Below are 57,671 nucleotides of genomic sequence, written 5' to 3'. Positions count from 1 at the left end.
TCATTTTGAAGTCATCGTTCACTTGATAGTTCACCTCACCAAACACAGCAAGCTGCTTTAAGTCGTAAGGTAAATAGGCGTTGTAGGGAGAATCCGCTTCAAAGCCATTGGCAACGGCTGCCGACGTGCCTTCGCCTAGCGTAGCGTCGGTAAAGGCGTCATATCCAGGGGTAGGGAGCGATTGGTCGTAAACACGCTCAGTGGAAGAATAAAAAGCACCAACTAACCAGTCTAGTGCGCCATCGTCATTCGATGCTGCACGAAGTTCAAAGGTATCTTGTTCTACTTCGGTTCTGTCCAGCAGGTTCGATGGCAATAACACCGCTTCATCCGGGAACCCTAAGTCGATACTTACAGAGCCCGACAGTGCGCTGGCATCACGGCTCACCAAAATGTCGCGATCGGTATAGCTATATACGAAGGTAAAGTCAGCAACGTCAGCTTGATATTCAGCGGTAACATCAGCAATAAAGGTATCGTCAGAGAATCCCTCTTCAAGCAGTAGGTACTGTTCACGTTCGCCCAATTGAATAGCTGGGCGGGTCGTTGTGTAAGGGGTAGCAAACACGTTATACACTTCCTGCCTGTTAAACCCGTTCATTTCCAATTCTTGGAAGATGAGTCGTGGCGTAATGGTGAGCTTATCGTTGGGAGCAATAACGAACGCTACGCGTCCGCCAGTTCTATCGCCGTCGTTAACGTCTTCGCGAAACGCACCGTTTTCACCTAACGCATCTATAAAGCCTGCGTAATCAGTGCGGTATACCACCGCGCGCATGGCAATGGTGTCGGAAATAGGTACGTTTACCATGCCCTTAACGTGACCGCCCACGCCACCGTCTGTGACACTATTAAGATTAGCTTCAAACTTACCTTCAAAGGTATCTAACTCGGGCTGATTGGTGATGTAGCGAAGGGTTCCGCCGATAGAGCCAGATCCAAAAAGCGTACCTTGCGGACCGCGCAGGGTTTCAATGCGGTTAAGGTCGAAAAGGTCGAGATCTGGAGTAAATAAAGACAGCGAGATCACGCTTTCATCAAGGTATACGCCGACCTGCTCTTTAACGCCTGGTTGGTCTCGTACAATTTGACCGGCTGAAACGCCACGCATAGATACTTGGCTTTGGCCTGGTCCTAAGTTTTGAATTGAGACGCTCGCCACGTTTCTTGCGACGTCTTCTAAGTTTCCTGCACCGCTGCGTTCAAAGTCTCGCTGCGTTTGTGCGTTGATTGAAAAAGGAATGTCTTCAATGGATTCTGCACGCTTTGTTGCAGTTACTATGATCTGCTCAAAGTCATCATCATCCTTTTGTTGTATGTCCTGCGCCATTGCACCAGAGCTAAGCAGCCCCATTACCGCAACGCTAAGTGTGCTTCGTCTAAACGACGCTTTTTCTATTTTAAACATAAGTCCATCCAGGTTGGTTGTTTCTATTTTGTTATCAGGCAAGGGCGTAATGTGGCAAAAAAGTTGGGTTATTTCCATAACTTGCGAAACAAATATTTCATTTTTTGCTGTCTCTAATTCAGTACGTTTTACTTGTTAATTAGGTGTTAACTGCAAGTGTGTGGTGAATGTGCGTCTAAAAGGTCAAAAGAAGCGTCTATCTGGCTAATTACAAAAGCAATAATCTAAGTATCATCTTTATGAAAATGGTGTTGACCCTAAGAGCAAAAATGACTGAGTGATAAAAGCAAGCGGCAGCAATCGGTTTATATCAGCGTCACAGTAAAAGCTGATGGGTTAATTAGAAAGTACAACATGAAAGCATTGTTCAACAGTTAAAGCTAAGAAGGTGAGTAATAGAGTGGAGAAAGCAGTGAATACAAGCGATGTAGTGAAAGGGGTCTTAGCAATTGTTATCGCAAGCTTTTTGTGGGGGACAACAGGCACTGCCGCTCAGTTCGCTCCAGAAATCAGTCCTCTGGCAATCGGTGCCTTTGCAATGGGTATAGGCGGTGTATTGCTTTGTGTTAGTGCCCGAAAATCACTGGTAAAGGATGCACCTATTCTTTTTTCTACACCACTGACCTTTCTGTTTGGCAGTGCATGTGTTGCAATTTATCCGCTGGCCTTTTACAGCTCAATGCGTTTGTCAGGCGTTGCCATAGGCACCGTGGTTTCTATCGCCAGTGCACCACTATTCGCTGCGCTTTTAGAGTACTTTTTAAGTAAAAAGCCCGTGTCTTTAAAATGGTTTATTAGTTTTGTGTTTGGTGCGTTTGGGATTGGCATGTTAGCCATGGGTAAGGCACACGACGCAATGGCGTTGTCAGCATCTAAAGATGATCAGGTGTTCGGCGTTATATTGGGTTTAATTGCCGGTTTAACTTACGCGGGGTACTCATGGGCTGCGAAGCAACACATTGACGCTGGCGCAAATTCAAAATCTGCCATGGCCGGACTTTTCGGTTGCGCTGCCGTTGCTCTGTTGCCTTCCCTCTGGTTTACCGGTCAAAACTTGTTTGCTAACACTATCCACATTAGCGTTTCACTCTATATGGCTGTGGTGCCAATGTTTCTTGGTTATTTATTATTTGGCTATGGTCTTCGCACTACCGAGGCGAGTAAAGCTACGCTTATTACGTTAATTGAGCCATTGGTTGCGACACTTTTCGCTATTTTTCTAATTGGTGAAGTATTCAAGCCGGTGGGGTGGGTTGGCATGACGCTGGTTTGTCTTTGCCTTTTAATCCAATCGATAAAATTTCCATTTGCTGTAAAACGCTCTCGTCAAAAGGCGACAGCGTAGCGATAGACTCAAACCATTACACTGTTCCTTTCAACACTCGCCCAATGCTCAACTTTATCAATGAGATCAACAGCGTCGAAAGGTTTACTCAAATAGTCATCCATACCCACTTTTACACAGCGCTCTTTGTCACCTTTCATCGCATTTGCAGTGAGTGCGATGATAGGCACGTTAAGGTATCGCTCTCCTGCCTCACCATTTCTAATGCGCTTAGTTGCTTCAAAGCCATCCATTTCTGGCATTTGGCAATCCATCAAAATGACATCAAAGGTCACTTTCATTTTATTCAATGCTTCTAGTGCCTCTAAGCCAGATTTAGCGCTAAGCGTAGTATGGTTATTCAGGTGCTGCTTCACGATAATTTGGTTAATATCATTATCTTCGACAATCAAGACTTTGCGTTTCTTTCCTTTTTCTCGCGTCAAAGCTGATGCATGGTGCGCGGGTTTCAGTAACGTCTCATCAGCAGGCTCAAGTGAAATAGTGAAAGAGAACGTACTTCCGTTACCTTTGACACTTTCAAGCGTTATATCACCACCCATGAGTTCGCAAAGCTGCTTGCTTATTGATAAGCCAAGTCCAGTGCCACCAAACTTACGGGTAGTAGACAGGTCTTCTTGTGTAAAGACTTCGAAAATGGTGGCTTGTTTATCTTGAGCGATACCTATTCCCGTGTCTTTCACACTACATAAAAGTGTAAGACTATCGTCAGTGTTTTGCTTGATGCTAGTCGTAACATCAATATGCCCAGCGTCAGTAAACTTGACAGCGTTACCTAACAGGTTCGACAGAATTTGCCTGAAGCGTACATCATCACCTTGGACAACGTGGAAGCCTTGTAAGTCAAAGTGGAAGTGTAGCTCAAGGCCTTTTTCTTGGCACATGATGGCGTACTGACTTTGAAGGTTTTCAAGTGAATCTAAAATGTCGAAAGGGTTCTCTTCAATTTGTAACTGACCGGCTTCAATTTTAGAGAAGTCCAAAATATCATTCACAATATGCAGAAGGCCTTGAATGCTGAACTTCGCCAAAGAAAGATAATGCTTCTGCTCTTCAGTCAGCTCAGAGTTAGCCATTAGCTGTAAAACGCCGGATATCCCGTGGATAGGTGTGCGAATTTCATGACTCATACTGGCTAAGAAACTAGATTTCAGTCGAGCAGACTCTTCTGCCTTCTCTCTTGCATCTTGAAGAAATTGTTCAGTTTGCCTTTGCTGTGTAACATCTTGTTGAAAACCGATATAGTGGGTAACTTCGCCGTTCGTTTTAACCGGCGTCAAATTTAATCTGTTATAGAAAAGGCTCCCGTCTTTTTTATAATTAACTAGCGTTGTTTCAATGGGCTCGCGGGTTGCTATGGCATTGCGAATTTGTTCAACGGTTTGCTTACTGGTCTCATCACCCTGCATTGAGCGGCAGTTGTGCCCAATGATTTCGCTGCGATTGTAGCCAGTTAATTCCTCAAATGCGCTATTCACATAAATAATTGGCTGACCGACCCGTTTAACGTCAGAAATAATAATCGAAACCGTTGCTTCATCCATCGCATGGGTGAGCACGTTGACATGGCTTTCTAACGCGCGCTGTTCGGTAACATCACTTCCTACATATATATTGCCACGAATATTCCCCGTAGCATCGGCTAACGATGCCTTCGTCCATCGAATGTAACGCTCTTTGCCTGTGGTTACTGAAAAATGCGTAAGCTCTTCGCTCTGCTTCTCTGCTAGCTTTCGTACTATCAGTTTTAGGATTGAATTTTTTTCGCCGTATTGGTCGTCGCAAAAACCTTCGAAGCGCTTATTTGCAAGCAGGATTTCCTGATTCGGGTCGACTACCACCAGCATATCGCCCATCGATTCCAGTACATTCGAAAATTGCTCGTTGGACAGCGATACTTCTGTTAGGTCCCAAATAAGCTTATCAAAAGCGGCTCTGATGTCTGCCAGCTCTTTGGCCTCTGTTGGCTGGTCATTTTGAAGAGACGCTGCTTTTTTACTGGTAAGTTGATTTTTTATATCCTTGTACAGCGTTGAAAGTGTACGCTCTGCCAAGGTGCCGGTCATGCGCACCATATGCAATATGATGAAGATAAACCCCACTATCATTGAAACTAAAACGATGCCTGTCCAAGCCATCTCTCTGTATGCAGTAATCGTTGGTTTTACGCTGTATAACTGCAAGTTCTTCCAACTCGTTTGCTTGATAGAATAGCCACTTTGATTAAAGTTTGAAAACTTTGAACTTGGAGCAATGAGTGCGGGCTCACTGCTAAACAGAACATTTCCGTTAGCATCAGTGACTAACTGATTTGTGAGGCGTGGATAAGGCGCAAGTAATGATTGAAGGCTGTCAACGTACATCACAAGGGCACCTTCAGAGACGCCGTTTAGTAAGACAGGAACGCTAATGACTACGCCATACTGTGATACAGAAGAAAACGTATTCGATGAACCTAAGGTTTGCTGGCGCCACGCATTACTTAACGACTCAGGAAGCGCCGCACTCCAATTTTTATCAATAACCTTTTTTCCAGCAAAATCAAACAGCGCAAATTCAACACTCTTTGCTTGGGTAAGATTCAAAGAGCGAAAAAACATAGGAAGGTAGTTGTCCCGCTGTTCTATATCTACCAGCGAATTGATGATGATGTCGTTAGCAGCTAAATCTGCTAGCTGACGTGTTGTATCACTAACAATGAAATTGATGTCTTGCTCTAACCCTTTCACTGATTGCTGTTGGAGGTGGTCAGTTTGTTTAACGATAAAATGGAAAGATAGCGCAAACAGCGTGATGGAAAGTACTGTGATTAACAATGCCAGCCTAGGGATCATGCTGGATAGCAATAGAGAACGTAGTCTCATATGTTCCTGCTGCATTATTTATCGCCTACTGTGACCAAGTGGCCTTTATCATTAAAGTTTGTCATAAAATAATCCTTTGACCAAAGCGCATCATGCCGTTCTTTTGTAAATGGGGCTTTGTAGTATTTAACTGCACCCTGGATGTTTTTAAGTGATTCGAGGGCGCTACGCAACGCGTTAACATCTGTACTACCTGCTTTATCGGCAGCAATAGCAATTAAATGAATTAAATCATACGCATGCGCTAGCCCTGTGACACCGTCAATGGCTACAGCATCAATTAACCCATATTTATTATAGTAGGCTTCTAATAGCTGTTTAGCCTTGTTATTTTTTTGATGGTCGAAGTGAAACGTTTGAAGGACTGAAATATCGTACTCGCTAATGGGGTTAGCTAATCGAGATGCAAACTGACCTGAAGCAATACCCCAATGGGAAACGACCGGAAGCGAACTCAACCCTTGCTCAGCCAATGCGTCGACGACAACCGTACCTTCAGGTACGTTAGTGACCAATATAACACCGTCAGCTTTTGAATTTTTAATTGCAGCGGCATCTTCGGAAAAATCTTTTTGCTGCCAATTTATCCAGTGAGTTGCACTTATATTTACGCCATGTGATTGCGCAGCTTGAGTTAACGATTCTAGATTAGAGCGGCCCCAGCCTGTGCGTTCAAGCACCAAAGCAATGTTAGACAGCCCCCTGGTTTTTACATAGTCAATAAGTACTGATGCAGCTTCAGCGTCACGAACTGAAACTCGAAAAACATTATTAGGAAAATGCTGGTTATCAATAATTGGTGTGCCAGCGGCCCACGGTACCAGCATTAGCACATTCTTGGCATGTAAAATATCTATTTCAGCTAGCACTACAGGGGTATGAACTCCACCGACTACAGCTAGCAAGTTGGGCATTTGGGCGAACTGTTCAATATTGAATATGCCGCGAGCCGGGTTACCTCGATGGTCTTTGGCAATCACTTTAAGCTTACGCCCGAGAATCCCGCCCTTTTCGTTAATTTCTTCTACGGCTAGCTCGACGCCTCGAGTAATAGCAATACCTCCCTCAACCGCTACCGCTGAAAGGTCGGCATCTATACCTATAATTAAAGGTGCTTGGTCGTTGTCAGCTAGGCACGAATTTAAGAGAGAAAAAAAGCAGAAGAGCGCTGATAGAAAAAGATTTGCACGCATGGGGTCGCCACCTGATTGATTACCCTAAAAGTGTATAGCAATGTGCTAAGCGTTTTGCCATTTACGCATTATTCTTTAGTATAATTTTGCGCTTTTTATAGCCAGTTTCTCTTTTTTTGACACCGTTTCAGTTTAGTCGGGTAGATAGCAATGTGGCACGATTCTGCTATTGCGTTAGAGGTACAAAGTAGAGTGGTTGTTTTGTGAGGGGCCTAAAATTGCGCCCTAAACAGTAGTTTAAAAAATCTCTCTGTACCTATGTGAAAGGTATCTTCTTTTACTGACACACATATTAAGGAGAACAGTAGTTTGGAGTATAAGTGCGAAATACAACACTGCCGACAATAATAGATGTGGAAGCAAGTGGTTTTGGGGCAGCGAGTTACCCTATAGAGATTGGCATTGTGCGCTATGATGGTGCAAAGTGGTGCAAATTGCTTAGACCATTTGCCTCTTGGGTGCATTGGGACTCGCAAGCTGAGTCGCTACATGGCATTTCTCAGCAAATGCTGCAAGCACGAGGTGAGGACCCTTATAAAGTGTGTGTTGAGCTTAATAATTTTCTAGGAAACACTATAGTGTACAGCGACGGATGGGTAGTGGATAACCCTTGGCTGATTAAACTTTACGCTGCAGCGAATGTTGACATGTCTTTCACCTGTCGCGCTCTTGAATATATTTTAACTGAGCCTCAAATGGAAAAATGGCACGATGTAAAAAACAGTCTTGTAGCCGAGCATGATGTTAAGCGTCATAGAGCAAGTTCAGATGCGATGATTATTCAACAAACTTATGCGAAAACCATTGAACTCACGCAAGGGTAATATTAAATCGCATAGATAATTGCCTACTCAGAAATTGCAGGAGCGTCTCTTAGGAAAGATTGTGAATGCAGGAGTGGCTTTAATGAACTCGGACAGTAAGTGTATAACGAGTTTTGTTAGCGGGAAGCTAACATGTTCATCAGAACAGGTAATTCACACCCAAGGAAAGGGCCATATTTTCTTCTTCGCCCACTTGCCTATGCTCTATCTCTACAGCCATATTTAACCCTTTGTTTTTTCCAAGTAGCCAGCCTAAACGGGTAAATGTACCGATATCGTGAGGTAAATAAAGCCACTCAGCATAATGTTGAAAGGCGGTGTTGTTCGTTTTATAGGTCGCATAAACCTTTTGTGGAATCCATGTGTCGAACTGTCGGCTGGCGCTGAACAAGCCTTGTGAACCTGCTGGATAGGTATAGCTGTTGTCGTATAGAAAGTTTTCAGTTGTAGATTGAACGCGATATGTACTGTTTAACTGCCAGCGAGCTATCTTTTTGCTTTTAAATTGGATTGGGCTGTAGTTACTATTATCGTTTCTCGCGAATACGGGCAAAGCAGTCAGCGAGACAGCCAGAGTGAGCGCTATGAGAGTACCGTTAACCACATTCATGGAAGAGTCCAAGGTGTTGTTATCTTGGCTTGTAAAACAACAAGAAACTACAAGCAACAGTGTGTTCGTTAATTAAGCATAGTCGCAAAAAATAAATGATGAAAATATTCTTTGCTGTTTTTATTTGCTTCGTTGATTTCGCTAGATAGCAAAGCCTAAATAGAAAAACGCCGCTAGTTTGTATAACCGCTTAAAACCAAAGCGTTATAAAACTGAACGGCGTGTATAAAAGCGTTACTTGATTGTCGAATTAAACCGATGCTTTTAACGCTTCTGCTTTATCTGTTGCTTCCCATGGGAATTCGTCACGACCAAAGTGACCATATGCAGCTGTTGGGCGATAAATTGGGCGCTCAAGATCTAGCATTTGGATAAGGCCGTAAGGACGCAAGTCAAAGTGTTCACGTACCAATGCAACCAGTGTCTTCTCATCTACCACGCCTGTTCCAAAGGTATCTATGCTGATGGACGTTGGCTCTGCTACGCCGATGGCGTAAGACACTTGAATTTCACAACGCTTTGCAAGACCCGCTGCAACAATGTTCTTAGCAACGTAACGACCCGCGTATGCTGCACTGCGGTCTACTTTGGATGGATCTTTACCTGAAAACGCGCCACCGCCGTGACGGGCCATGCCGCCGTAAGTGTCTACGATGATTTTACGACCCGTTAAGCCGCAGTCGCCCATTGGCCCACCGATAACAAATCGTCCCGTTGGGTTGATGTGGAAACGCGTGTTGGCATCAATCCACTCGCTTGGAAGCACAGGCTTGATGATTTCTTCCATTACCGCTTCACGTACGGTTTCAGTGCTTACTGAATCGCAGTGCTGGGTTGAAAGCACAACTGCGTCGATGCCAACAGGCTTGTCGTTTTCGTACTTGAATGTAATTTGGCTTTTCGCATCTGGACGCAACCAGTCTAGCTTACCAGATTTACGTACTTCGGCTTGTTTTTGAACAAGACGGTGAGAGTAAGTGATTGGCGCAGGCATTAGCACGTCAGTTTCATCGCTCGCGTAACCGAACATTAGGCCTTGGTCACCCGCACCTTGTTCTTCTAGGCTTGCGCGGTCAACACCTTGATTGATGTCAGGAGACTGTTTACCAATTGCGTTTAATACAGCACATGAGTCAGCGTCGAAGCCCATATCTGAGTGCGTATAGCCAATTTCTTTAACTGTTTTACGGGTAAGTTCTTCAATATCTACCCAAGCAGAAGTAGTGACTTCACCACCTACTAAAACCATACCGGTTTTTACATACGTTTCGCAGGCCACCCGAGCGCGAGGATCTTGCTCTAAAATTGCGTCAAGAACCGCATCTGAGATCTGATCAGCAATTTTGTCCGGATGTCCTTCAGACACTGACTCGGATGTGAATAAATGCGTGGCCATAAATGCTCCGTAAGCGTTAAATTATCAAAATAGTCGTATATTGTACTAAAACAAGTTATAAATACCAGTCTTTACTTCTAGACGTCTAAAAGTCTCTTTGTTACGAAATGTTGACATAACCCGATCAGTATCAAGGTTATTTGTATAAAATAAAAAGACTTAGGCAAAGGTAAGAGGGTTTTTATTACCGTGCTAATACGCATTGGTGAGCGTATAGACCATTTTTTACTATTACTTTCGCTATTGGCAATGAAAACTCATTGAACTGTTAGGTGGCATAGGTAAGAATAACGCCACATTCAATCGTATAAAGAAGTAGAGCAAACGCCTTATCTCTACGCTCGTCTAGCTCCGCTAGCCCGCTAAGATACGAAACAAAAGATACAAAATAAATCAGGAGACAACATGCCCTCTCGTCGTGAACTCGCCAATGCAATCCGTGCATTAAGTATGGACGCCGTTCAACAAGCTAAATCTGGTCACCCAGGTGCCCCAATGGGGATGGCTGATATCGCACAGGTACTATGGGGTGATTTCTTATCACACAACCCTGCAAACCCATCTTGGGCTAACCGCGATCGCTTTGTGCTTTCAAATGGTCACGGCTCGATGCTGTTGTACTCTCTTCTTCACCTTTCGGGCTACGAACTGCAAATTGAAGAATTAAAGAACTTCCGCCAATTGCATTCAAAAACGCCAGGTCACCCAGAGTACGGTTATGCGCCAGGTGTTGAAACGACCACTGGCCCACTAGGCCAAGGTATCAGTAATGCTGTGGGCATGGCGCTTGCCGAAAAAGTGCTAGCGGCACAATTTAACAAAGACGGTCATACTATTGTTGATCACCACACCTACGCATTCTTAGGCGACGGCTGCTTGATGGAAGGTATCTCACACGAGACATGTTCACTAGCCGGTACACTTGGCCTTGGTAAGCTTATCGCGTTCTGGGATGACAACGGCATTTCAATTGATGGTGAAGTGGAAGGTTGGTTCACCGACGATACACCAGCACGCTTCAAGAGCTACGGTTGGGAAGTGATCGATGGCGTTGACGGTCACGATGCAGAACAAGTAAAAGCCGCCATTGAGAAGGCACAGGCGAACACCGCGCAGCCTACGCTTATTTGTTGTAAAACCACTATTGGTTTCGGTTCGCCTAATAAAGAGGGTACCGAGTCTTGTCACGGTGCACCACTAGGTGAGGACGAAATTGTCGCTACTCGCGAGAAACTTGGCTGGAGCCATGGCGCGTTCGAAATTCCAGACGATATTTACGCTGGCTGGGATGGCAAAGAGAAAGGCTCAAAAGCAGAAAGTGCGTGGAATGATGCTTTCGCTGCATACGAGGCCGCCTACCCAGAGCTTGCGGCAGAGTTTAAACGCCGCGTTAACGGTGAGCTTCCAGCAGATTTCAGCGAAAAAGCAGACGCTATTATTGCTGAACTGCAAGCTAACCCTCAAAACATTGCTTCACGTAAAGCATCGCAAAATGCATTAAACGCATTTGGCCCATTACTTCCTGAACTACTCGGCGGTTCTGCCGACTTGGCTGGTTCTAACTTGACTATTTGGGAAGGCAGCAAAGGCGTTGAAGCGAACGATGCCTCAGGTAACTACATTTATTATGGTGTACGTGAGTTTGGTATGTCTGCCATGATGAACGGTATTGCTCTTCACGGCGGTTTTAAAGCATACGGTGCAACCTTCCTAATGTTTATGGAATATGCCCGTAACGCGGTACGTATGGCAGCACTAATGAAGCAGCCTGCTATTTTCGTTTACACTCATGACTCAATTGGTCTGGGTGAAGACGGCCCAACGCACCAGCCGGTAGAGCAGGTAGTAGCGCTACGTGCTACGCCTAACCTTGATAACTGGCGTCCGTGTGATCAGGTTGAGTCTGCTGTGTCGTGGAAGTCTGCTATTGAGCGTACTGACGGCCCAACAACACTAATCTTCACACGCCAAGGCTTAGCGCAGCAAGAAAGAACGGCTCAACAAGTGGCTGATATCGCTAAAGGCGGTTACGTACTTAAAGACTGTGAAGGTACGCCAGAGCTTATTCTTATTGGTACAGGGTCTGAGGTTCAGCTAGCCGTTGAAGCTGCAGCGAAACTGACCGAGCAAGGTAAAGCGGTGCGCGTAGTGTCTATGCCATCAACTGACGTATTTGATCGTCAGTCTGCTGATTACCGTGAAAGCGTATTGCCTTCTAATGTTGTTAAACGCGTAGCGGTCGAAGCGTTGTCTAAAGACAGCTGGTACAAGTACGTTGGCTTTAATGGTGCTATCGTAGGCATGGACACCTTTGGTGAGTCTGCACCTGCTGGCGACCTGTTTAAGCACTTCAACATTACCACTGACGCTGTAGTAGAGGCTGCACTGTCTCTGTAAGAGGTAACAGATAAGCCTATGGTAAATATTGCCATAAATGGGTTTGGTCGTATTGGTCGCAACGTGCTGCGCGCGCTTTATGAAAGCGGGCGCAACAACGAATTTAACGTGGTAGCCATTAACGACATTGCGAAACCCGAAGGCATTGCACATTTACTTAAATACGATACCGCCCACGGGCGGTTCCGTTTTGATGTGGCCTTAGAAAACAACACGCTTAATGTCGCAGGCGACGATATTACGCTGCTCGCGATAAGCGATATTAAAGATCTACCGTGGAAAGACTTAGGCGTTGATATTGTGCTTGAGTGTACGGGGAAGTTTGATGACAGAGCATCCGGGCAAGCCCACTTAGATGCAGGCGCTGGCAAAGTGCTTTTCTCATCACCCGGGTCACCAGATTTAGATAATACGGTCATTTTCGGTACCAACGAAGACACGTTGACCAGTGAACAAAAATTAGTCTCTAATGGTTCTTGTACCACAAACTGCATCGTTCCGGTTATCCAAGCGCTAGATGCAGCTTTTGGCGTTGAAAGTGGAACGATCACTACCATTCACGCCTCTATGCATGACCAGCAAGTTATCGACGCCTATCATGAAGATTTGCGCAGAACCCGCGCCGCAAGTCAGTCGATTATTCCCGTTGATACGCGACTTGCTGCCGGTATAGAGCGCATTCTGCCTAAGTTTGCGGGTAAATTTGAGGCTATTGCGGTACGAGTGCCTACTATCAATGTTACTGCCATGGACTTAAGCGTAACGCTTCAATCTAAGGTAACCATAGAGCAAGTGAACCAGGCCCTTCGCAATGCAAAAGCGGGGCGGTTACAAGGTATTTTGGATTACACCGAAGAGCCTTTGGTGTCGGTAGATTTCAATCACGACCCTCACTCGTGTATTGTAGATGGCACACAGACAAGAGTCAGTCACAAGCAACTGGTTAAAACACTGGTGTGGTGTGACAACGAATGGGGTTTTGCAAACCGTATGCTCGACACAGCAAAAGTGATGTTCGACGCAAAGTAAAGCATTGATGCTGCCAAGGGTTGGTAGCACCAGCCCGCGCAGCTTTCACCGTTAATTTGAGCGTGTGTTTATAAACACGCTCTACTAAATTGAAATTAACATAGGAAAGACAATGGCAATTCCAAGCATGAGCGATATGGCCTTAAGCGGTCAGCGCGTACTAATTAGACAAGACCTAAACGTGCCGGTAAAAGACGGTAAAGTCACTTCTGATGCACGTATCAGAGCATCTATTCCTACCATTAAAGCAGCGCTAGAAGCGGGAGCGGCGGTGATGGTGATGTCTCACCTTGGTCGCCCTACTGAAGGCGAGCCTGCTGACGAGTTCTCTCTTCAACCTGTAGTCGATTACCTCAATGACGCCTTAGACGTACCGGTTAAACTGGTAAAAGATTACCTGGATGGTGTTGAACTGGCTGACGGCGAACTCGTTATTCTTGAAAACGTCCGCTTTAACAAAGGCGAAAAGAAAGACGACGAGACGCTAGCAAAACAGTACGCAGCACTTTGCGATATTTTTGTAATGGATGCGTTTGGTACGGCTCACCGCGCACAAGCGTCTACCCACGGCGTTGCTAAATTCGCACCAAAAGCCTGTGCTGGCCCATTACTTGCTGCAGAATTAGATGCACTAGGCAAAGCGCTGGATAATCCTAAGCGCCCAATGGTTGCCATTGTAGGTGGCTCTAAAGTATCTACTAAACTTACCGTATTGAAAACGCTTGCCGAAAAAGTCGACCAGCTCATTGTTGGCGGCGGCATTGCCAATACCTTTATTGCAGCACAAGGCCACAATGTCGGTAAGTCGCTGGTAGAAATGGATCTCACCGAGCAAGCCACGCAGTTGATGAATGAAGCGCAAGCGAATGGTGGTAATATTCCAGTGCCAACAGACGTAGTGGTGGGCAAAGCGTTTGATGAGAACACCGAAGCAACGCTAAAAGTAGTCAGTGATGTTGCTGATGACGATATGATTTTTGATATCGGCCCAGACTCTTCAAAAGCGTTAGAAGAGATCATTAAAAACGCAGGCACTATTGTATGGAATGGCCCTGTAGGTGTATTTGAATTTGAACAGTTCAGTGCTGGAACTAAAGCGCTGTCTGAAGCGATTGCGGCTAGCGACGCATTCTCAATCGCAGGTGGTGGTGATACACTAGCAGCCGTTGATAAATACGGAATTGCCGATAAGGTTTCTTATATTTCAACAGGTGGTGGCGCGTTCCTAGAATTCTTGGAAGGCAAAACATTACCAGCGGTAGCAGTACTAGAAGAAAAAAATAAATAAGCCTGAGCGCTGCTTGTAAACGCAGCGCCTTAAAGCTCAAGATAGCCAAGGCCTAGTACAAACGTTACCCCATAGGTGTCACGCTCAGTAACAGCATTTTTGAGCGTGACCTTTTAATCGGAAACGATTACACCTGCGAAACAGTGAAGTGCGCAGGCATAAATACCCATTTTATTGCAGATGTGTTTGCTTAAGGTGCAGCTATGCCGTGTCTGGTACAAACAGATCTTTAATAGAATTGGTATAACAATAAACCCTACACCTGTCTATTAAGGCAGTAATATACAAAAGGAGTGTTGCAATGGCATCACAAGCTCAGCAGGCAATGTTGGATAAACTGAAGACGCAAACCGGTTTTATTGCAGCGTTAGATCAAAGCGGCGGTAGTACCCCTAAAGCGTTACGCTTATATGGCATCGAAGAATCTGAATACAGCTCAGATGAAGAGATGTTTAATCTAGTGCACGAAATGCGTACGCGCATTATCACCAGCACCCCTTTTAGCGGCGAGCGCGTTCTTGGCGCAATCTTATTTGAAAACACCCTTGATAGAGACATTGAAGGCATGTCTACTGCACACTTCTTGTGGCAGAAAAAGCGTGTCATTCCTTTCTTAAAGGTTGATAAAGGATTGGCTGAAGAAAGCAATGGCGTACAGATAATGAAGCCAATGCCAGGCCTTGATGCACTGCTAGCTAAAGCGGTAGCGCAAGACGTGTTTGGCACTAAGATGCGCAGTGTTGTTAAGCTGGCCAATCACCAAGGTATTAAAGATGTTGTTGCTCAGCAATTTGAAGTGGGTAAGCAAATCTTAGCGGCTGGTCTTGTTCCGATTATCGAGCCAGAAGTAGACATTCATAGCCCACAAAAAGCCGAAGCTGAAGCCCTTCTCAAATTAGAGATCCTTACCCAGCTTAACCTTCTAAATGAAGGGCAGGAAGTCATGCTTAAGCTAACGCTGCCAACAGAAGCAAACTTCTATAAAGAACTTGTCGATCACCCTCGCGTACTTAAAGTGGTAGCGCTATCTGGTGGCTATAGCCGCGAAGAAGCAAACGCGAAACTGGCGGAAAACCAAGGTATGATTGCGAGTTTTTCTCGTGCATTGACCGAAGGGGTTTCTGCGCAGCAATCTCAAGAAGAGTTTGAAGCAACACTCGACACTGCGATTGAAGGTATCTATCAAGCGTCTAAAGCTTAATTCTCTCTTTTTACATTGATTGTAAGGAGCGCCTAATGGCGCTCTTTTTGTTATGAGTTCCTTTGCAGTATTCCGATATTTTCACCTTTGTAAGCCCATCTCAGTAAGCCCGCCAAAGGAATACCTCTAGGAGGCTAAGTTCTTGGCTAATAACTTTATATGTGGCTATAAAATACGCCGGCCCACAACACACAGGCAATAACGATGGATAGAAAAACGCCTGCTGATGCTAAGTCTTTTGCTAACCCTGATAGGGCATGAAACTCTGTTCCTATTCTGTCGACGGTGACTTCAATGGCCGTATTGATGATTTCCGCAAATAAAATGAAAAAAATGGAAGACATTAAAATTGCACGTTCAAGAAAAGGAATTGACCAAAACGCAAGTATCACGAAGGCTACAGCGGCTAAGCCTACTTCTTGTTTAAATGCCGCTTCGTTCTTAGTAAGCCAGCTAACTGCACGAAATGAATTCTTGAGTGCCTTAAACACTCGAAGTACGCCTTTTGGTTTGTTGTTTGGGTCAAAATGCGCAGGGGGGGTAACGACATGTTTAGATTCATTTAGGCTTCGCATTGTTTAAAGATATCCATAGTAGGTTGGTAAGTAATACTCTTTACACTTGATAAACCGAGCAATGTGTCAAACAAGTTGTCTTGAGAGTAAGGGTGGTTGGCTAGGTTTTTAATACAATTTCTGTAGCCTGAATCTTCGAACTTCGACGCCCAAAAAAGCATAGGAATGTGAGTTTGTTCTTGCGGTGCAATTTGATAAGGAAATCCATGCAGATAGAGTCCTTTTTCTCCCAAAGATTCACCGTGATCAGACAGATATAGCATGGAAGCGTTTGGCACATTTTTTAATGTATTAACAATCTCACCAAGGACAAAGTCAGTGTACGCAATGGTATTGTCATAGGTATTGATAAGCGCCTGCGATTCACAATTTTGAATGTCACTTCTAGGGCAGTCGGGAGAGAATTTAGCAAAATCAGCCGGATACCTTCGAAAATAGGTGGGGCCGTGAGAGCCAATCATATGAAGAACAATAACTCTATTGTTAGTCGCTGGTTTTGACAAAACGTCTTTCAAAAGCTCGTTAAGCAGAACATCATAGCAAAAATCGCCGTCACATAGAGTGGGGTCTCGGGTTGGGTCGAACGCAATCGTTTCAATTCTTTTGCACACCCCCTTGCAGCTACTATTATTATCTATCCATGTCACGTCAGCGCCCGCTCTATTTAGAATATCTAGCACATTGTCCTGACTTTCCGCAAGGCGAGTATCATAGCTTTGTCTTGAAAGCCGAGAAAACATACAGGGTACTGACACCGCAGTAGCGGTCCCGCATGAGGTCACGTCGTTGAAACTTATCGCGCCTATGTCGTTCATAAAGGGCGTGGTGTTTCTGCTATAGCCATTACTGGCAAACTTGTCTGCCCTTGCTGTTTCTCCAACAACCAGTACAGTCGTAGAAGGCAAAGCGTTGTTTCTATTTATTATGGAAGGTGTCTTGTCCAGTACCTTGTAAGGAAGTGGCGGATAAAAGTAGGTGTCTCTGAGATATTTGTAGCCAGAATCGTAAAATGCATAGGGGATAATATACTTGGCCAAATCTTTGTTATTTCTACCCACCGCAGCATAGTCTTTATAAAGGCCAGCAGCGATAATTATTATTCCAACCACTGCTAATACGTTGAGCTTAAGTAAGTGCTTAACTCTAGCAACTAATTTTCCATTAATTTCCTGATTAAAGACGGCAACAACGGGCACCAATCCTAACAAGAAGAAAAAGAGTAAAAGCGTTGAGTTTAGATAGGCAAATGCTTCACCAGAATTGGTCTCCATCACATTTTGAATCATACTCTTATCAAATATCACGCCGTAAGCGACCGTACCGTATAAAAGAAGTGAACTGACTAACAGTGTCACTGCCACGGTCAATCTTGGCAGAAAAATAGCGCCTAATAGGCTAAGGGCGATGATATTGAAAAAGGTAAGCAACAATGGAACGGACAGAAAAAATATCCACTGGCCTACTTTAGTTGGCGACACAGCGTGATAGACATTTGAAATAAAAGGGAAGTTGAAAACCAGCGTTATTAAGACTGATGCTATAAAAACAAAATTGGCTAATGAAGGGTTTAAATTTAACGAACGTGGAAATTTCAAAGTCAGTTCTCTTGTGTACTACTTGCAGCACAAGATAACTTTCAAAACTTAAATAAAGCTTAAGCAAAACTTTGGATTTGTCACAAGGGGAAAATTTTGTCTAGAACTAAAAGCCCATCGTTATTCCCCATGTGAAAACACATGCCGACAAAATGCGCTATTGCTTGCAGTAAAAAAATATGACGTACACTGCCACACTCAGGAATTCTGAGTTTGTTTGTGACAAATACGTGCAACCGTTTATTGCCTGCGTTTAGTAGCAATACCGGTTCTTGTAAAAGCGCAGTCGTCTGTGTAGGATGTTGCCGCTAATTTCCTTATATCATTGAATTTCTGGAATAATCATCGGTGAATAATCATCAGTACATCAGGCAGTACACCATATACGCATTAATCGCGTTGTTATTTGCTTGCGTATCTGGACTTCAACACGATTATAAGCCAGTCACGTTTAAGCATCATTTTGATGCGTCTATTTCAGAATATTCATTTGAATTTGATACTGAGGAAAGTGCACCAGAAGAGCCCGCCCCGCCGCAAAACGTTGTGCTGGATTATGGGTTGGATTCCTTCACTGACACCACGAAGCCGCGTCCACGCTGGCATTTCAAAACATCCCTAAACTACGCTACGCCGTTAACCCGAGCGCCGCCTATTGCTTAGTTTTTTAGTTCCCGCAACGACTTGCTGAACTAAAAAACACGTTAATTCGATTTTCCTAACAACGCGCCAGCCCTTTTTGCTGGATGTTTTTGCGCGCTTAATTTTCAGCACTGAATTTTATTGCTGAACGCGCGCTAGTGGCGTGCTGCCTTTTTACAAGGCACGTCACGATTAGCCTTTTATTACGAATTTACATTATGAGCAAAAAAGCACTTCTTACAGTAAGCATTGTTTCCGCACTTTTAGGTGGTTGTGGACATGAAGAACATGCTGCGCATCACGAAAAACTTCAATTCAACGTTACTCATCCTATCGTACAAGACACAACGCTGATAAAAGAGTACGTCAGTCAGATACGTGCCATTCAACATATTGAAGTTAGAGCTATGGAAAAAGGCTATCTTCAATCGACCTTTGTTGATGAAGGGCAAACGGTAGAACGTGGTCAGCCCATGTTCAAAATAATGCCGAACGTGTATGAAGCTGAGCTACACCGCGCTGAAGCTGAGGCTAAAGCGGTTGAGATGGAGTACAAAAATACCAAGTCGCTTGTTGAACAAAACATTGTTTCTCCTAACGAACTTGCCGTCATTGAAGCGCAGCTTCAAAAAGCACAGGCTGAAGTTGAACTGGCGAAGACCCACCTAGCGTTTACTGACGTTAAAGCACCGTTCACTGGCAAAATGGATCGACTAGAAGCTCGAACGGGAAGTCTGCTCGATGAAGGTGAGTTGCTTACCACGCTATCTGATATCAGCACCATGTGGGTGTATTTCAATGTACCTGAATCTGAGTATTTAAAATACGCGCAAAGCAACCTGTCAAATAAGCAAACGCCAGTGCGATTAAAGCTTGCGGATGGCAGTATTTACGCGCATCAAGGCGTGATAGATGCCATTGAAGCCGATTTTGATAATCACACCGGTACCATCGAAATGCGCGCTTCTTTCCCTAATCCAGATCAGCTGCTAAGACATGGGCAGACCGGTAATGTCATGGTGGATATTGCCTATCCGGATGCTCTAGTTATTCCTCAGAAAGCCACATTCGAAATTCTCGATCAAAGCTTTGTGTACGTACTGGATAGCGAGAACAAGTTAGCAACGCGCCACATTAATATCGCAGCAGAGCTCCCTAACATCTATCTGGTGTCTGACGGCTTAGCGCCGAGCGACACTATTTTGATTGAAGGGCTGAGAAGAGTCTCTAATGGCGATGAGATAGAGCCTGAACTCATTTCAGCCAGCGAAACATTAGCTGAACTGTCACTGCACGCAGAGTAAGGGGGCGCTATGTTTGGAGTTTTCATTAAACGTCCAGTGATGGCCATTATGCTATCGCTGATGATCATATTTTTAGGTGTGCTATCGGTTTTTAGCCTACCCACGTCACAGTTTCCCGATATTGCGCCTCCGCGGGTGCTTATTTCTCTGGCATATCCCGGTTCAAGTGCTGATGTACTGGTGAAATCATCGCTGGTGACCATTGAGCGCTCAATCAACGGCGTACCGGGCATGAAATACATTGTCTCGGATGCGACCAGCGCGGGTGAAGCCACCATTCAAGTTATCTTCGATTTAGATGTGGACCCGAATCAGGCGCTGATCAATGTGAAAACGCGGCTTGATCAGATCATGAATCGGCTGCCCCAGCTCGTGCAGTTAGAAGGGGTGGTGTTAGAACGCGTTCAGCCCAGCATGTTGATGTACATAAACGTTTATAGCACGGACGAAACTGCGGACGAAAAGTTTCTGTACAACTATTCCAATATCAACCTTATCCCTGAAATACAGCGCGTAAACGGGATTGCCAGTGCAAAAATATTGGGAAGCCGTCAGTACGCCATGCGAATTTGGCTAAAGCCCGATCGCATGCGTGCTTACAATGTTTCTGTAGATGAGATTATGGAATCGATAGACGAGCAAAGCTTGATTGGACGCCCGGGACGACTTGGCAGAAGCTCAGGCATTACTGCTCAGTCCAAAGAATACGTGCTTATTTACGAAGGACGTTACGACGAGCCTGAAGAATATAAAAATATCATTATTCGTGCCGACTCCGACGGTCGCTTGCTCAAATTAGGTGACATTGCTGATGTTGAGCTAAGTAGTGAATTTTTCGATATTTATTCAAACAAAGACGGGTATCCTTCAGCTGCCATAGTACTTAAGCAGAACTACGGAAGCAGTGCCAACGAAGTGATTTCTCAGGTGAAAGCCACCATGGCTGAACTAGAAAAAACGTTTCCAGAAGGCATGAAATACGAAATTAACTACGACGTGTCTAAGTTTCTAGATGCCTCTATTGAACAAGTGCTGCATACCCTGTTTGAAGCCTTTATTTTGGTTTCCTTGGTGGTGTTTATTTTCCTGGGAGACTGGCGCTCAACACTGATCCCGCTTCTTGCTGTGCCGGTTTCACTGGTGGGAACGTTTTTCTGTATGCAGGCCACAGGAGTGAACATAAACCTTATTACCCTGTTCGCTCTGGTGCTGGCTATAGGGATTGTGGTGGACAACGCTATTGTTATCGTAGAGGCGGTTCACGCAAAAATGGAAGAGAGCAGTAGCCTAACCCCCTATATGGCGACCCAACAAGTATTGGGTGAAATGGGGGGAGCTATTATCGCAATTACATTAGTCATGACGGCGGTTTTCGTGCCTCTTATCTTTATGACGGGGCCGGTGGGTGTCTTCTATCGCCAATTCTCCATTACCATGGCATCGTCAATTATCATCTCGTGTATTGTAGCGCTTTCATTAACCCCAGTGCTGTGTGCAATGTTGCTTAAAAACCCTCATTTACACACAAGAAAAGCAACGCCATTAAGCAAGTTTATTGATGGATTTAACCGTTATTTTAATAAGTTAACCGGCCGTTATACAGGCATTATCAAAGCTATCGTTACCCGCCGCAGTGTGACGGTTGTTCTGCTTGCGGGATTTATGGTAAGTACCTTTGGCGTTAATCAGGCATTGCCTACTGGCTTTATTCCTGGCGAAGACCAAGGGCAGATTTATGCCATTATCCAAACGCCGCCAGGTAGTACCCTTGAAGCGACGAATACCGTAGCGCGAGAGTTGCAAAGCCTAGCGCTAGAGGTTGAGGGTGTCTCTTCGGTGTCCTCACTTGCTGGCTATGAGATTCTTACGGAAGGACGAGGTTCAAACGCGGGTACCTGTTTGATTAACCTAAAAGACTGGGCTAATCGTGAACAATCGGTACGTGGCATCATTGAAGAACTGGAAGCTAAAACACACCACTTAGGTGCAGTTATTGAGTATTTCGAACCACCTGTGGTGCCGGGTTATGGCGCGTCGTCGGGGTTATCATTCCGCTTGCTCGATAAAACCAACACTACCGACTATCAAGAGTTTGACCAAATCAATAAAGCCTTCATGGAAGAGCTCGGTAAACGCGATGAGCTAAAAGGTTTATTCACGTTTTATGCTGCCGATTACCCTCAATACAAAATTGAGATAGATAACCAAGCTGCAATGCAGAAAGGAGTATCTATAGGCGCTGCTATGGAGAATTTGAATATTCTTATTGGTAGTACTTATGAGCAAGGTTTCACGCGTTTTAATAATTTCTTCAAAGTGTACACACAAAGTGCACCGGAATATCGCCGCTATCCCAGCGATTTATTGGATTACTATGTGAAAAATGAAGAGGGTGAAATGGTGCCTTATTCGGCCTTCATGAAGCTCATTAAAACCCAAGGCCCTAATGAAATTACGCGTTACAACCTATATACCTCGGCGGCAATTCGCGCAGAGCCTGCAGTAGGGTATACCTCGGCGCAAGCGATAAAAGCAGTGGAGGAAGTAGCAGCTGCAACCTTGCCAAAAGGATACGACATTGGTTGGGAAGGCCTGTCATTTGACGAGGCGAAACGAGGCAATGAGGCCATCGTTATCTTTGCCGTAGTATTGTTGTTTGTATATATCGTGCTGGCATCACAATACGAAAGTCTGCTTCTACCTTTTGCGGTCATTCTTTCACTACCTACCGGTATTCTCGGCTCATTCCTGTTTCTAAAAGGAATGGGGCTGGCCAACGACGTTTATGCGCAGCTTGGCTTAGTTATGCTGGTTGGGTTACTCGGCAAAAATGCCGTGCTTATTGTGGAATACGCAGTGCAAAAAAATCAGCAGGGCTTATCAATTGCCGACGCGGCAGTTGAAGCGGCCAAACAGCGCTTCCGCCCAATCCTAATGACATCGTTCTCGTTTGTAGCAGGGCTAATTCCGCTTGTTATTGCAACGGGGGCAGGCGCAGTAGGAAATAGAACCATTGGTGCTTCTGCCTTAGGCGGTACCTTGTTCGGTACTATTTTTGGTGTGCTGGTTATTCCTGGGCTTTACTACTTGTTCGCCAAACTTGAAGAAGGTAAGTCATTAATCAAAAACGAAGATCATGTCCCTCTTACTGAAACTTACCACTATAACGATGAGGTGCTAAGCGATGACAAATAAAAAGCGATTTACTTATAAGCCGCTGTGGTTAGCGCTTAGTAGTGCGTTATTAGTACAGGCATGTGCCATTCCTACCATTGAAACGCGAAACCCTAATCTAGATTTGCCAGAGCAGTTTAACGCGAAAGTTTCGCAAGTGGATACTCAGGCTGGTCAAGGGATAAACGAGAGTACACAAGCAAATATTCAATGGAGTGAGTGGTTTAACGACCCTACGCTTTCTGCGCTGGTGGAAACGGCGGTTAAGAACAACCAAGAGGTGTCTATATTAATTCAACGCATTAATATGGCGTCGAATGAAGTGTATGCACGGGAAGGGGAATATTTGCCTCGACTCTCTGCGGGGGTAGCGGCTGAAACCGAAAAGGTTGGCGAATATACCCGGGAAGGCGCAGTAGAAGAACAGTTAAATATCAAGGAGGATAAAGGATTTCCTGACCCGCTGGCAAACCTAAAGCTAGGCCTTAATGCGTCGTGGGAAATTGACGTTTGGCATAAGCTGAGAGATGCGTCTAAAGTGGCCTCGCTTGAATACTTGGCGTCGGTTGAAAGTAAGAACTTTTTCGTTACCCAGTTAGTATCTGAAGTTGCGCGTACTTACTATGAACTGCTGGCGCTAGATAACAAGCTAGAGAACCTCGACTCAACCATTTCGCTGCAGCGCAATGTTATTCACACTATTAATGCGTTGAAAGAGTACGGGCGGGCGTCATCGCTACCCGTTGCGCGCTTTAACGCGGAAGTGAAAAAAAACGAGAGCGAGCGTTACTTGATTGAGCAGGAAATCCTAGAGAAAGAGAACACGCTCAATCTGTTATTAGGACGCTCTCCACAGCCCATTCAAAGGGACAGTAACGTGTTGCTCAGCGCCGAGCTAAAAAGCCCGCAGGTGGGTGTACCCTCTGCGCTATTAGACAATCGCCCAGATATAAAACAAGCTGCACTCAAACTCCAAGCAGCAGAGTTAAATATCGATGTGGCTAAAGCCAACTTCTACCCTTCTTTTGAGCTAAAAGCAGGGGTAGGTTTATCGGCGTTTGATAGTCGCTACTTGTTTAATGTGCCTGAGTCATTGGCATATTCTTTATCTGGTGATGTTTTTGCGCCATTAGTAAACCGCAGGGCGATTGAGGCGGTTTATCAAAATGCCAGCGCCGAACAAATTGAAGCGGCTTACGAATATGAACTGACCGTTTTAACGGCGGTAGCTGAAGTAACAAACAGTTTGTCGAAGCTCGATAATTTGGAGAAAAGTGCTGAAGCAAGGCGTCATCAAATTGCTTCACTCGAACAGTCGATTGATATTGCCAATAGGCTTTTTTCGTCAGCTCATGGTGAATATTTAGAGGTGCTGCTTGCGCAACGAGAAGCGCTGGAAGCGCGTAGCGAGTTTATAGAAACTCGTCAGCAGCAAATGGCCGCACTGGTCGATTTGTATCAGGCACTCGGAGGCGGATGGCAGTCTTAAAACAATAAGGAGAGCGCTCGCTCTCCTTTTTTCGCCCTTATCAAAAGCTGGCGGTGAATTTTAGACTCAACGTGTGACAAAAGCAGAACGCATGCGGCGTTAAATGTTAACTTGTAAAATTAAAGCGGGCAAAAAATCGCTCAGCTTCGTTACTATCAAAATCATAGCCATTATTCGTCATCGCTTCCAAAGCATCTTCTACCGTTTCGTAAAAGCCATGAGGAACCTCAGCAGCGTCGTAGCACTGAGAAATCTGATGCTTAGTTGTGAGCATAATGTCGGTATCTAATATAACCACGGCAAGAGACGACAGGCCGCGGTTTTTTCTTACCCGAGTTTGTTTTACAAAAATATCAAAGGTGGAAGGGGGCATCAGGCTTTCACCGTAAAGACAGCTTACTTGTGCCCATTTAGTGCCCTTCTCGAATTTTGAAATGTCAGAAGACATCTTAACTACGCCATTTCTCATGGTTTCATCATTCCACGGACCGCGTGCTGAGAAGAGCAGTAGTTGACCGCTTACGCTACATTCAAACTCGCCGTGTGGATTATTCATGGGCACTCCTTTTACGCCTTGTATAGAAGTTAGCATTTTACCGCTATCACGCAACTAACCATTCGGCTAAAGCCAACGCCCCTGTGTACTGCGCTTAATCGCCTAGCGATGTCGCTCAACGTTTAATCTTTATTGGCTGAATATATTCAGTAATATGGAGACGATAAATGCATCACTACAACGTGATCACCCCATAAAAAGAACGGATAAGAACAAATAGATTAAGGTGAGATATGTCTTTTACGAGAAGTCACAGGAACCCGTCAGTCAAAAAACGGTTTGCTATATGGGCTGCACTATTTAGCGTAGGCACGCTAGCTATGCCAGCCACAGCGCTTGCAAGCAATGAGAGAGAATCTCTTACTACCGACTCTGAACGCTATTTTAAATCGGAAGATATTTTTAATTTGGAATACGTGAGCGAAGTTCAGGTGTCGCCAAACGGTAAATATGTTGCATATGTGCGCCGTTCAAACGACATTATGTCGGACAGCAGTCGAGCGAACGTCTGGCTAGCGTCGGTTGATGGGAAGTCACACCGCCCCTTACTGTCGTCGAAAAAGAGTTACTATTCTATTCGCTGGTCACCAGACGGTAGCCGATTGGCTTACCTTTCTAATGAAGAAGGTAAACCGCAATTGTATGTGCGTTGGATGGATACAGGGCAAACGGCACTCGTAACAAATGTCACCTCAAACCCAAGTAACATCACTTGGTCGCCAGATGGTAAGCACATTGCTTTCACTATGAGCGTTGATGCCAAGGAAAAGCCGCTAGACATTAAAATGCCTAAAAAGCCTGACGGTGCAAAGTGGTCTCCTAGCTTTCAATATATTACCAAAGCTCGCTATCAAGCCGATGGCCGAGGCATTCTTGAACCTGCTTACACCCATATTTTTATTGTTCCTGCTGACGGAGGCACAGCGCGACAGCTTACTTCAGGGAACTATCACCACAATGGGCGCTTAAGTTTCTCTCCTGATAGCGACAAAATCTATTTCTCTGCCAACCGCAGTGACAATTGGGAGTATGAGCCTGTTGAGGGGAACATCTTTTCTGTGGATATGATGGGACATATCGCACAGCTTACCAACGACAAAGGCCTTGAATCATCGCCTGTCGTATCGCCTGACGGAAAGCGCATTGCTTACGCACGCCGCGATGACGAAAAAGTGATGTACAAAAATAGCTATTTATATGTGATGAAGAGCGATGGTACAGATGCTCAAAATTTAACAAAAGACATTGATAATTCAGTGTCTAACTTTCACTGGAAAGATAATAAGCACGTTTATTTTCAGCAGTCGGTTCGCGGTTTAGCACAGGTGGATGTGGTATCGCTATCGGGCAGCGTAAAAGCCGTAGCTAAGGGGCTGGGCGGTACTACGTTAGGACGACCTTATGTGTTTGGCACCTATCACGCTGTTGATGATGTAGTGGCGTATACCAAAGGACGTACCGATCGCCCCGCTGATTTATATGTCACTACGCGAAACGAGCGACAGCTTACAGCGCTCAATGAAGACGTTCTTGGTCATAAACAGCTCGGTGAGGTGAAAGAAATTGTCTATTCGTCTTCTATTGATGGTGAAGAAATTCAGGGGTGGTACATTCTGCCGCCAAACTACGACAGCTCGAAAACGTATCCACTTATTTTAGAAATTCATGGCGGCCCTAATCTCGCCTATGGCCCTGTGTTTACGGCTGAACTGCAGCGCATGGCTGCAGAAGGCTACGTGGTGTTTTATGACAATCACAGAGGTAGTACAGGTTATGGCGAGCGCTTTGCATTGCTACTTCAAGGGAAATACAGCTCGGAATATGACTTCTCAGACCATATGTCGGGTGTAGATGCGCTTATTGAAAAAGGCATCGCTGACCCCAATCGCTTGTTCATTACTGGCGGCTCAGCAGGCGGCATTGCATCAGCCTATGCTATTGGCCTCACTAACCGGTTTAAAGCGGCCGTGGTTGCCAAACCCGTTATTAACTGGCTATCAAAGGTACTGTCTGCCGATTCAGGTCTATATCAAATTCCTTTCCAATTTCCCGGTAAACCTTGGGATAACGTAGAACATTACTGGAAGCGCTCGCCGCTATCGCTAGTAGGAAACGTTACTACCCCCACCATGCTGATCACGGGAGTGGAGGACAAGCGCACGCCAATGTCTGAGACCGAGCAGTTCTATCAAGCGTTAAAGATTCAAAAGGTTGATAGCGTGCTGGTAAAAGTACCTGGATCGCCCCACGGGATCGCTTCTAAGCCATCTAGAATGATTGGTAAAGTTGAAAATATATTGGCGTGGTTTAAAAAATACGACAGCGTGCAGTCACAAAGTACGCAAGTTGAAGCTCAATAATTAGTGTGCTGAAACTAAATGGGGCTAATGCGCCGACTCAATCGGTTCAAGGCCCCATTTTTTTAGTATTCGAGCATATTCGCCATTCGCTTTTAAAATCGAAAGCGCCTGTTTAAGTGAGCTTACTTTGTCTTGCTCAGTCTTAAGGCCAGTGGCAACAAAAAGATCGGCACCTAATGCTTCGATAACATATTCGCTCGTTGCGTCGTTAGGGTTAAAGCCTGCGTCTCTGATTTCATACGTTCCTGTCTCAAAATTGGCTAATGCAAAGTCGATGCGCCCCATATACAAAAGCTTCCACAGTAGTGCTGGCTCAGCAACCAAAGCGAGGTTTTTATTTTCTTCAAAACCTTGTTGCTGCAAAAACGATGCTGAGCCATAGCCGCGTATTGAGCCTACTCGGAACTGCTTTGCGTCGTCTAAGGAATTGACGTGTGCTGTCTCTTTCTGCCTTAAGCGGATCAGCGAGGCCTGCATATGATTCACTGATGAAATCCACTCAAATTCATCTTCCCTGTTCGGTGTTTTCAATAAAGATAGAAGTACCAGATTGGGATTGTTGAGGGTTTCTTGTACTGCACGGGCCCACGGCATGTGTTCCAACGAACTGCTAAATGGCAGCAGAGGTTCTAGTGCGTTTGCGAGGTCTACGTTGACGCCTTGTGCTTTTCCATCCTCATTAATCCAGTAATAGGGTGGGGTGACCTCGCTTAGAAAGTAGACATGGTTGGACGATGCGAAGGCAAATGAACTTACAATTAGCAACAAAAAAATCCAGATACTACGAAACATAACTACTGTTAAGAACCTATAAAAATAACATCAATTGGAGGTTTTAGATAAGGTAATGCTAATGCGTAGTATACCGGTTTTATAGGCAAATAATACTGATATTTGCCTATAAAATGTTCAATTTGAGGTGCTGATAGTCGGTACTTGCTTATTCTACCGCGGGATGTAATTGTTCGATATCAGGAACAACTGTGAGTTTTAAATCAAGCGCTTTCCAGTAGTGGCTTTCTCGCAGTAGGTCTGCTGAGATAATAGGTTTTTCATCTAACCAGCCATCGGGGAAGGTAATGGTCAGTTCGTTCTTTTCTACATTAACAACGAGGTCAGGTACAAAACCCTCTTGACGTTTAATATTAAGCAGTACACCCAAACGCAGTAACGCGATTAAATGCTTAACCGACTGCTCATCAAAAAGATTAAATGCGGGCAATTCATTGGTTCGAATTTTCTTTCTATGGAATCGCACGAGCGTAGCTAGCAGTAATTGTTGTTCCTGCGTAAACCCAGGCATGTCCACATTACCAAGAATATAGGCGCTGTGTTTTTGTATGCCTCGAGAGTTAATTTGCATGCCGACTTCGTGAAGTAAAGCTGCCCAGCCGAGCATGCTTTTGAAGTCACGCCCTTTAAGTTTCCATGCTTTTTCAACATCGTTGAAAAGTGAAAGGGTTGTATTAAGCACCATAGTGGCTTGGGACGTATCTACATCGTAGCGCGTTGCCAGACTACTTGCGGTTCTGCCGCGAATATCAGCGTGATGAAGCTCATCTTCCATCTGATAAAGCACGCCTTCGCGCAAGGCGGCAGGCGAGTACACCAAGCCTTCAATCTCTAGCGCTTTGAAAACGGCGATAAGAATAGCGAGGCCGCCAGCAATAACCACACGACGATCTTCACTTAAATCTGGGAAGCTTAATTTGTCTATATGCCCTGCGCTTACGAATTGCTTCATTAAATTGCGCAAACTTTTAAGTGTCACCGGAATATCGTGGCCATTGGGTCTGTCTTGCTGACAAAGTGTAAACAGCGAACGAATGGTACCCGAAGTACCGATACACTGGACCCAGCCCAGTCTGCGATATTTATTGTCTATTAACTCAAGCTCTTGCTGTGCGGCCGTGATAGCACGATCAAAGGCTTTTGGCTTTAGCTCACCGCCAGGGAAAAACCGTTTAGTATAGCTCACGCAGCCCATTTGAAGGCTGCGGCAAAGTAAAGGCGTAAAACCTTCGCCAATAACGAACTCAGTAGAGCCACCGCCTATATCAATAACCAGCTGTTGGCCGTCGGAGTGGTTAGTATGTGCAACGCCTGAATAAATAAGTCGCGCTTCTTCTACACCAGAAATGACTTCGATAGGGTAGGGAAGGATATCTTTTGCTGCGCTGATAAAATCGCGGGCGTTACGCGCCCTGCGCAACGTGTGGGTGGCGACAATTCTCACGGAGTCGGGCTCAAAACCTTTCAGGCTCTCTGCTACTACTTTTAGCATAGCGAGCCCACGCTCCATCGCTTCATCAGACAAGATATCGTCGTCGTTAAGTCCTTCGGCCAAGCGAACTTTTTGTTTAACTCTATGCAGAATCTGCACAGACCCAGCAACAATGCGTGCTACTACTAAGTGAAAACTATTTGAGCCAATGTCTAGTGCTGCGACTTTATTGACTTCGCGGGTTTCCACGTCATTAAAAACTGATTCGTGTTGGGTCATGTACTAATTTTCTATCCTACAAAGTGTCTTCTAGCTTCTTCAAATAGTCATAAATTTCTATCTGAGAACGAAGTTTTTTACGATTTCCCCTGCGAACGTACTTGTTGCTCTGATCCTTGTCAATCACTCGAGCCTTCAGGGTATCTTTAAATTGTAGCTCCATTATATCAACAATGCGCTGTTGAAGACCTTTATCATACACTGGACAACCTACTTCAATGCGGTTGTCCATGTTACGGGTCATCCAATCGGCAGAAGAGATATACACTTTTCTATCGCCGCCACCTTCAAAAATCATCACGCGTGGGTGTTCGAGAAATCTATCAACAATAGAGATTATTTCGATGTTCTCGCTTATTCCTTTTATCCCTGGATTAAGTGAGCACATACCGCGCACTATGCCGCGGATCTTAACTCCTGCCTGGCTAGCCCGGTACAAATCATCAATGAGTTCTTTATCAACAAGGTTGTTAATTTTGAAAGTGATTTGTGCCTTTTGACCTTGGTTCAAATGCTGAATTTCTTGACGAATTAACGACTGAATTTTTGTTCTGGCGTTTAATGGCGATATTTGAAGATGCTGGAACTTGTAGCGTCGGTAAGGGTATTGAATAAGATCGAATACCGCCACCCCTTCATCGGCGAGTTCTTGATTACGGGTGAATAAGCTGTAGTCGGTATAAATCTTTGCTGTTTTCTCGTTGAAGTTACCCGTACCGAAATGCGCATAGTTCACCAAACTGCCCCGTTCTTCACGGGTCACAATACAAAGTTTAGAGTGAATTTTAAGAGTAGGCACGCCAAGTACAACGCGTATACCTGCATCAGTCATGCGCTTAGACCATTCGATATTTGCCTCTTCGTCAAAACGGGCGCGAAGTTCTACCACAACGGTTACTTTTTTGCCGTTGTCTACTGCGTCAATTAATGAATTCACAATGCGTGAATTACTGGCAACACGATAAATGTTGATGCGTATGGTTTTAACATTCGGGTCGAAAGCCGCCTGACGCAAAAACTCGGTGAAGTGCAGGAAGCGGTGGTACGGGTAGTACAACAAAATGTCCCGCGCAGTAATGGCATCGAAAACGGTGTTGTACTTAGAGAAAGCCTTGCTGTCGATAGCAGGCAGCGGCGTATGCTCTAAATATTCTCGGCCCACATTTGGAAAGCCAATAAAGTCTTTAAAGTTACGATAGTGCCCAGCAGCGTGCATGGTATCTAGCTTGGTTATCTTAAGTCGCTTGCGCAGGTCTGATTTCATGTCCTCCGGCATGTTCGTGTCGTAGATAACACGTACAGGCTCAGCGATAAGGCGCTGCTTCATACTTTCAGACATCTTTTCAACGAAGCTTTCGTCAATTTCTTCGTTGATAGAATATTCCGCATCACGCGTCATTTTAAACGAGAATGCTTCAATTTCGTCGAACTTCACGAAACCGCGGAAAATGTCTTCGATACACAGCTGAATCATGTCATCGAGCATAATAATGCTCTTTTTCTTTCGGCTTTTTTGCGGTGGGATCAGCATAAAGCGCGACATTTCAGAGGTAGGAACCTGAATAACCGCAAATTTAGGATTGCGGTCCTTTCTTCTAAGCGCCACATATAAATATACCGACGTACCGTTCAAACGGCTAAGTAGGTCGGTCTTCTTATCTATTAAAATAGGTGCAATGTGACGCAGTGCTTTGTTAACGAAGAAGTTGCGTACCCACTGCTTTTGATAATCGTCTAAATCGTCTTTTCGAAGGATATGGATATTGTAGCGAGCTAGGGACTTAACCACATCCTTATGGATTTGGTCGAACTTTTCAGAAAGCTGGACTACCTTTTTCTGAATAAGTGCCATTAGGGCGGTTTGGCGTTCAGCTTCTTCTTCATTACCGTCATTTTGCGCAATGGTAATTTGTCGTTTCACGTCAGCGGCGCGCACGCGATAAAACTCATCTAGGTTATTTGAGTAAATACCAAGAAAACGAATTCGCTCCACGGCGGGGTTGTTTTTATCTGCGGCTTCTTGCAATACGCGTTCGTTAAACGCAAGCCAGCTTAATTCTTTGGGATAATATAAAACGTCGTTATCCATAATGTCTCAATTCACGTTCATAAAAATGGTCAAAGACTGCCATCAGTCAGTGACACTACTGTGACAACACGTATTCTGGTGCAAGTGCGCACGCATTGCGTTGTGGTTAATCCATTAACTTTCAATATGATGAGTTCGTAATTGTGATGCGCGGATAGTGTATGGCACCACAAATACGCCCTTGTTTTTATCGCTTCGCGGTAATGTCCACCACTAAATCGTTAGCTAACGATTCCAGAGCATCTTGCAATGCGCCATCGTCGAAGTCTTCTGGAACTGCAATTTCTGCTTTTGCTTTGAATATAAGGCTGCCCCAATTGGGCGCGCTTTCACAGTGTGAAGCAAAGGTAAGAATATTCAAATTGAACTGGTTTAAAACAGAGGTGAGCTCTTGGACAATACCAGTTTTGTCATTGCCCATTACATCAACCGTCAATTTGGTGGTGTTGTTATTTTCACTGCTTGCTACCGCTACAGATTGCACCGACAAATCTTTAATGGCGTCTAGCGCATCTATTAAGCCTTGTTTGTTCTCATCGGCAACATGTACTTCTACAAAACCGGTGAACATTCCCGCCATATGCGCAAAGCTCGATCCTTGCCAGTTGCCCTCATGTTTGTATACACACTTGGCCAGTGCGTCTACTAAACCCGGCTTGTCTTTACCCATAATGCTGATTACCAATGATTGCATACGATGCTCCTTATTGGGCGTGTAGAGAAAAACTTTGATCGTCTTCCTGTTGGGTAATACCATAGGCGCAGAGTAGGTTGCGCGAAGGTAATGCCATAAACTTTCACTTGCTATTAGCATAACAAAACTTACACTGCTCACCAGTGCAATTTAGGGTTATTCTTCTTAAAAATGAAGAATTTCGAAAATAAGAATTACTAAACAGCCGCATGACTTTCGACAGCAACAGCACAAACAAAAAACGCCAGCGCAGCGACAGGTGGTCACGCTATGTAGTGACCGGCTTCGGCGGCCTTGTTTTGTTGACGTTAGTTATTCTTATTACCCATTTAATCAGCCAAGCTCTGCCGTTGGCATATACCCCTAGCTTACAACACCTTTCAAGCTTTAAAACCCAAGACAACGAGGAAATTATCAGCGCCGGCGACATCATCAATAGCCAGCCGCTGCTGGTTAGAAAGTCTGACTGTAGATTAGGTTTAAAGTTGCTTAAAGGCGATAGTTTGGAGAGTAATCACGATTACATTCGACCTTGTGAGCATAGGTTGTCAGCCCATAGCGTGATGGGAGAGAACTATATTGTTGATGTATCGCCCAATGCTCAAGTGAGGGTCTTGCCGGTTAGATCGTTCAACATGGGCGACAGCACAGCGGTTGATATTGCAACGAGCGCGCCCCAAGCTACGTTGTCCAATAATATTACTTTCGCATTACCTAAAGAAAAATGGCGAGAGCGTGACAGCTGGAATATGGCCCTGTCTTCCAAATGGGCTGTGGTGTCTATCTCAAAAGGTAACAGTGTTTTCATTCGTTGGGTGAATCGGCTTCGTCCCACGCAGGTGGTAGACAAACGGTTTTACAATGTAGATAGGTTGGTACTGCTGCCTGGTAGCGAGATTGTGCTGCTTCAAATTGAAGATGCGCTTTACCTCAACCGGCTCAGCGATAAAGGGGCATCACTTCTACCCATAATAAGTGGTATTGATGCATCGTTAGATGAGAACATCGTATTTCCTCTCGCTAAAGACCGCACTTTCTTTTTAACGAATACAAAAACGCAGACACTGACTCGCTGGGTGCTGAGTAAAAGTGAAAAAGGCCTCACATTTAAACCAACCTACCAAATAGCGCTTCCAGGAGAGACAGTAAGAGACGTGGCAGAGCATGCCAGTATGAATCTAGTGGCTGTGCTCACCGATAAAGCACGGGTCCTGTTGGTAAACCGCGTATCAGGTGATGTAGTGGCGTCGCAACAAATTGAGCGTACCGCCGAGAATATCACCTGGTATGGTAATAAGCTTTACGGCTACTCAGGCAATACACTTTCAGTATGGGAAGGGAAGCATTTAAGCGGCATTACCACGTGGGCATCGCTGTTTGAGCCGCAACATTATGAGGGTTACGGTGCAGAAGAAACGGTGTGGCAAACCACCAGTGCTTCCGATTTTCAGGAGGCTAAATTTAGCTTAACGCCGCTTTTGATAGGCAGCATCAAAGCTTCTCTTTTGGCACTGCTAATTGCAATACCTGTTGCCATCGGCGCCGCTATATACACCGCATTTTTCGCCAAAAGCCGTCTGCGCAACATTATAAAACCGGCTATTGAGCTATTAGAAGCCATACCCAGCGTGTTAATCGGGTTTATCGCGGCCATTTGGCTGTCGCCGAAAGCCGAGCAGTTTTTGTTTTCCTTTGCCTTTTTCCTTATCGTGATTCCTTTTGTGCTTATAGTTGTTGCTTCGGTGCAACGCCCTATTGCGGAGTACCTACCTAAAAAACTAAGGCATGGTGCAGAACTACTTTTCGCTATAGGTGGTGTGTTCTTTTTAGGTTTTATAAGCGTGGAGTATGCGCCCGCGCTTATTTTCTCGGTGATGGGAGTGGACGGGTTTACGCTACTTGCATCTGAATCGAATAGTCCCATTGGCAAAACCACCATAGTGGTAGCGCTTGCGTTAGGTGTGGCTATTTCACCGAGTATTTATTCTTTAGCTGAAGATGCCATTAACGGCGTTCCAAACGACTTAAAACATGCTTCGTTTGCACTGGGCGCAACTCGCTTACAGACCTTGCTCCACGTTGTGCTGCACGTTGCACTGCCGGGCATCGTTGCCGCGATAATGCTAGGTTTTGGCCGTGCGTTTGGTGAAACAATGATTGTTCTAATGGTTACAGGAAATACACCAATCTCCAGTTGGGGCTTGATTGAGGGTTTGCGAGCACTTACTGCCAACTTGGCAATCGAACTACCAGAGGCCGATGTATCATCCGCGCACTATCAAATTTTATTTTTTACCGCGTGCATTTTGTTCTTATTTACTTTTTTGGTAAACACCATAGCAGAGCTACTGCGCCAGCATATAAGAAGTAGGGCGTATTATGGTTAATCGAACAATGTTTGGATTAAGCGCAGTTCAGCGCCAGTCGCTGGTTATCAGTCTAACAGCCTTTTTCACTAGCTTACTGCTTATCGCACTGGTGAGCGTGCTCTTGTTAATAAGCTTTCGCGGGACGGCTTATTTTTGGCCTGAACCTATCTATACGGTTACCGGTACGCATCAAGACGGCACAAGTTTTTCGGTGCTTGCGAACCTATTTGATGAATCGACAGATGAGGATGTAACACTTAAGTTCTCAGATACTCAGCATCCTTATGGCTTTCAAATTCAATTATCGCGAGAAAACTTATCTAGCACATTGCTCGCGAAAGACAGCGCAGACATCAAATTATTGGATGGCAGGCGCGTGTTGGCTATTCCCGAATATATTGTAGTCCCTTCTAAACCGCCACAGACCCTAGACAAAATTGATGATGTCATAGAGGAAGTTGCCCAGATCAGTGCGCAAATTGAAGATCTCAATACGCGTCATCTTGCGCCTATTCACGAAGCGCTGTCTCAATTTGATAAACGTAACGTGGTGGCAGACGCACCAGCAAGAGAGCGCTTGGTCGCTTCATTTAATGAATATCAAAAGCGTGTTGAAGCGTTAGAGGTGACGCGGGCTGAGTACACCTTGCTGGTAAGTTTTGCAGACGGTACGCCGTTTGTTATCCCTATTTCTAGTATTCAAGATGTGGACTTTGTAAGTCGCTTAAGCACAATGGAAAAATGGCAGGTAGTGTTTTCAGAAATAGGCGTGTTTTTAACTGATTCGCCTAAGCAAGCAAATACCTCCGGCGGCGTATTCCCCGCGTTGTTTGGCACTGTACTCATGGTATTCTTAATGACCATCATTGTGACGCCCTTTGGTGTATTAGCCGCTATTTACTTGAGTGAATATGCGCCTAACACGGCACTGACCACCATTATTCGTGTCAGTGTAAGCAATATGGCAGGTGTACCTTCTATTGTTTACGGCGTATTCGGACTTGGTTTCTTTGTTTATACCTTGGGCGGCAGTATTGATGAGCTATTGTTTAGCGACACACTGCCAGCACCCACAATGGGAAGCCCTGGCGTTTTCTGGGCTGCCTTAACTATGGCAATTTTGACCTTACCTGTAGTGATTGTGGCGACTGAAGAAGGCTTGCGCAGGGTGCCGGAAGGATTGAAAGCGGGCAGTTACGCATTAGGAGCTACCAAAATTGAGACTATAGTGCGTACCGTATTGCCTATTGCGTCTCCGGGTATTATGACTGGCGTAATTCTGGCGATTGCGAGGGCGGCAGGTGAAGTAGCGCCACTTATGTTAGTTGGTGCGGTCAAGTTTGCGCCAACCTTGCCCATAGATGGAGAGTTTCCTTATCTCCACCTTGATAGGCAGTTTATGCATTTGGGCGTGCTTATTTATGACGGAGCGTTTCACAGCCAAACTGATGGAAAGAGCGCAAGTATGATGTTCGCCGCCTGCTTACTATTACTGGTAGTAGTTTTTGTATTAAATATTCTGGCAGTTGTACTTAGAGCGCGCCTTCGTAAACGCTATCTCAAAGGATAATACAGGTCTAGTAACATGTTGAAGTTGTTTGAACACAATACGCTAAACGTAAACGATATTAGTGAACAGCAAACCGCGGTAGAGGTTAAAAACCTAAACCTGTGGTTTGGCAATAAGCATGTGTTAAATGACATCAGCATGCGGATCCCCAAAAACAAAATAACCGCGTTAATTGGTCAAAGTGGCTGCGGCAAATCTACACTTATCAGCTGTTTCAACCGACTTAACGATTTGTATGACGGCTGCAAATACAATGGTGAAATTATTATTGATGGTCAAAACATCAATAGTCGCAAAGTAAATGTGTCACGCCTAAGAACGAACGTGGGCATGGTTTTTCAGCGACCCAACCCCTTTCCTATGAGCATTTATGAGAACGTGTGCTACGGGCTTAAGCTTCAAGGCGTTAAAATTCGTCGACACTTAGACGACGCGGTGGAAAGCGCACTGAAACAGGCGGCGCTGTGGGACGAGGTTAAAGATCGTTTATTTGAATCTGCCCATGTTTTATCTGGCGGTCAGCAGCAGCGTTTGGTGATTGCTAGAGCACTGGCGTTGAAGCCCGACATTCTACTTCTTGATGAACCAACCTCGGCCCTTGACCCTCTGACCACACTTTTTATCGAAGAACTGATGGATGCATTAAAAAAGCAATGCACCATTATTATTGTGACGCACAACATGCAGCAAGCAGCTCGGGTTAGCGACTATACCGCCTTTTTCCATCAGGGCAGGCTAATAGAATATGCAGACAGCGATACGCTGTTTACCATGCCGGACAAAAAACAAACCGAAGATTATATAACGGGGCGATATGGATAACGGTGCAGTGAACGTGCGTTCTAACTTGGAGTTGCTCCGCAATGCTGAAGTTTGGCTTGGCGTTGCGGCTTGTAATAATAGTGCAACGATAGGCACTGGCACATTGTCTAGCCGTTATTTATTAAGCTTATGGCGCGAGGAGAAATCACCATGCGACAGGTAGCCTTAAATACGCATATCTCAGGTACCTTTAATATCGAGTTGGAAAACTTGCGTAACTCGGTATTAACCATGGGAGGCGAAGTTGAGCAGCAGCTGGTGGATACGTTAAAAGCGGTAAAGCACAATCATGCCGCTCTGGCTGAAAAAGTGGTGTTAAACGACTTAAAAATTAACTCCATGGAAATTCAAATTGATGAAGAGTGCTTGCGCATTATTGCCAAACGTCATCCTACCGCCAGTGACCTGCGTTTGATTATGACCATTTCCAAAGCCATTACCGATATTGAGCGAATGGGCGATGAAATCGAGCGTATTGCTAAACTGGTAACGCGCAATAAGCTGCCGAGTTCAGATACTATCAAGAGCAGTATGTTGCTTATTGGTGAGAGAGTCGCCGCCATGATGCGCGGCACATTCGACGCTTTTGCCCGTCAGGATGAGGCCGCTGCTTTAGAAGTGTATGACCAAGACAACCGCATTGACAGTGAGTACAAACGGCTGCTGTCGTATACCACCTCCGAAATGCAGAAAAGCACTGACGACATGCAGGATTGGCTGGATGTGTTGTGGGCAATGCGCTCGTTAGAGCGAATTGGTGATAGATGTAAAAACGTGTGTGAATACGTGGTTTATCTCACTCGCGGTACTGATGTAAGGCATACACCGCTGGAAAATATGCAGCAAAAGCTGGAAGATTTGACGTAAACCTGTCCAAATGGTCAGTGTGTTTTTGCGTAGTAATATTCAAATATGGAAGTTGGTGAAATTTATTTGTCATAAAACTGAAATATTTGGTGGTTTTATCATCGCATTCAAATAATTCCGCATACTTTTATCGTTTTTCAGTGATTTTCGCTATGGCTTCTAACATGATTACGTTATCATGCGCCGCAGCCAAGAACAGATCGTGCAAAATTTAATCGAACCTTATGATAAAACACAATTTGTCTTTAACTTCATTCTCTAGCCTTTGTGGTGAAGAGATCATGCTACTTACTCAAGTAGCGTCCAGCCTAAATCGCGTTTAGATCGGGAGCGATTATCCGTGGAATTTTTTGAAAGTTATGGCCTAATTCTTATAATCCTTGCCGCCGGCGTTGGTTTCGTCATGGCATGGGGTATTGGAGCGAACGACGTTGCCAACGCAATGGGTACGTCAGTAGGTTCTAAAGCTTTAACCATAAAACAAGCCATTATCATTGCAATGATATTTGAGTTTGCTGGCGCCTACCTAGCAGGTGGCGAAGTAACGTCTACCATTCGAAAAGGGATTATCGACTCAACCTATTTTATAGACATACCTGAATACCTTGTATTAGGCATGATCTCATCACTACTTGCAGCTGGAATCTGGCTAGCGGTAGCGTCATGGTTGGGGTGGCCTGTATCTACCACTCACTCAATTATCGGTGCAATCATCGGTTTTACTGCCACTGGCGTCAGCATGGACGCAGTAGCATGGGACAAAGTGGGTGGTATTGTTGGTAGTTGGGTAGTAACCCCAGCTATTTCAGGCATCATTGCTTATCTTATTTTCATGAGCGCGCACAAGCTCATCTTCCAAACTGCCTCTCCGTTTGCAAATGCTAAGCGTTATGTGCCTTTTTATATGGCATTAGCGGGCTTTGTGATGTCGCTTGTTACTATCAAGAAAGGCCTTAAGCACGTTGGTTTAGAGCTAAGTGCCGTCAATGGATATCTACTGGCTATTGCTATTGCCGTAGCGTTGGGCTTCTTGGGTAAATGGTTTATCGGCCGTATGAAGTTCAGCGGCTCTGAAGACGCAGACCTACAGGCGGCTAACGTTGAGAAAGTATTCGCACTGCTAATGGTAGTGACAGCTTGTTGTATGGCGTTTGCCCACGGTTCAAATGATGTAGCTAACGCTATTGGGCCATTGGCTGCGGTAGTTAGCGTAGTAAGTAGTGGCGGCGAAATTAACTCTAGCACTACACTTGCACCTTGGATCCTTCCTCTTGGTGGTTTAGGTATTGTTGCGGGTCTTGCGCTATTTGGACATCGCGTTATCAAGACCATCGGTCAAGGTATTACACACTTAACGCCAAGCCGCGGTTTTGCAGCAGAACTCGCTGCAGCGTGTACGGTAGTTATCGCATCGGGTACGGGTTTACCTATTTCGACTACCCAAACGCTTGTAGGAGCGGTACTAGGTGTAGGTCTGGCGCGTGGTGTATCAGCGCTTAACCTAGGCATTGTGAGAAATATCGTCGTATCGTGGATTGTTACGTTGCCTGCAGGCGCAATCCTCTCGATTATCTTCTTCTACATTCTTAAGGCGTCGTTTGGCGTAGCGTAGAACATAGCGCTAATAAACGTTCGTATTAAGCGAAAAGAATTAAAAAAGGCCGTGCTTGAAGTGAAGCACGGCCTTTTTTGTTTGTGGAATGTTTTCTTTAATCAACAGAGATAGGCGTTTCGAAGCCACGGGGTTTAACACCCACAACGGCGCACTTAAGCTGATGGATAGTTTCTTCTGCGGTGTCGCCCATGATGTAGCCAGGCACGCCTAAACGCGCCACTGTGCCCATTACAATAATGTCGGTATCAAGGGATGTGGTAGTGGCTGCAATTTCTCTTCGAGGGTAACCGTGAACAATGTGCTTCTGAGGTTTCAAATACTCTAATACACTGTCATCCAATTCATTGCCTAGTTCTTCAAGCAATTTGTCTAATTCCGATTCACGCTCGGCATGGATTTTTGCAAGATCGGTTTCCATTCTGTCGTTATCAACCGATATAAACCCGTCTCTTGCTATGTTTTCAGGAACCGCATCGAAAACGTGAACAATGTGCAGCTGTGCAAATTCTAGCAAGGCTATTTGGCTTGCGTGACGCAAAATGTCGCGATTAAGATCGCGCCTAATAGACACTTCATGCTGTGGATAGTGATAGTTCAAATCCAGTGCTGCAACTACGTTTTTGTACTGACTGCGAGGCTTGTGGTTAATGATCCAAACCGGGCACGGGCATTTGCGGAATAAACGCATGTCTAAGCTTCCGAATAACTTATCTAGAAAGCTCTCTTCTGCCCGTTTAATTACTAGGTCGATGTTATTCTTTTTTACATAACGCACAACGTCAATAAGCGGCTGGCCTACCGTTACCGCGGTAGATACCGGATAGTGTTTCCCCCAACTCTCTGCTTGTTCTTTTAACCAGTGCTGGGCTTGGGTTTCCATGGTTTGCTGAGAATCAACGTAAGAGAAAGACTCCATGACCATACTAGCGTTGGGCGGCAAAGATTCTAGCGAAAGCATAATAGTAAGCGATGCTTGGTGTGCTTTGGCGATATGCAGTGCTTGAGCTACCGTATCATCTTGTCGATGAGAGTCGCTCAATACACATAAAATGTTCTTATAATGTCCTTTCATACTGCCCTCAATAGTTGATCGCTCCATTGACTGAATGATACAAGAGCGGGTCTTACTTCGTCGTAAAAATATGTTACATGCAATGCTTTAATTTAATCCTAACGCTACTTATGGGGGCTTTCCAGCGGGAAATGTCAAATTCTCAAAAGCTTCTTATAGATTGCACAATAAAAAGAATTATCTACTTCTGTTTTGGGATGTGGCATGCGTACAGCTACGAATGGCAGAATATCGTTCTCGTTAACCTTGGGTATCAACCCTAGGCGCTATTTAATCTTTATGTTAGATTAATCCAATATTTTTTAATCCCTTTTTAAATAATTGTGAGATGCCCATGAAATGGCCTAATCTTAAGCACCTGCACTATTTGGTGACGCTACATCAAGAGCAACATTTTCACCGTGCTGCACAGCGCTGTAACGTAAGTCAGTCAACATTGAGTACGGCCATTCAGAACCTTGAAGAGCACTTCGGAAGCCAACTTCTTGAGCGTGAACATAAAACCTTTGTGTTTACATCGTTGGGACTAGATATCGTTGAACGCAGTAAAGTGCTACTTCAGGAAGCGGGAGAGCTGGTTGAGTATGCGCAAAACGCAGGCAATTGGCAGCGAGGCACCTTAAAATTAGGTGTTATTCCAACCATTGCGCCGTTTCTTTTTGAAGGCATGATGGGCGCGTTTTCTGCATTTTTACCCGAGATCAACTTGGAAATGCAGGAAGACACGACGGAGAAGTTGCTACAGCAATTGACCGACGGCAGATTAGACTTACTTATTCTAGCGTTGCCAATGGAAACACCAGGTTGTAAACAGATGGTCTTAGGGCATGACCCGTTCCATCTTATTGCGCACAAAGATATGGCTGAGCAGCTTCCTAACCCTGTCGACATTTCAACCTTGCCGAAAAAGAGTATTTTCTTACTTCAGCAAGAGCACTGTATGACCGGGCATGCGGTAAGTGCGTGCAATCTTCAGCACAGCGACCAAATTAGCAGTGTAGCGGCAAGCAGCTTATATACCTTGGTGCAATTAGCGAATAGCAAAATGGGCTACACCTTCTTACCTGAACTTGCGATAAACCAGTCTATTCTTGAGCACACAGGTCTTAAGAGCTTCCCCGCTGAAGAGCAGGGGTTTCGTGAGATTGGTTTAGTATGGCGTTCAGGCACTACGCGTATGCAGCTGTTTCGTCGTATTGGTGAAATTATCTCGCCACTGCTGCCTATTCCCACGTTAAAATAAGCTTGGCGCTGAGCGCGCTACCTTTCATATTTAGCTAAAGCGGTTGAGCCTATAGGTTCAGCCGCTTTTTTATTGCTGACATCAAGTATTGTCTTGTGCACCAACCCCAAAGAAGTTCTTCATCCTTCGCTTAAATCGCAGTTTCATTGGGGTTATTCCCTAAATGACAATTTATTTATCAATTAAACAAACTTTTTTGCAAAGCTTATCGACTTAATGGTTAAGTAAAAAAACAGAGCGTAAAAACGGGGAACGGCGTGTTTAATAAACGAGATGAAAAACTCGTGGAACAGGCATTAAAGGGTAATAAAAAAGCGTGGTTTACGCTTATATCTCGCTACGAAACCGCTATGTATCAATACGGTATTCGAATGACAGGGAATAGCCATGATGCAGCAGATTTAATGCAGGAGGTTTTTATCTCTGTGTTTCGCAGTCTTGCCTGTTTTAAAGGTGAGGGCAGTTTTAAAAGTTGGCTCTATCGCATTGCCCACTGTCGCTGCGTTGAACTGTATCGCAAGCGAAAGCCGCATTCTGACATTGACGATATACAGGCGCCACTTTGCGGTGCGCCATGCCCTGAAATGCAGCTTTATAGCGACAGAGAGAGTAGAGCATTAACGCAGGCTATGCAGACCCTACCTTTGGGCCAAAAGGCGGTGGTGGAATTGAAGTTCTTCGGCCACTTCACGTTCGAAGAAATTGCACAGCAAATGGATATCTCAGTAAATACCGCTAAGTCGCGACTTTACGCAGCCTTAGCAAAGTTGAAGTTGGAGTTGGAATAATGACCTTATATGACAAAGAAGCCTTATTCTCAGCTTATCTGGACAACTCGCTTGATAGCGAGCAAGAAAAGCAGTTTAACGCGTTGTGTGATTCAGATGCTGAGTTCGCGCAGGCGGTAGAAAATAGCACCCGTTTGAACAGCGCAAGTGCAAGCTTCGTTGCCCCGGCACTTCCCCAATGGGACAAAGAACAGACCTTTTTTAAGAAAGATAAACCACGTTCGCTTTCATCCTGGTTTAGCTTGCCAGCGTGTGCCATGGCCATGTCGGCCTGTGCGCTGTTAGCCGTACTCACCGGTACAAAGCTGTCGTATAGCAATAACGGTATAGCGCTTACGTTTTCAAACAAAAGCGCCAACACAGTGGATGAAATGGTTGAGCTGCGCGTTACGCAAGAAGTTGCTAAAGCTTTAGGTGAGCAACGTGATTTCTATCAACAAGCAAACCAAAAACTATTCAAAGAATACGCTCAGGCGCTATCTACACAGCAGCAACAAAGCAGTGCAGAGCTTACTAAGTACTTATTAGCGTCGAGTAGAGAAGAACGCAAACACGACTTTGCCGAGCTTATTAAATTTATCAACGAGCAGCGTATTGATGATCAAAGATTCTATGCACGCCAATTTACGCGTCTACAGGATGAAATTGATGACATTGAAATAGGGTACAGCGCGGTAAGTTTACCTAACAGCCGTTCTGAAGTGCCATTAACCATGCCGTATGAAACAAACAATCCACAGTCGTCGCTAGATGATTAATGTAATTAGGTGAAATTATGAAACGTTTATTAACTGCTTTACTACTTTGCTCTGCTGCTGGTGGTCTTGCGAACGCACAAAGTGCGCAAAAATATGACACGCTATCGAATGAATTAGAAATAATGTCAGGGGTACTCAAAACGTCCTTACGACAAAATGCCGCGACAGACTCTTGGAGAGTGAGTCAAATTGAAACCAGCTATCTTGCTGGGCAGGGGGCAGTATTTACTTTTTCAGTAAGAGGCCAAAGCGGTAACTGGGTACGAGAGATAGAAACGCTGGTAGAAGGATTGGTTGCCACCGTACCACCAGCACCGCCTGCACCACCAGTCCCGTCTGCAAATTCGTTTAGTGATGTTGATGACATTGTGTTTGAAGCAGCCAGAGAGTGGGAAGCTTACGCAGAAGAAACCAGCCATCGTTTTTCTCAGGCGTTTGCTGACAACAATAGTCGCTTACGCGACTTGCGCAACATGCAGCGTGAACTTGCCTGGGAAGCAAGAGAGGTAGAGCGTGAACTGCGAGATATTACCTTTGAATTGCGTCACGCTGACGAGGCGCGAAAAAAAGAATTACTCGCGCAAAAAGAGCAGTCTGGAGAGCAGCTTAAGCAATTAGAAGCGAAAGAAAAAAGCATGAAGGATGAGCTTAATGCAATTGAAAAAGAGCAGACTAAACAAATGGAGGCGCGTAAAGCGCAGCAGCAGCAAGCTTACAAAACGTTTCTGGCCGGTTTTGAGTCGGGCATGAGCGAGACCTTATGCAGATTTGGGGCAGGCTTACGCGGTCTGCCGGAAAATGAACATATCAGCATGGTGCTGAAAGATTTTGAGATGGACGAGAGCCGCGAGCGCAAAGACCGAATTTATGTATTTACTCGTGCTGATATAGTGCGCTGTGTTCAAGAAAAAATAGACGCGAATAAACTTCTCACCAACGCTAATATTTATCAGTTTTAAATAAATAAGCTCGGCGCACTTATGAACGCTTTGCTTCGTTAAAACAGCACGCGCGCCTTCGTTAATGAACGTTGATAACGAAGGTGCGCTTTTTATTGGCCTACATTTTAGGTGCAATATGCCCTAATTCTGCTGCCCATGTGAGTTCGGATCTCTTAAGGTTATTTGCCGCACTAGCGCCAAAGCTGTGCAGCGCATTGTAAGCGCTATTAGATGGAACACGGCAATAGTGGCAAAGTGCATAGAACAAAAGGCTGCAGCGGTGCTGTGATCCATCGCAGTGTAAGTATATCTTCGCTCCTTCGGTCAACATTTGAGATAGTTCATGAAGGTATTGGTGAAGGTGTACATCTTCGGTGGGGGATTCTGACGACGGGTGTAAAAATGGAACCCATAGCCACTCTAACCCGGCCGCTATTGAACGGTCACGAATAACCGGTGCGTTCTCTTCACTGGTTTGTACCGTAGCCACGTGAGTCACGCCCAATGATTTAAGCCTTTCAAAATCACTTTCAACAGGTTTTTTACCTAGGCATATATGCCCTGCGCGTAGAGAAAACCACGCGATATTCGGCTCTACTGTTGGGCTGTCTTCCTTTTTCTCAGCGCTTTGCTTGTTTGTTAGCATAAGTTTTCACATGGTTTTGGCATAGCAGCTTAATTTGGGCCTTTTGTTAAACGACAAAATAATAAATTGAAAAGTAGTGGCAGCTACATCCGCCAATCACGAACATGTGCCAAATTGCATGGGTGTACTTTACCTTTTTTGCCACGTAAAAGCACACGCCTACACTAAAACACAGCCCGCCTGCTACCAATAACCATAGGCCAGCACCGGGAAGGGCGACATAAAGAGGGTAGATAAGACCCAATGCAATCCATCCCATCAGCAAATAAGTCATCACGGATACCTTTGGGAAACGGTGCTGCGCGACGAGCTTAAACGCCACGCCGCCAATCGCCAAGCTCCAGATAATCGCGGTCATAGTAATACCCAACACGCCACCAATCGAAACCAGTAACAATGGTGTGTAAGTACCTGCTATCAATAAATATATTGCGCTGTGGTCAAATAGCTTAAGCCATCCCTTTGCCTTTTGATGGGAAATGGCGTGATAAAGGGTTGAGCTGAAAAACACCAGAATGAGCGTAGAGCCATAAATAGCTGCAGTGGTTAACGCGAGCGTATCCTCCGCTCGATACAACATAAATACTAAACCCACGATAGCCGCAATAAAGCCAACCCCATGACTAATACTGTTCAGCCACTCCTCCATTACAGAGTAGGCTTTTGCAGGAATGCTTTTTGATTGCGGCACAGCCTGTGTCTGAATCTGTTCTTGGGTCATCACAGCTCCTGTTTTTTATTTCTAAGAATAATGGGTAGTAAATGCCCTTAAAGCCTCTTGTCGCACTTTCTCGATAAGACATGCGATCATTTCAGCGACTAGCGCTTTCAATTGAAGCGCGCAGTTCAGCATTTTCCCTACTACGTCCATTAGGACAATTATAGCGCACACTTGTTCGCTCAATGCGAAAATAATAACAGAAAACGTCAAAAATCTGATGACAATCAGATTACAAAAAGAGGTTAAAATACCAATACGCATAGATAATTGCCCACTCAAAAGGCGCTGGCAAGTTTCCTAGCAAAGCGTGGGAATGCAGGGCTGAGTAGGTGATTATCTATCCGGACTAGTTTAAATCTGCAGTCTCGAAGCAGCCGCCTAATTTGTCCAATAGGACTTTTAACGTACGGCTTTCATCTGCAGTCATGCCATTGAGCTTGCAGAGCATTTGCGCAGGCACGTCTTCTGCTATGGCTTTCTTCTTCTTGCCCGTTTCAGTGAGTTGAACGCGCTTAACGCGTTTGTCGGCTTCATCTTTAGTGACAACTAAAAAGCCTTTGTCTTGTAGCTTTTTAAGAATCAGCGACATAGCACCACCGTCTATGGCCGTTCTCTCTAAAAGCTCGGCAATAGTAATGCCTTCATTTTCCCATAGCGCCATTAAAGTCACATATTGAGGATAGGTGATATCCAGCGTTTTAAGAAGGGGGCGGTAAGCACGAGTGAATGCATTCGACAGCGTATAAAAACGGTGGCAAAGCTGATTTTCCAACTTCAATAATTCTGACATGACGCTTAACCCTTATCAATACGGCTTTTTCTCAATAAGAATATTTTGCATACAAAGCACTTGCTCTGCAAGTTGGTTTGGTGATAATTTATTTTGCATGCAAAGTAATTATTTAGATAAACCTAAGAGGAGAGTAACGATGCATAAACTTCAACAAGTCGTTTATACCGGAAGTGCAACAGCAACGGGGGGGCGCGAAGGAACAGCGAAATCAAGTGATGGTAAGCTAGACCTTAAACTCTCTACACCCAAAGAGTTGGGCGGTGCAGGTGGAGAAGGGACGAACCCTGAACAAATGTTCGCAGCGGGCTATTCGGCGTGCTTTATCGGTGCACTTAAGCATGTGGCTGCATCGCAAAAAATTAAGCTGGCCGATGACATTAGTGTAACTGGCAACGTTGCAATTGGACCTATTGAACAAGGCTTTGCTATTGCAGTAAAACTGACGGTAGATTTGGGCGATATGGACAAAGCACAAGCGCAAGGCTTGGTGGAAACTGCGCATCAAGTATGCCCATATTCAAATGCGACCCGCGGTAACATAGAAGTAGATATTAGCCTTGCTTAATTAAACGGCAAACGAGTCAGTTGTTAACGCAGATAGTTAATGCCCTCGTCAGATAGCTACGCCTTCGTCAGATGGCGTAGCTGTCCTGCACTTATTCACGTTAACCCTTACTGCTTTTCGAAATATAGCGCAGTTACAACGCAGCTCTTCGAATTAGAGTCGCCAGTCATATAACAGATTGATACACTGAGATCGTATCAATCATCCTTTAGGAAGTTATATGAAAAAATACGGATTACTGGCTACATTCGTATGCGCGCCTGTTTTGTTCGCATGCAGCGACAACAGCAATGTAGACGCAGCCAAGACAGACAAAGATCAAGCCATCAGCGTAGGCTCGACTTCAGACACTGAAGTACAAAATGTTGCAGTAGCAAACCAAGCTGACGCGGCTATTGCCTCTGGGGTAGATTATCACTCCTTCGCGAACCCTAATGAGATTCGGGTTACCCATCTCAGCCTAAACCTAACTGCAAACTTTGAGACCAAGCAGCTTGTTGGCGACGTAACGCTTGATGTAAAGCGTGAAAAGCCCGACAACAACACCTTGGTGTTAGACACGCGAGCATTGGACATTCAAAGTGTTACCGTAGACGGTGAAAGTGTTCCTTTTGAAATGGGAGAGGTTGACCCTGATTTAGGTACACCTCTTACGATTACGTTACCTAGTTCCGCAAACGCAGTAACGGTTGCGTATTCAACCTCACCTGAAGCGTCTGGCGTACAATGGTTAACGCCAGCGCAAACTGCAGGTAAAAAGCACCCGTTCCTGTTTACCCAAGCGCAAGCGGTTCACGCGCGAAGCTTTATTCCGCTTCAAGACTCACCGCAAGTACGCGTAACCTATGACGCGACCATTAAGACACCTGAAGCGCTGTTGGCGGTGATGAGTGCGTCAAACGATCCTACCACCGAGCGCGATGGTGAATATGAGTTCACCATGCCACAGCCTATCCCTTCGTATCTTATTGCGTTGGCTATAGGTGATTTAGAATTTAAAGCCATGGGTGAGCGTACCGGTGTGTATGCTGAGCCTGCGCTACTTGAAAGTGCAGCGAAAGAATTTGAAGACACTGAGGCGATGTTAGAAGTAACAGAAGAAACCTATGGACCTTACCAGTGGGACCGTTACGATCTATTAATTCTACCGCCGTCATTCCCGTTTGGCGGTATGGAAAACCCTCGCTTGTCGTTTATCACGCCAACGGTTATCGCAGGTGATAAAAGCTTGGTTTCATTGATTGCTCATGAACTGGCGCACAGCTGGTCTGGTAACACAGTAACAAACGCAACATGGCGTGATCTGTGGTTAAACGAGGGCTTCACAACCTACTTAACTTACCGAATTATGGAAATGATCTACGGTCACGATCGTTTCAAAAAAGAAGCGGTGCTCGGTTACCAAGACCTAGAGAATGATATTGCTGCATTAGAGGAAAATGATGAGATCCTGGCTATCGACCTTCGTGGTCGCAATCCGGACGATGTTTTCTCAAATATTCCCTACGAAAAAGGCGCACTGTTCTTACGCGAAATTGAACAAAAGATTGGCCGAGAAAACTTTGATGCTTTCTTAATGCAGTACTTTAAAGACTTTGCTTTTAAGAGCATTACTACCGACACATTTATTGCTTATTTAGATGATACCTTGTTAAAGCAGTATCCAGATAAGCTAGACGCGGAGCGCATCCAAACGTGGATTTTTGAATCAGGCATTCCCGAGGGAGCGCCACAGCCAGAATCTGATGCGTTCACTAAAATCGATGACACACGAAGCGCTTGGCTTTCTGGCAACGTGAAAGCGGCGGATATTGAAACCGCGCAGTGGACTGTACACGAGTGGCTATATTTTCTAAACAACATGCCCGAATCGCTAAGCAGCGCACAGCTGGCTGAGCTAGATTCAGCGTTTTCACTCACTTCGACGAAAAACAACGAAATTGCTCATAGCTGGTTGATGATCGCAGTAGAGAATAACTATCAGCCTGCCTATGATCGTTTGTATAGCTACTTGGTGTCGATAGGGCGCAATAAGCTTGTTAAGCCCCTTTATCGCGAGCTATCAAAAACACCTGAAGGCAAGGCGTTTGCTAAACGCGCATTTGAAGAAGCGAAACCGGGCTATCACCCACTTACAGTGAAAGCTAATGAAGAATACGTAAATTAACATCAAGCGTACGGTTAGGTTAGTAATTAAGCAGCGCAATAAGCGCTGCTTTTAGGGCCTTGTTACTTTCACGCTATAGACATTTAAAGTGACCTTTAACGTCATCCTTAGTTTCTTATTTTCTGCAGCTTATTCGTTTTCCTTAGATACCGAAAAAGCAATGGGTGCCATCTGCTTCCTGAAGTCACTTAGTGCATCTAGTGGGAGCTCAATGTCTATTTCTACACTACTTCCATAGCTGCAATTGGCAATTTTGCCTTCAGCTTGTTCCACCAAGTAACGTACAAACTGCTCGTGTTTGAAATCGATATCTACGCTAAGTGGTTCCAGCTTTATCTCTTGTCTTACCTCAAGAGCATCTATAGCTTGCTGAGCCGCAGCGGAATACGCGCGAACCAGCCCTCCTGCACCTAATTTAATCCCGCCAAAATACCGCGTGACAATAATCATGATGTCGCCGATATCTTTGTGCTGGAGTACATTTAATATGGGTTTACCGGCAGTGCCGCTAGGCTCGCCGTCATCAGCCATCGCCGCGCTACTTGGCGAGTTAGGGTTGCCAAAAACATAAGCCCAGCAATGGTGTCTGGCGTCGGGATACCGTTGTTTCACACTATCTAAAAGCGCCATTGCACTTTCACGAGAATTTGCAAAGCCGGCACAAGCAATGAATTTGCTTTTCTTAATTTCGTACAGGGTTTCAACCTGTTTAGCTGGAACGGGATAAGTCATCAGCGCATTGTAAGCTAAGACAATTTTTTATTTAACCCAAATAAGGTAAGCAGTGTGTTTTACCGCTAAATAAAACGAAATTTTCGACGGCGATAGGCTCAGATAGAACGCAGTGGTCAAAAATACTACTATTTGGCGAATTATCTTGAAAGGTCGTATTTCGTTTACCGTTCTAGCGGGTGCTTATTTCTTGATAGTCATTAAGTTTATGAATTTAAATGGTTTTATAAAGTTGGCGCAGTGATTGTAATAGTGAATATGAGTGTGGCCAAGGTGTAACGCCACAACAACGTAACTTCGTCCCAATAAGGAAATCATGCTATGAAATCACGTATTAATGCTATCGCTATTGTTGCTCTTACCTCTGTATTCACCGGAAGTGCTTTAGCTTCGGTAGAATTTAAGCCTACCGACGATTCGGTCACCTCTAACCTTTGCGTTGCTGCCGCCACCGGGAACAAGTGGAAGCTACATGAACAAATTAAAGAGTCTGCCCTAGATAAAAAGTACGTAGCACAGGACATGACGTGTAACGGACTATCGGTTGCTGCGTTTGTTGATCAATATGGCAAGAACGGGGAAAGCATCAAGAAATACCTGAATATTCAACAGCAGCAGATTGCTAACGTAGTGCATGCAAAATAATTCCCCCACAATTAAACGGTGCTAGGCTTGTACGTATGCGAAAAATCGATTGTGTGAAAAAAGCGGGTTAAAAAAGGGCTGTTGATTATACAGCAGCCCTATTTACTAATTTGACATGACTGCTAGCGTAGAATGCTGGATACCGTTTCAGATACGTTTAATGCGCCTTTTTGAATTTCATCAATGATGCTTTGAACCTGCGCAATTTGCTGGCTGTTTTGGTCAACACTGTCTTTAACACCGGCCATTTTCTTCGTAGACTTATCCGCAAGTTTTCTATTCTCAGCAACAACGCTTTCAATTTCTACCGTTGAGTCACTAGTGCGTTGCGCCAGCTGTCTAACTTCATCCGCTACTACGGCGAAGCCACGACCTTGATCACCTGCTCGAGCAGCTTCAATTGCAGCGTTTAGTGCTAACAGGTTGGTTTGCTCAGCAATCCCGCTAATGGTCGTTACAATAGTTTCAATCTTAAGCGACTGTTCACTGAGCTCATGCATTAACTGGTTGGTTTCTTCAACTTCCAAAAGAGCTGCGTCGAAAGTTTCTACGCTTCGCTGCAAAGAAGAGGCACCATCTGCAGCAATTTGTGAAGTCTCTTCAGCGGTTGATACCGCTAATTCAGCTGCTTGAGCTATGGCATCTTTCTCATTCACTGCGTCGGTAATATTTGAAGCGAATTTAATAACTTTAGTAACGCGACCTGAGGCATCAAACACGGGGTTGTAGGTTGCTTCTAACCATAGCGCATTTCCGTTAGCGTCGACTCTCTCAAACTGACCTGAAGAGAAATTACCCCGAGCAAGGTTATCCCAAAAGGTAGGATTTTCTTGATAGAACTTATCGCGGCAGAACATTCGATGGTGTTTACCTTGAATGTCGGCCAAACTGTATTTCACTGTTGCAGTAAAATTCTCATTTGCCGTGATAATTGTTCCATCAGGATGAAACTCAATTACCGCCATCGACTTGTTTAGTGCGTCAGTCACTGCTTTACCAGCAAAATAGGCGTTTTCACGTTCAGTGATATCGTGGTAAATGGCATGAATTTCTGTAACGCCATGCTTATTCACCGCTACGTAGCTTGCCTTAAGCCACTTCGTTTCACCTAACGCCGATTTTCTTGCAACCGTGTCGCTAAAGCTGCCGCCATTGACCAAGTGTTGCCAAAACGATTTGTACTGTGACTCAGGTTCAACACCTTCAACGCGCATTGCCGCATGGGAAAACGACGTTGCGGTTGAATTTGGGTAATCCAAAATGGAAAGTAATACGGGAGAGGCAAATGTGCACTGTCCATCAGTACTATAGATGGCATAGGCCATTGTGTTTTTGAATGCATCCAGCGTGCCAAGCAAGCCTTGGCTCTCTTCCCTAAGAGCCGAAATGTCATTATTGTATCGAGAACTGGATACGAACATAACGTCTCCGAAAATTACAAGTATAATTAAGAATTAGTGTAGTCTATGTTAACTATATTTAACATTTATGTCGTTTAGACATTAGGCGAAGCCTATGTTTAAAGCATTATCAATTAGGCTTAATTTATTTATAAGTGGTTGTTTTCATTGTTACAGTACGGTAACTATTTCCATCTAACAAGAAACATTCGAACTAATAAGACCACTCGATGCCATTAGAACGCTTTATCCCATTTCGCAAACATGATGTTAGTAGATTGTGTGAAAACGTAATTGTGCAAGAGAGGACTCTTTTTCGTACGTTCTCAACGTTGCTCGTTAATCGCATACACTATCAATATCATGAGCAACTTGAGGGTCTAAAAGATAGCTATAACGATTTTGACCCAAACAAAGACACCCGCGATCTTACACCTTCAAGTGAAGCTACTAGGAAGCAAAGCCAAAAGGCGTTTTCGAGAGCGTTTGCTAATCTATTAAACGCAGCCAATTTTGAAAAAGTCACAAACGAAGATTTAGAAGCAGCATTAAACGAAGAGTCGCTGTTTAAAGTGCGCCTAGCGGTTAGCTTCGAAGACTTTGAAGATGTGGTGTTTTATCGACGGGGTGAGTCGGTAAAAACTGAAACGCTGCGTACTTTTTTCGGGTTGCGAAAAAAGCAGGTGTCATTTACCAACTACGACAAAGTGGCTGTTTATATCACTTTTAAAGATAAAGCCTACTTCAAGAAGAAAGGGCAAACGCCAGTTACCTTTAAACCTGGCTCCACCATAGTAAAGCTTTTTCAAAACGTACCCAAAGCAGACTTGGAGATGCTGTTTCCCAATAGCGAAGTCAAAATGCGTCCGTTAGATAAGTTGATTATTAGTGCATCGGCGGCAATAGGTGGCACCGTGGTACTAGTGACTAAGTTAGGCGCGTCGTTACTGCTCATGGCATCTTTTCTAGCCTTTTGGCTTGGCTTTAAAGACGACGAAGTGGAACTGACCAAGCAAAGCCTAATAACTTTTGGTATTGGCATGGGGGTATTCGGCAGCTTTATCTTTAAGGAATGGACAAAGTTTAAAAACAGAAAAATCCGGTTTATGAAAGCCTTGTCTGATAACCTGTATTTTAAGAACTTGGACAATAACGCGGGCGTGTTTCATACGTTAATTGATGCTGCAGAGGAAGAAGACTGCAAAGAAGCTTTGTTGGCCTACACATTTTTGCTCAAGTGTAGTGAAGCCTTCTCCGAAAACTCCGCCGCCTTTGGCGCATCACGTTCAGAAAACGAGATTGCAGCGGGCGGAATGACATTAGCCACCCTTGATAGCGTGATAGAGAGTTACTTTTCAGAAGAGCTTGATTGTGCGCTCGACTTTGATGTTACTGACGCTATTACTAAGCTGGTGGACATGGAACTAGTTGGGCAAGACGGCGATGTTTTTGTTGCGCGGGCGCTTAACGATGCGGTGAAGATACTTGATGACTACTGGGATAATATCTATCAGCCTGTTTAATTTACGCTTACCTCGCCCTTATTTAGAGCAAGCTAGCATATTCCACAATACGCGCTTTATGACATCAGTTTTCTCGACGAGCAGTACGCAGAAATAACTATTTCAAACGAACAATCACGCTATCAAACCGTTGTCATAAAAGCACAAAATCTCTATAGTTGCCTTAAGGTGTGTAGAGCTATGTACACACCTTGGCAACAACCGCATTGCACTGAATGCGCATCTCTATCTCCAATGCAACAAGCCTGGTTCACTTCTAAATGAAAATATTGCATACGTCTGACTGGCACTTAGGTCAGAGTTTTTTTACGAAAAGCCGCAAAAACGAACATGCAGCCTTCCTTAAATGGCTTCTTCAACAAGTAGAAGCGTATCAAATAGATGCGATTATTGTCGCGGGTGATGTGTTCGACACGGGCACGCCGCCTAGCTATGCCAGAGAGCTTTACCATGCGTTTATCGGTGAATTACAGGGGATGCAGTGCACGTTGGTGGTGCTGGGTGGAAATCACGATTCAGTGTCGGTATTGAACGAAAGTAAGGCGCTACTGAAATACTTAAACAGCCACGTAATAGCCAGTACCTATGGCGATTTAAGTGAACAAGTCATTACGCTTAACGATCGCAAGGGGGAGCCCGGTGCCGTACTGTGTGCCGTACCCTTTATTCGCCCACGTGATGTGCTTGTCAGTGAAGCAGGGCAAAGCGCCACTGACAAACGTCAAGCGCTGGGCGATGCGATAAAGCAGCATTACGGGGCGCTTTATAATGAAGCCCTGTCACTGCGTGCCTCAATTGAAGAAAAACAAGCAGAGCAGGGCAGTGAAAATAGCGCTGCCATTCCTATTATTGCTACCGGGCACTTAACCGCTTTAGGCGTGAGTCAGTCAGAAAGTGTGCGTGATATTTACATTGGCACCCTTGAAGGCTTTGACGCTAAAGGGTTTCCGCCCGCCGATTACATTGCACTGGGGCATATTCACAGGCCACAGAAAGTGGCTAAAACAGAGCACATACGCTACTCAGGCTCGCCCATACCGCTAAGTTTTGATGAACTAAACACGCAAAAGCAAGTTGTGTTGATAACGTTTGGCACTGAAAGCACAACGCCAACTATCTCAACGCTTCCGATACCGCGCTTTCAGGCCATGGAAGTAATAAAAGGCGATTTACAAGCGATTGAGGCGGCCATTAATGAAAGCGAGGCCATCGCGTTAGCTTCTCACACAGATGATGCCGTTAGCGAATTGGATGAAGTAGATAAAGCCCTTAGCGAAGCGGATAACGCCGTTAGCGCGACGGATAACGCCATGACTCCTAAAGACCCCGTGTGGTTATGCATTGAGGTTGAAACAGAAGACTACCTGACTGATTTGCAGCAGCGTATTCAGGGCTTGTTAGAGGGAAAAAACGCTGAAATTTTACAGTTGAAACGCAAGCGCAAGCGTACGGTAAATAGCTTAACGGAAAAGCAAAACGTCCAGCTTAGCGAACTGTCTGTAAACGATGTATTTGAAGCGCGTTTGGCACTGGAGAGCATAGAAGATAATCCAACAAGTGAGTCGGCACCAAGTGAGTCGGTACCAATTGAGCCGGCACAAGAAACCCTGCTAGATGACGACCAAAGCCCCCGAGCAATGGAAGAAGCCGGTTCAGAGAAAAACGCTTCACGCATAAACCGAATACGGCAGCTCTTTAATGAAGCGCTAGAGCGGGTGCATGCCAATGATGAAGATGCTGAAGTATCAGTAGAAGCATCATTGGCAAACACTAAAGAAAACAAAGGCGAGTAATACAATGAGAATATTGACCTTACGCCTTAAAAACCTAAACGCCTTAAAAGGGGAGTGGAAGATAGATTTCACCCAGTCGCCGTTTATTGACAATGGGCTGTTTGCTATCACAGGCCCAACCGGGGCGGGTAAAACCACGCTGCTTGATGCCATTTGTTTAGCGCTTTATCACCAAACCCCTCGCTTGGGACCAATTTCAACGTCGAACAACGACATCATGACCCGCGGCACGGCGGAGTGTTTGGCGGAGGTTGAGTTTGATATTAAGGGTAAAGCATACCGTGCGTTTTGGAGTATGCGTCGGGCCAGAGGGAAAGTTGACGGTAACCTGCAAAGTGCTGATGTTGAGCTAGCCGAAGTTGAAAGCGGCAAGGTATTGGCAACTCAAGTGCGGCCAAAAAGTGAAGAGATTGAAAAGCTAACCGGCCTTAATTTTGCCCGCTTCACCAAGTCGATGATGCTGTCGCAAGGCGATTTTGCAGCATTTTTGAATGCTAACGAGGCCGACCGAGCCGAGCTGCTTGAAGAGTTAACTGGCACCGAAATTTACGGGCAGATATCACAGGCGGTACATCAGCAATTTAGTGACGCTAAACAAAAGAAAAAAGAGTTTGCGATAAAGCTAGAAGGCGTAACCTTGCTTAGCGACGAGCAAATCACCCTGCTTGAAGAAGAGCAAGCACAAACCAAGAGCCAAGTCGCAGCGTTTAACCAAACACTTGCTGAACTGCAACAGCAACAGCAGTGGCAACAAGCGTTTAACGCTAACGAGCTCGCGATTAAAGAAGCCAGTGAAGCGCAGCAGGCCTCGAATAACGCCATCAATGAGGCGAAACAAGAGCTTGATCTTCTAACCCAAAGCGAGCCAGCTGAAAAGCTTCGCCTGCCATTTTTACAAAGAAACGGGCTTCAGCAAGACGTAACCCGTTATAAAGAAAGGCTCGACGAGAAAGCTGCTCAGCTGCCCGATTTAAAAACGCAAAAGGCACAACGCAGTTCAGAAGTAACCCATGCCGAACAGGCGCTAGCCCAGACAAAGCAACAAAGCAGTGAGCTTGAAAAGCGCATAAATGAGCAGGTGGTGCCGCTAGATAACCAAATAGCGCAGCTTACTAATGAACAGCAAAAAGCAAACGAAAACGCGGCACGTTTAAGGCAGTCAATAAACGCGTTAACGCTAAAACGCACAGAAATCGAAAACGCTTCGGCAGATAACAAGACCAAGCTTGGTGAACTGGAAGCTTACTTGAGAGAACACCATTCACTTAGCGGTGTGGCCGAGTTTATCAGTGGCTGGAGTGAAACGGCGCGCCATATTGAACATGATAAAAAGCAGTTAGAGACACTAACACAAAGCGTAAAGAATGATCGTCAGGCGCTTTCATCCCTAGATGAAGCTATCGCAAAAACAAATGAGTCGCTTAACACTTTAACGCAGACCTTTGATGACAAAAACGCGCAAGTTGCCATGTGCGAGAAGGCACTCAACGCCGCGCTATCTGACAAATTGACTGATACTAATAGTGCTAGTGCAACCAGCAAAGCAAGCCTTCAGCAAGAGCGGGATACCAAACTTCATCATTGGGATAACGTGTTACAGCTAGGGCATATTCAACAGCAATATTTGGCATTAGAGCAAGACAAAGTATCGCTGAGTGCGCAGAAGGAAGACTTGGCGAAGCAACTAGCGCAGCAGCAATCTGACCGCCAAGCCTTGGTTGATGCTTACAAGCAAACTCGTAGTAATTTAAAAGACATAGAGGCGCTTATCGCTCTTGATGCTGAAGTGGCGCACCTGCGCGCACAATTAAAAAGTGGCGAGCCATGCCCTGTTTGTGGGGCTAACGAGCACACCACGTCTAGCGTGGCGATTGATGTGCCTGAAACTATCCAAAAGCGAGATAGCTTAAAGCTGCAGTTAGATGATATTGAGCAGCAAGGGGCGCGAGCAAAAGAAAGCGTTACACAAACTGAATTCACTCTTGCTCAGGTTAATAAGCAGCTAGAACAGGCAAGTAGGCAACGAGATACGCTGCTAGAAAAGTGGCAGCAGATTTCAAGCGTACTTAGCGCTGATATATCGAGCTTTGAAAAGGTCGACATTA

General features: G+C 45.0%; 43 protein-coding genes and 2 pseudogenes (2 of these 45 only partly in view). 26 read left to right on the top strand and 19 right to left on the bottom strand.

Annotation, left to right across the window (positions count from 1 at the left end; all coding sequences use genetic code 11):
- Positions 1 to 1,408 carry the 5' portion of a TonB-dependent receptor gene (locus AC27KT_RS14210; RefSeq protein ID WP_487130982.1) on the bottom strand. 989 nt of this gene lie to the left of the window's left edge, so only the first 1,408 of its 2,397 coding nucleotides appear in the window; the start codon lies at positions 1,406 to 1,408; its stop codon lies off the left edge, out of view.
- A gap of 400 nt (positions 1,409 to 1,808) precedes the next feature.
- Here AC27KT_RS14210 and AC27KT_RS14205 point away from each other — a divergent pair, with 400 nt between their 5' ends.
- On the top strand, positions 1,809 to 2,753 hold the full coding sequence (locus AC27KT_RS14205; RefSeq protein ID WP_487130980.1) for a DMT family transporter: 945 nt from the start codon (positions 1,809 to 1,811) through the stop codon (positions 2,751 to 2,753).
- 8 nt (positions 2,754 to 2,761) lie between these two features.
- Here the strand turns inward: AC27KT_RS14205 and AC27KT_RS14200 are convergent, their stop codons facing one another.
- Positions 2,762 to 5,617: an ATP-binding protein gene (locus AC27KT_RS14200; RefSeq protein ID WP_487130978.1), complete on the bottom strand. Its 2,856-nt coding sequence runs from the start codon at positions 5,615 to 5,617 to the stop codon at positions 2,762 to 2,764.
- Between the two features lie 14 nt (positions 5,618 to 5,631).
- Positions 5,632 to 6,810 carry an ABC transporter substrate-binding protein gene (locus tag AC27KT_RS14195; protein WP_487130976.1) on the bottom strand — a complete coding sequence of 393 codons (1,179 nt, stop codon included), beginning with the start codon at positions 6,808 to 6,810 and terminating at the stop codon, positions 5,632 to 5,634.
- A 320-nt stretch (positions 6,811 to 7,130) separates the two neighbouring features.
- On the opposite strand from AC27KT_RS14195, the gene AC27KT_RS14190 reads away from it, so the two are divergent.
- Positions 7,131 to 7,634: a 3'-5' exonuclease gene (locus AC27KT_RS14190; protein ID WP_487130974.1), complete on the top strand. Its 504-nt coding sequence runs from the start codon at positions 7,131 to 7,133 to the stop codon at positions 7,632 to 7,634.
- Positions 7,635 to 7,773: 139 nt separating this feature from the next.
- Here AC27KT_RS14190 and AC27KT_RS14185 read toward each other — a convergent pair whose 3' ends face one another.
- Positions 7,774 to 8,244 (bottom strand): hypothetical protein, encoded by a 471-nt coding sequence (locus AC27KT_RS14185; protein WP_487130972.1) that lies wholly within the window; start codon positions 8,242 to 8,244, stop codon positions 7,774 to 7,776.
- Between the two features lie 250 nt (positions 8,245 to 8,494).
- Positions 8,495 to 9,640: a methionine adenosyltransferase gene (gene metK, locus AC27KT_RS14180; protein ID WP_487130970.1), complete on the bottom strand. Its 1,146-nt coding sequence runs from the start codon at positions 9,638 to 9,640 to the stop codon at positions 8,495 to 8,497.
- 405 nt (positions 9,641 to 10,045) lie between these two features.
- On the opposite strand from metK, the gene tkt reads away from it, so the two are divergent.
- The 4 genes from tkt to AC27KT_RS14160 all read left to right on the top strand — a co-directional run bounded on the left by tkt (position 10,046) and on the right by AC27KT_RS14160 (position 15,555).
- Positions 10,046 to 12,037: a transketolase gene (gene tkt, locus AC27KT_RS14175; RefSeq protein ID WP_487130968.1), complete on the top strand. Its 1,992-nt coding sequence runs from the start codon at positions 10,046 to 10,048 to the stop codon at positions 12,035 to 12,037.
- Between the two features lie 18 nt (positions 12,038 to 12,055).
- Complete coding sequence (gene epd, locus AC27KT_RS14170) at positions 12,056 to 13,066, top strand: erythrose-4-phosphate dehydrogenase (protein WP_014948384.1); 1,011 nt, start codon at positions 12,056 to 12,058, stop codon at positions 13,064 to 13,066.
- Between the two features lie 112 nt (positions 13,067 to 13,178).
- Positions 13,179 to 14,354, top strand: coding sequence for a phosphoglycerate kinase (locus AC27KT_RS14165; RefSeq protein ID WP_487130965.1), 1,176 nt, complete (start codon positions 13,179 to 13,181; stop codon positions 14,352 to 14,354).
- A 301-nt stretch (positions 14,355 to 14,655) separates the two neighbouring features.
- Entirely contained in the window at positions 14,656 to 15,555 is a 900-nt protein-coding gene (locus AC27KT_RS14160) for a fructose bisphosphate aldolase (RefSeq protein WP_159490540.1), read from the top strand.
- Positions 15,556 to 15,710: 155 nt separating this feature from the next.
- On the opposite strand, the gene AC27KT_RS14155 is transcribed toward AC27KT_RS14160, so the two are convergent.
- Positions 15,711 to 16,130, bottom strand: a complete 420-nt coding sequence (locus tag AC27KT_RS14155; protein WP_487130963.1) for a diacylglycerol kinase — start codon at positions 16,128 to 16,130, stop codon at positions 15,711 to 15,713.
- Positions 16,118 to 17,725, bottom strand: a complete 1,608-nt coding sequence (locus AC27KT_RS14150; RefSeq protein WP_487130961.1) for a phosphoethanolamine transferase — start codon at positions 17,723 to 17,725, stop codon at positions 16,118 to 16,120. Before AC27KT_RS14150 ends, AC27KT_RS14155 begins: the two co-directional genes overlap by 13 nt.
- A gap of 348 nt (positions 17,726 to 18,073) precedes the next feature.
- Here AC27KT_RS14150 and AC27KT_RS14145 point away from each other — a divergent pair, with 348 nt between their 5' ends.
- The 4 genes from AC27KT_RS14145 (at position 18,074) to AC27KT_RS14130 (ending at position 24,334) form a co-directional block, all read left to right on the top strand.
- A complete protein-coding gene (locus AC27KT_RS14145) occupies positions 18,074 to 18,388 on the top strand; it encodes a hypothetical protein (RefSeq protein ID WP_236552042.1) in 315 nt (104 codons plus the stop codon).
- 197 nt (positions 18,389 to 18,585) lie between these two features.
- Entirely contained in the window at positions 18,586 to 19,671 is a 1,086-nt protein-coding gene (locus tag AC27KT_RS14140) for an efflux RND transporter periplasmic adaptor subunit (RefSeq protein WP_487130958.1), read from the top strand.
- 9 nt (positions 19,672 to 19,680) lie between these two features.
- Complete coding sequence (locus AC27KT_RS14135) at positions 19,681 to 22,866, top strand: efflux RND transporter permease subunit (RefSeq protein WP_487130956.1); 3,186 nt, start codon at positions 19,681 to 19,683, stop codon at positions 22,864 to 22,866.
- Positions 22,856 to 24,334: a TolC family protein gene (locus tag AC27KT_RS14130; RefSeq protein ID WP_487130954.1), complete on the top strand. Its 1,479-nt coding sequence runs from the start codon at positions 22,856 to 22,858 to the stop codon at positions 24,332 to 24,334. The genes AC27KT_RS14135 and AC27KT_RS14130 overlap by 11 nt, the downstream gene beginning before the upstream one ends.
- Before the next feature lie 106 nt (positions 24,335 to 24,440).
- Here AC27KT_RS14130 and AC27KT_RS14125 read toward each other — a convergent pair whose 3' ends face one another.
- Positions 24,441 to 24,890: a hypothetical protein gene (locus AC27KT_RS14125; RefSeq protein ID WP_487130952.1), complete on the bottom strand. Its 450-nt coding sequence runs from the start codon at positions 24,888 to 24,890 to the stop codon at positions 24,441 to 24,443.
- A 233-nt stretch (positions 24,891 to 25,123) separates the two neighbouring features.
- Here AC27KT_RS14125 and AC27KT_RS14120 point away from each other — a divergent pair, with 233 nt between their 5' ends.
- Entirely contained in the window at positions 25,124 to 27,250 is a 2,127-nt protein-coding gene (locus AC27KT_RS14120) for a S9 family peptidase (RefSeq protein WP_487130950.1), read from the top strand.
- 24 nt (positions 27,251 to 27,274) lie between these two features.
- Here AC27KT_RS14120 and AC27KT_RS14115 read toward each other — a convergent pair whose 3' ends face one another.
- The 4 genes from AC27KT_RS14115 to AC27KT_RS14100 all read right to left on the bottom strand — a co-directional run bounded on the left by AC27KT_RS14115 (position 27,275) and on the right by AC27KT_RS14100 (position 32,536).
- Complete coding sequence (locus AC27KT_RS14115) at positions 27,275 to 28,015, bottom strand: transporter substrate-binding domain-containing protein (protein ID WP_487130948.1); 741 nt, start codon at positions 28,013 to 28,015, stop codon at positions 27,275 to 27,277.
- A 175-nt stretch (positions 28,016 to 28,190) separates the two neighbouring features.
- Positions 28,191 to 29,753: an exopolyphosphatase gene (ppx, locus tag AC27KT_RS14110; protein ID WP_487130946.1), complete on the bottom strand. Its 1,563-nt coding sequence runs from the start codon at positions 29,751 to 29,753 to the stop codon at positions 28,191 to 28,193.
- Between the two features lie 16 nt (positions 29,754 to 29,769).
- A complete protein-coding gene (gene ppk1 / locus AC27KT_RS14105) occupies positions 29,770 to 31,842 on the bottom strand; it encodes a polyphosphate kinase 1 (RefSeq protein ID WP_014948398.1) in 2,073 nt (690 codons plus the stop codon).
- Positions 31,843 to 32,029: 187 nt separating this feature from the next.
- Complete coding sequence (locus AC27KT_RS14100; protein WP_487130944.1) at positions 32,030 to 32,536, bottom strand: glycine cleavage system transcriptional repressor; 507 nt, start codon at positions 32,534 to 32,536, stop codon at positions 32,030 to 32,032.
- A 209-nt stretch (positions 32,537 to 32,745) separates the two neighbouring features.
- On the opposite strand from AC27KT_RS14100, the gene AC27KT_RS14095 reads away from it, so the two are divergent.
- The 5 genes from AC27KT_RS14095 (at position 32,746) to AC27KT_RS14075 (ending at position 39,776) form a co-directional block, all read left to right on the top strand.
- Entirely contained in the window at positions 32,746 to 34,923 is a 2,178-nt protein-coding gene (locus AC27KT_RS14095) for an ABC transporter permease subunit (protein ID WP_487130942.1), read from the top strand.
- On the top strand, positions 34,916 to 36,475 hold the full coding sequence (pstA, locus tag AC27KT_RS14090) for a phosphate ABC transporter permease PstA (protein ID WP_487130940.1): 1,560 nt from the start codon (positions 34,916 to 34,918) through the stop codon (positions 36,473 to 36,475). Before AC27KT_RS14095 ends, pstA begins: the two co-directional genes overlap by 8 nt.
- Before the next feature lie 15 nt (positions 36,476 to 36,490).
- Positions 36,491 to 37,297, top strand: coding sequence for a phosphate ABC transporter ATP-binding protein PstB (gene pstB / locus AC27KT_RS14085; RefSeq protein ID WP_487130938.1), 807 nt, complete (start codon positions 36,491 to 36,493; stop codon positions 37,295 to 37,297).
- Between the two features lie 150 nt (positions 37,298 to 37,447).
- The gene (gene phoU / locus AC27KT_RS14080; protein WP_014948403.1) at positions 37,448 to 38,164 is read left to right on the top strand and encodes a phosphate signaling complex protein PhoU; all 717 of its coding nucleotides are present in this window, start codon (positions 37,448 to 37,450) and stop codon (positions 38,162 to 38,164) included.
- A gap of 340 nt (positions 38,165 to 38,504) precedes the next feature.
- On the top strand, positions 38,505 to 39,776 hold the full coding sequence (locus AC27KT_RS14075; protein ID WP_014978444.1) for an inorganic phosphate transporter: 1,272 nt from the start codon (positions 38,505 to 38,507) through the stop codon (positions 39,774 to 39,776).
- A 97-nt stretch (positions 39,777 to 39,873) separates the two neighbouring features.
- Here the strand turns inward: AC27KT_RS14075 and AC27KT_RS14070 are convergent, their stop codons facing one another.
- Positions 39,874 to 40,851, bottom strand: coding sequence for a universal stress protein (locus AC27KT_RS14070; RefSeq protein WP_487130935.1), 978 nt, complete (start codon positions 40,849 to 40,851; stop codon positions 39,874 to 39,876).
- Between the two features lie 334 nt (positions 40,852 to 41,185).
- Between AC27KT_RS14070 and AC27KT_RS14065 the strand changes: the two genes are divergently transcribed.
- From AC27KT_RS14065 to AC27KT_RS14050, 4 genes are all read left to right on the top strand, one after another.
- The gene (locus tag AC27KT_RS14065; RefSeq protein ID WP_014948406.1) at positions 41,186 to 42,094 is read left to right on the top strand and encodes a hydrogen peroxide-inducible genes activator; all 909 of its coding nucleotides are present in this window, start codon (positions 41,186 to 41,188) and stop codon (positions 42,092 to 42,094) included.
- Positions 42,095 to 42,351: 257 nt separating this feature from the next.
- Entirely contained in the window at positions 42,352 to 42,882 is a 531-nt protein-coding gene (locus AC27KT_RS14060; RefSeq protein WP_487130933.1) for an RNA polymerase sigma factor, read from the top strand.
- Positions 42,882 to 43,640, top strand: coding sequence for an anti-sigma factor (locus tag AC27KT_RS14055; protein ID WP_487130931.1), 759 nt, complete (start codon positions 42,882 to 42,884; stop codon positions 43,638 to 43,640). The genes AC27KT_RS14060 and AC27KT_RS14055 overlap by 1 nt, the downstream gene beginning before the upstream one ends.
- Before the next feature lie 17 nt (positions 43,641 to 43,657).
- Positions 43,658 to 44,599 carry a hypothetical protein gene (locus AC27KT_RS14050; RefSeq protein WP_487130929.1) on the top strand — a complete coding sequence of 314 codons (942 nt, stop codon included), beginning with the start codon at positions 43,658 to 43,660 and terminating at the stop codon, positions 44,597 to 44,599.
- A gap of 100 nt (positions 44,600 to 44,699) precedes the next feature.
- Here AC27KT_RS14050 and AC27KT_RS14045 read toward each other — a convergent pair whose 3' ends face one another.
- The 3 genes from AC27KT_RS14045 to AC27KT_RS14035 form a co-directional block, all read right to left on the bottom strand.
- Entirely contained in the window at positions 44,700 to 45,227 is a 528-nt protein-coding gene (locus AC27KT_RS14045) for a protein-tyrosine phosphatase family protein (RefSeq protein WP_487130927.1), read from the bottom strand.
- Positions 45,228 to 45,273: 46 nt separating this feature from the next.
- The gene (trhA, locus tag AC27KT_RS14040; RefSeq protein ID WP_487130925.1) at positions 45,274 to 45,948 is read right to left on the bottom strand and encodes a PAQR family membrane homeostasis protein TrhA; all 675 of its coding nucleotides are present in this window, start codon (positions 45,946 to 45,948) and stop codon (positions 45,274 to 45,276) included.
- Positions 45,949 to 46,294: 346 nt separating this feature from the next.
- The gene (locus AC27KT_RS14035; RefSeq protein ID WP_487130923.1) at positions 46,295 to 46,738 is read right to left on the bottom strand and encodes a MarR family winged helix-turn-helix transcriptional regulator; all 444 of its coding nucleotides are present in this window, start codon (positions 46,736 to 46,738) and stop codon (positions 46,295 to 46,297) included.
- 139 nt (positions 46,739 to 46,877) lie between these two features.
- Between AC27KT_RS14035 and AC27KT_RS14030 the strand changes: the two genes are divergently transcribed.
- The gene (locus tag AC27KT_RS14030; protein WP_014948414.1) at positions 46,878 to 47,306 is read left to right on the top strand and encodes an organic hydroperoxide resistance protein; all 429 of its coding nucleotides are present in this window, start codon (positions 46,878 to 46,880) and stop codon (positions 47,304 to 47,306) included.
- A 220-nt stretch (positions 47,307 to 47,526) separates the two neighbouring features.
- A complete protein-coding gene (locus tag AC27KT_RS14025) occupies positions 47,527 to 49,473 on the top strand; it encodes a M1 family metallopeptidase (RefSeq protein ID WP_487130920.1) in 1,947 nt (648 codons plus the stop codon).
- Positions 49,474 to 49,602: 129 nt separating this feature from the next.
- Here the strand turns inward: AC27KT_RS14025 and AC27KT_RS14020 are convergent, their stop codons facing one another.
- The gene (locus AC27KT_RS14020; RefSeq protein WP_487130918.1) at positions 49,603 to 50,205 is read right to left on the bottom strand and encodes a YigZ family protein; all 603 of its coding nucleotides are present in this window, start codon (positions 50,203 to 50,205) and stop codon (positions 49,603 to 49,605) included.
- A gap of 321 nt (positions 50,206 to 50,526) precedes the next feature.
- On the opposite strand from AC27KT_RS14020, the gene AC27KT_RS14015 reads away from it, so the two are divergent.
- Entirely contained in the window at positions 50,527 to 50,850 is a 324-nt protein-coding gene (locus tag AC27KT_RS14015; protein ID WP_487130916.1) for a DUF3718 domain-containing protein, read from the top strand.
- Positions 50,851 to 50,972: 122 nt separating this feature from the next.
- Here AC27KT_RS14015 and AC27KT_RS14010 read toward each other — a convergent pair.
- Positions 50,973 to 51,329 (bottom strand): annotated as a pseudogene (locus AC27KT_RS14010) (methyl-accepting chemotaxis protein); the annotation flags it as partial.
- A 177-nt stretch (positions 51,330 to 51,506) separates the two neighbouring features.
- Positions 51,507 to 51,815 (bottom strand): annotated as a pseudogene (locus tag AC27KT_RS14005) (PAS domain-containing protein); the annotation flags it as partial.
- A gap of 665 nt (positions 51,816 to 52,480) precedes the next feature.
- Here AC27KT_RS14005 and AC27KT_RS14000 point away from each other — a divergent pair.
- The 3 genes from AC27KT_RS14000 to AC27KT_RS13990 form a co-directional block, all read left to right on the top strand.
- Complete coding sequence (locus AC27KT_RS14000; protein WP_487130914.1) at positions 52,481 to 53,773, top strand: TMEM143 family protein; 1,293 nt, start codon at positions 52,481 to 52,483, stop codon at positions 53,771 to 53,773.
- A gap of 260 nt (positions 53,774 to 54,033) precedes the next feature.
- Entirely contained in the window at positions 54,034 to 55,566 is a 1,533-nt protein-coding gene (sbcD, locus tag AC27KT_RS13995) for an exonuclease subunit SbcD (RefSeq protein WP_487130912.1), read from the top strand.
- Between the two features lie 4 nt (positions 55,567 to 55,570).
- On the top strand, positions 55,571 to 57,671 hold the 5' portion of the coding sequence (locus AC27KT_RS13990; protein ID WP_487130910.1) for an SbcC/MukB-like Walker B domain-containing protein. Its footprint extends 1,637 nt past the window's final position; the window shows 2,101 of its 3,738 coding nt (coding positions 1-2,101); the start codon lies at positions 55,571 to 55,573; its stop codon lies beyond the right edge, outside the window.

It is taken from the genome of Alteromonas sp. 5NW40-0090 (genome assembly GCF_057552975.1).
Note: the sequence above shows the minus strand (reverse complement) of the source record. Positions and strands in the feature narration are given on the sequence as shown.

Bases quoted from the DNA above. Each gene is read 5' to 3' on its own strand.
- AC27KT_RS14200 (WP_487130978.1), bottom strand. From the start codon at position 5,617: ATGAGACTACGTTCTCTATTGCTATCCAGCATGATCCCTAGGCTGGCA.
- AC27KT_RS14195 (WP_487130976.1), bottom strand. From the start codon at position 6,810: ATGCGTGCAAATCTTTTTCTATCAGCGCTCTTCTGCTTTTTTTCTCTC.
- AC27KT_RS14185 (WP_487130972.1), bottom strand. From the start codon at position 8,244: ATGAATGTGGTTAACGGTACTCTCATAGCGCTCACTCTGGCTGTCTCG.
- metK (WP_487130970.1), bottom strand. From the start codon at position 9,640: ATGGCCACGCATTTATTCACATCCGAGTCAGTGTCTGAAGGACATCCG.
- tkt (WP_487130968.1), top strand. From the start codon at position 10,046: ATGCCCTCTCGTCGTGAACTCGCCAATGCAATCCGTGCATTAAGTATG.
- epd (WP_014948384.1), top strand. From the start codon at position 12,056: ATGGTAAATATTGCCATAAATGGGTTTGGTCGTATTGGTCGCAACGTG.
- AC27KT_RS14165 (WP_487130965.1), top strand. From the start codon at position 13,179: ATGGCAATTCCAAGCATGAGCGATATGGCCTTAAGCGGTCAGCGCGTA.
- AC27KT_RS14160 (WP_159490540.1), top strand. From the start codon at position 14,656: ATGGCATCACAAGCTCAGCAGGCAATGTTGGATAAACTGAAGACGCAA.
- AC27KT_RS14155 (WP_487130963.1), bottom strand. From the start codon at position 16,130: ATGCGAAGCCTAAATGAATCTAAACATGTCGTTACCCCCCCTGCGCAT.
- AC27KT_RS14140 (WP_487130958.1), top strand. From the start codon at position 18,586: ATGAGCAAAAAAGCACTTCTTACAGTAAGCATTGTTTCCGCACTTTTA.
- AC27KT_RS14135 (WP_487130956.1), top strand. From the start codon at position 19,681: ATGTTTGGAGTTTTCATTAAACGTCCAGTGATGGCCATTATGCTATCG.
- AC27KT_RS14130 (WP_487130954.1), top strand. From the start codon at position 22,856: ATGACAAATAAAAAGCGATTTACTTATAAGCCGCTGTGGTTAGCGCTT.
- AC27KT_RS14125 (WP_487130952.1), bottom strand. From the start codon at position 24,890: ATGAATAATCCACACGGCGAGTTTGAATGTAGCGTAAGCGGTCAACTA.
- AC27KT_RS14120 (WP_487130950.1), top strand. From the start codon at position 25,124: ATGTCTTTTACGAGAAGTCACAGGAACCCGTCAGTCAAAAAACGGTTT.
- ppx (WP_487130946.1), bottom strand. From the start codon at position 29,753: ATGACCCAACACGAATCAGTTTTTAATGACGTGGAAACCCGCGAAGTC.
- ppk1 (WP_014948398.1), bottom strand. From the start codon at position 31,842: ATGGATAACGACGTTTTATATTATCCCAAAGAATTAAGCTGGCTTGCG.
- AC27KT_RS14100 (WP_487130944.1), bottom strand. From the start codon at position 32,536: ATGCAATCATTGGTAATCAGCATTATGGGTAAAGACAAGCCGGGTTTA.
- AC27KT_RS14095 (WP_487130942.1), top strand. From the start codon at position 32,746: ATGACTTTCGACAGCAACAGCACAAACAAAAAACGCCAGCGCAGCGAC.
- pstA (WP_487130940.1), top strand. From the start codon at position 34,916: ATGGTTAATCGAACAATGTTTGGATTAAGCGCAGTTCAGCGCCAGTCG.
- pstB (WP_487130938.1), top strand. From the start codon at position 36,491: ATGTTGAAGTTGTTTGAACACAATACGCTAAACGTAAACGATATTAGT.
- phoU (WP_014948403.1), top strand. From the start codon at position 37,448: ATGCGACAGGTAGCCTTAAATACGCATATCTCAGGTACCTTTAATATC.
- AC27KT_RS14070 (WP_487130935.1), bottom strand. From the start codon at position 40,851: ATGAAAGGACATTATAAGAACATTTTATGTGTATTGAGCGACTCTCAT.
- AC27KT_RS14065 (WP_014948406.1), top strand. From the start codon at position 41,186: ATGAAATGGCCTAATCTTAAGCACCTGCACTATTTGGTGACGCTACAT.
- AC27KT_RS14055 (WP_487130931.1), top strand. From the start codon at position 42,882: ATGACCTTATATGACAAAGAAGCCTTATTCTCAGCTTATCTGGACAAC.
- AC27KT_RS14050 (WP_487130929.1), top strand. From the start codon at position 43,658: ATGAAACGTTTATTAACTGCTTTACTACTTTGCTCTGCTGCTGGTGGT.
- AC27KT_RS14045 (WP_487130927.1), bottom strand. From the start codon at position 45,227: ATGCTAACAAACAAGCAAAGCGCTGAGAAAAAGGAAGACAGCCCAACA.
- trhA (WP_487130925.1), bottom strand. From the start codon at position 45,948: ATGACCCAAGAACAGATTCAGACACAGGCTGTGCCGCAATCAAAAAGC.
- AC27KT_RS14035 (WP_487130923.1), bottom strand. From the start codon at position 46,738: ATGTCAGAATTATTGAAGTTGGAAAATCAGCTTTGCCACCGTTTTTAT.
- AC27KT_RS14030 (WP_014948414.1), top strand. From the start codon at position 46,878: ATGCATAAACTTCAACAAGTCGTTTATACCGGAAGTGCAACAGCAACG.
- AC27KT_RS14025 (WP_487130920.1), top strand. From the start codon at position 47,527: ATGAAAAAATACGGATTACTGGCTACATTCGTATGCGCGCCTGTTTTG.
- AC27KT_RS14020 (WP_487130918.1), bottom strand. From the start codon at position 50,205: ATGACTTATCCCGTTCCAGCTAAACAGGTTGAAACCCTGTACGAAATT.
- AC27KT_RS14015 (WP_487130916.1), top strand. From the start codon at position 50,527: ATGAAATCACGTATTAATGCTATCGCTATTGTTGCTCTTACCTCTGTA.
- AC27KT_RS14000 (WP_487130914.1), top strand. From the start codon at position 52,481: ATGCCATTAGAACGCTTTATCCCATTTCGCAAACATGATGTTAGTAGA.
- sbcD (WP_487130912.1), top strand. From the start codon at position 54,034: ATGAAAATATTGCATACGTCTGACTGGCACTTAGGTCAGAGTTTTTTT.